The organism is Kiloniellales bacterium (assembly GCA_030064845.1).
Lineage (GTDB): Bacteria > Pseudomonadota > Alphaproteobacteria > Kiloniellales > JAKSDN01 > JASJEC01.
The window spans coordinates 1-40,712 of sequence record JASJEC010000066.1 but is presented as its reverse complement, the minus strand read 5'-3'; the positions used below and the strand labels follow the sequence as shown (position 1 = coordinate 40,712).

Sequence of the window (40,712 nt, the reverse complement as noted above, 5' to 3'; positions counted from 1 at the left end):
ACGACCAGGATATCCACACGGGTGGTCAGGCGGATCGGGGTCAGGGCCTCTCTGAGCACTCCTTCGTAGTACCGATTGATCTGCAGGTCGCGGATGATCTCGTCGGAAATAGGCATGCAAGTTTCTCCTTCTGGTCCAGGCCTCTCGTCAGAATTCGGGGACCCTTGGCTTCGCTGCTCGATGACGACCGCGTTGCCGACGCGGAACGAAGATCGAAAGTCGCCCGGGAAAACCCTTCTTGAATATCCTTGGATAAGAGCAGAGGCCGCGACCGGAACCTGTGGGAAATCACACAATCAATAGGTTTATGAGTATACGGGGTTCTTGAAATAGTTGCAGACGGTGCATCTTTGATGCTTCGTGAATTTTGGTGCCGGAGCGTCGGAGGCAGCGCAGCCAGACCCTCCGGTGACAGCCGCGCGCCCTCCCGCTAGGATGCTCGCGGGGAGTCATGCCTTCGCCCCTTCGACACGGGAGACGCTCTCTTTGGTGCTTGAGATAAAGCCGGCCGTCGCGAGCCTTCATTTCAGCCTCCCGGAAGAGCCCGATTTCCAGTTCCTCCTCTACGGTCAGGCCGCCGCGCTCGGCCGGGAGCTTCCCGCCGCCGCGCTGATGAAGAGCCTGGTCGAGGAGGCGCAGAGCCTGCTCGGGGCGAAATGATCGCCGGCGGGCCGCCGCCGCCGCTTGACGCTCGCGCGGGCGGGGCATAAACCCGGCCCTGACCGAGATCGAGACCGACACCGAGACGCTTCGGAGCCCCGAGATGACCGAGCCCGCCGCCGTGAAACGCGCCCTGATTTCCGTTTCCGACAAGACCGGAATCTCCGAGTTCGGCCGCCGGCTGCAGGCGCTCGGCATCGAGATCCTGTCGACCGGCGGCTCGGCCAAGGCGCTCCAGGCCGCCGGCGTGGCGGTCACCGAGGTCTCGGAGGTCACCGGTTTCCCGGAGATCATGGATGGAAGGGTCAAGACTCTGCACCCCAAGATCCACGGCGGCATCCTGGCCCGGCGCGACACGGCCGGCCACGCCGCCGCGATGGAGGAGCACGGGATCGAGGGCATCGATCTGGTCGCGGTCAATCTCTACCCCTTCCGCAAGGCGCTCGCCTCGGGCGCCGGCCGCGAGGCCTGCATCGAGAACATCGACATCGGCGGCCCGGCGCTGATCCGCGCCGCGGCGAAAAACCACGCCTTCGTCACCGTGGTGACCGATCCCGCCGACTACGCGGCGGTCGCCGAGGAGCTGGAGGCGCGCGACGGCGCGACGTCGGCCGAACTGCGCCGCCGCCTCGCGGCCGCGGCCTATGCCCACACCGCTGCCTACGACAGCGTCATCGCCGGCTGGCTCGCCGAGGCGGAGGGTCTCGGCTTCCCCAAGCAGATCACGATCGCCGGCGAGCTGGCCGAAGTGCTGCGCTACGGCGAGAACCCGCACCAGGAGGCGGCCTTCTACCTGGCCGACGGCAAGCCGCTCGGCGCGCGCGCCGGCGTGGCGGGCGCCAGGCAGCGCCAGGGCAAGGCGCTCAGCTACAACAACCTGAACGACACCGACGCGGCCTACGAGCTGGCGGCCGAGTTCGACGAACCGGCGGTGGCGATCATCAAGCACGCCAACCCCTGCGGCGTGGCGGTCGGCGCCACCCTCTCGGCGGCCTACGAGAAGGCGCTGGCCTCGGACCCGGTCAGCGCCTACGGCGGCATCGTGGCGGTAAACCGCACGCTCGACGAAGCGACGGCCGCGCGGATCGCCGAGCTCTTCGTCGAGGTGGTGATCGCGCCCCGCGTCGCGGAGGGCGCGGCGCGCGCCCTGGAGGGCAAGAACAACCTCCGCCTGCTGGAGGCCGGCGACCTGCCGGACCCCGGCGCGCCGGGCCAGGTGTTCAAGTCGCTGGCCGGCGGCCTCCTGGTCCAGGGGCGCGACAATGGCCGCACCGCCCCGCCGGACCTGCGCGTGGTGACCAAGCGCGCGCCCACGGCCGAGGAACTGGCCGACCTGATCTTCGCCTTCCGGGTCGCCAAGCACGTCAAGTCGAACGCCATCGTCTACGCCAAGGACGGCGCCACGGTCGGCATCGGGGCGGGCCAGATGAGCCGCGTCGACTCCTCGCGCATCGCCGCGCAGAAGAGCTGGGACGCGGTGCGCGCCTCTGGCGGCACGCGGGCCGGAACCGAGGGCTCGGTGGTCGCCTCCGACGCCTTCTTTCCCTTCGCCGACGGCCTCTTGGCCGCCGCCGAGGCCGGCGCCCAGGCGGTGATCCAGCCCGGCGGCTCGCTGCGCGACGATGAGGTGATCGACGCCGCCAACCGGGCCGGACTCGCCATGGTCCTCACCGGCCAGCGCCACTTCCGGCACTAGAGCAGATCCGGGTTTGACCGAATCGCCAAAGGCGATCCATCAAACCCGGTGAATCTGCTCTGGCCCCGTGACGGGATCTCAGTACGAGAAGACGAAGTCGACGTAGGCCCGGTAGTCCAGGACCGTGTTGTCGTCCTCGGTCAGCTGGGTCTCGCCGCCGGCGCCGATCTGGATGTTGTCGGTGAAGTGATAGCGCAGGCCGCCGCCTAGCGTGATCGTCGTGTCCCGATCCTCGCTGCCGAAGTTCAGGGCATCCACGCCGTCCAGCTGCCCCAACGCGTCCTCCGAGCGGTTGCCGTTGTCGATGGCGGTGAAGCCGTTGATCTCGAGGATCGTGAAGAGTCCCTCGTAGACCTCGTAGTTGCCATGGAGCGAATAGTGGAGGATCGAGGTGTCCTCGTCGGTGTCGACCGCGATGTTGGCCCCCAGACTTGCCTGCAGCCCGAAGTCGCCGAAGGTCCGCGTTCCCGTGATGAAGGGATTGAAGAAGCCGTCGCCGTTGCCCTGGAGCTCGATCCCCCCGGTCTCAAGATCTTCGATCGGGATTTCGTAGCGAAGGCCCGCCGTCAGGAGACTCTCCGTCTCGGGCTCCGAATAGACCGCGTACTTGAAGCCCAAGGCGATGTTGGCGAAGCCCTCCTCGTCTTCCAGGACCTCGTCGAAGTTGGCGTCGACGTAGCCGTCCTTGGTCGCGATGAAGCCGAGTCTCTCGGTCAGAGCGAGACGGAGCTGCAAACCGACCAGGTGGAAGTTGCCGCCGTCGGTCACGAAATCGTCCGGGATCTCGTTGTACAGGTAGAACGGCCGCGCCTCGGTCGTGATGTAGGGCGTCTCGTTGAAGATCAGGTTGGTGATCGGCGGCACGTAGCGGTCGTGGCGCCCCTCCCCGAGGGACCCCTTCAGATCGAGGCCGAAAGGCGCGAAGGCGTCCTCCTCCTCCCCGAGCGCCTGGCCCGGGACGAGAGACGCCGCCAGATAGATTGAGAACGCGAAAATGGCGGCGATCCCGCCGGGACTGCCCCTGGTCATCCCCTGTACCTCCTTTGCAAAAACCAAGCCCCTGCGGTCCGGCAGGGGCTTCCCCTTTGGCACTGGGAGGAGGATGCACGACCTGGTTATCCGGCCCTTGATCTGCATCAATGTGCGGATTGACACGCCCCTCTCTGCAGTCCCGCGGGGCGAGAGAGCGGCATTGAGGGGAACCGTCGGTTTCCGCTTCCCCGAGGAAGCAACGCGATGGCGCGCCGCTTCGATCAGCCGAGGTCGGGTTCCGTCGCCTTGAAGCTCTCGACCTCCTTAATACGCTCCCACCAGTCGGCGACGCCCGGGACCGCCAGGAGGCGCTCGGCGTCCGGCGTCAGCGAGACGTAGAAGAAGATCGGGCCGAGCAGGAAGTCCGCGAGGCTAGGCTCGGTGCCCGCGAGCCAGGGATCGTCGCCCTTGATCTCCGTCATCAGGAGGCCGAGCAGCTTCTCGCTCTCCTTGAGCGCGGCTTGGCGGGCCTCGTCATTGGCGCCCCCGATCAAGTCCGGGAAGAGATGGTATCCGGCGACGCCGACCAGGGCGTTGTAGCCGTAGCTGTTGATCAGGCAGATCGCCTCGTTCATCCGCGCCCGGCCCTTCGGCGTGTCGGCGACGAAGGACGGCCCGGCCAGGGTCTCGTCCAGATAGCGGCAGATCGCATCGGTCTCGCGAATTCGCATGCCGTCGATGTCCATGACCGGCACCTTGCCGAAGGGATGGCGCGCCAGGTGCTCCGGCTGCCGGGGCTCGCCGGCCAGCACATTGACCGGGACCTGCTCGTAGTCGGCGCCCTTCTCCCTGAGGAGTATCCGGACGGTGCGGACGTAGGTGGATCCGTCGAAGCCGTAGAGAATCGGTTTGCCAGACATGCCAGCCCCTCCTGTTCGATTGATTGAGCCCTTGAGGTAGGCGCTCGGAGCCGCGATGTGAAGCGCTCCGCAAAGACCGATTTCAGGACAAGGGCTCCGTGGCCGTCGTACCTCTTGTCACCTGGCGTGGAGCCATTCAGTTACTCTCGCCGTAAGAAGGCCGTCATGCGCGAAGCAACCTCCAGAGGCCGAAGGCTGATGAAATCTCGTTCCGTTCTGATCCTGGCTCTTGCCGGCACTGCCTTTCTTACGACGATGGGCGCCACGGCCCACGAGGGCGCCACCGGCATCGTCAAGCACCGGATGGAGATGATGAAGGAAATGGCGAAGGCCATGAAGGCGCTGGCGCCGATGGTGAAAGGCGAGACGGCTTGGAACGTCGCGCTGGCACGGGCTTCCGCCGCGACCATCGCCGGCCATGCGGACAAGATGCCGGAAACCTTCCCGGAAGGCAGCGACGGTCATCCAAGCGAGGCGAAGAAGACGATCTGGAGCGCTTGGGACCAGTTCGAAGAAAGCGCGGAAGCGCTGCGCAGTCAGGCGGCACGTCTGGAGGCGGCGGCGGCGAAGGGCGCCCAGGCGGCGAAACCCCTCTTCGCCGAGATCACGAACGAGTGCAAGGCCTGCCACCAGGACTTTCGGGAGAAGAAGCAGTAGCGCTCCCGCTCGATATCAACCTGCTAGGGCGGATCATGTCTTGATGGAACCACTTCGTGGTTTCCAACTAAACATGTGAATCTGCTCTAGGGCTGGCTGGCGTAGTGCTTGAGGAAATCGATGTAGCTGATCATGCCGACCAGCTTGCCCCGGTCCACGACGGGCATGGCGCCGAACTTGTTGAGCGACAGGAGATCGGCCACCTCGCGCGCCGGCGTGTCCGGCGACACGCACTCGGGATCGGGGTGCATGCACTCGCCGACCCGGAACTGGTCGAGCACGGTCTCGCGCTTGACGCCGGCCTCCTGCTCGACCAGCGGCGAGTTGACCGCCAGGCGCAGGTCGCGGTCGGTGATGATGCCGACCAGATCCCCGCCGTCCACCACCGGCAGGTGCCGATAGCCCGCCTGGTTCATCTTTGCCATGACTTCATGGAGAGGCGCCTCCGGAGACACGACCTCGAGCGCATCGCTCATGAGATCCTTTACCACCAACATGGTCCTGTCCTCCTAAACGCAGGTTCCCTCGGATCGGAGAGTAGGGCGCCGGGATCGGGGAAACCTTGACGCAGATCATCTGCGCGGCAGCGGCCGGGCGGCACAGGTGAGAAGTCGACCCGCATCGGCTCATGAGACACCCCCCGCGTGCCGCAAGTGGAACGCGGGGGTGTCTGCTGTGCGCCGGTTACTCGCCGACGAAGATCGAGACGGTCTCAGAGCTGTGGCCGGTTTCGGGATCGAACGACTGCTCTTCCTGTAGGCGGAGCTGCACCGAGCCGGGGGTCAGGCTGCGGTAGCGCAGGAAGACCGGGTCGTCGCCGCGCGTCGTGACAACATCGCCCAAAAACACCGGGAACAGCCGATCGAAGGTCTGGCCGAAGGGCACCAGACTGAACTGGCTGCTGGCGCCGTCGTTGAACACCGTGACCGCGCGGCCGTCGGCCGTCGTCCCGCTGCCGCGCTCCAGGGCGATCCAGCTCAGGGTCTCTGTCGCGTGGCCGCCGGCACTGGCCTCCTCTTCGCTCATGGCGATGCCGAACCCGGTGGCGTTCAGGCCGGCGACCCGCGTGGTTACGGGATCCGCGCCGTTGTAGGTCGCCACCGAGGTGAAGAGCGCCGGCGCATCGATGAAGCTCGATGCGAAGGTCACCGGATCCAGGCCGCCGCGCAGCAGGCGGCTGGTGTCCAGCGTGCCCGCCTCGACCGTCAGGCCGGCCAGGCTGGTCTCGCCCGCCTCGGCGACCATGTAGAACACGCGCTCCGGGATATGAGTGCCGCCCAGGTAGTCCCATTCCTGGTAACGCAGCTCGAAGGACCGGCCGGTCACGTTCTGCAGGCGGATCACGCCAGGGTCCGACCCCTTGCTCGAGACCGGCCGGGCGACCACCACCGGGTTCTTGTACGCGCGGTAGAGCGGCACGGTCGCCCAGTCGTGGGTCACGCCGTCCACGGTGCCCCATTCCATGGGCGCCGGGAAGCTCGGCGCCAGGCGGCGCAGCGCAACCGTGTCGCGCCCCCGGCTCGAGACGTCCTGGGCGAAGAGGTGGCCGCCCAGGGCGATGGCGGAGAGCTGCTCCTTGGTGTGGCCGACCTCCGCGTCTGCCGAGGCCTCCTCCTCCAGCTTCAGGGCTGAGCTCAGAACCGGGGTGAAGCGGTCGTCGATCGAGAGCGACGGGATGGTGTAGGGGAAGTACTGCCCGCCGATCTCAAGCACGCCCGAGTCCTCCGGCATGTAGACCGCGACATAGCCGACCTCTTCGGTCGTGTGGCCGTTCATCAAGGCCTCTTCCTCGTAGAGCGCCGCCTCGAAACCGCCCGCCGTAAGGTTGCGCGCCCGGACCGTCACCGGCTCGCCGCCGCGGAAGGTCTGGACCGTAAGCAGGAGAAGCGGCGGCTCGGGGAAGGGCTGCGAAAAGCTCTGGGCCTGGAACCTGCCCGTGCCGCCCAGGGGAAAGCGCCCGATCTCGACGATCGAGCCGTCCGGCGCCACCTCGCCGCCGGTCTCGGCCACCAGGTAGGACAGGCGCTCCTCGCCATGGACGTCGTCCAGGTAGACCCACTCCTGGAAGCGCACCTCGAAGGACGAGTCCGTGACCTGCTGCAGCCGGACCACGCCCGGCGCCGGGTCGTTTGCCGTCGGCGGCCCGACGATCACCACGGGGTCGACCAGGTCGGCCGGCAGCTCAACCGTCCGCCAGGTGTCGTCGATCGTGATCTCGGCCACGGAAGGCGCCTGGATCGGCCCGAAGGCGAAGACATCATAAGCCAAACCGTTGACATCGGTCCCGCCGCCCGGGATCAGGTTGGTCGACATCGACTGGAAGACCACGTAGCGCCCGTCGGCGCTGAGCGAGGGGTACTCGGTTCCGCGTTCGCCCTGCGCCCCGCCGTCGGCGGCGTCCTGGCGGCCGACCAGCCTGAGCCTCTCCGTCTCCCGGTCGAACAGGAAGGCGTCGAATTCGAGGCCGTTGGCGTCGGGCCCTCCGCCGGGGATCAGGTTGTTCATACTCGACTCGAAAGCCACGAATCGTCCGTCGGCGCTGATCCCCGTGCCAACAGTGACGAAGCTGCCCAAAGTGCCGCCCTGCCCTTGGGCGCCCCCGTCAGCGATGTCCTGGCGGCTGATCAGTTCCAGGGCGCCCGTATCACGGTCGAACAGAAAGACGTCCCAGGCGTCGCCGTTGACATCGGTCCCGCCGCCGGGGATCAGATTGGTCGCGGAGGAATTGAAGGCCACGAAGCGCCCGTCGGCGCTCAAGGCCGACGAAGAGCTGGACGCGTTGCCCTGTGCCCCGCCGTCCGCGATGTCCTGGCGGCTGATCAACTCGAGCCCGCCCGTATTACGGTCGAACAGGAAAACATCGTTCTCCGTACCGTTGGCATCGGTTCCGCCGCCGGGGATCAGGTTGGTCGAGCCAGAAGCGAAACTCACGTAGCGGCCATCGGCACTGATCGAGGGATTGCTTGAGAAGCCGTCGCCCTGCGCCCCGCCGTCGGCGGCGTCTTGGCGGCTGATCAGTTCGAGCCCGCCCGTATCACGGTCGAACAGGAAGACGTCGGGCTGAGAACCGTTGACATCGGTCCCGCCGCCAGGGATCAGGTTGGTCGCGTATGACAAGAAGGTCACGTAGCGCCCATCGGCGCTCAACAAGGGACGCTCGCTCCGGTCGTTTGCCTGCGCCCCGCCGTCGGCGATGTCCTGGCGGCTGATCAGTTCGAGCGCCCCAGTATCACGGTCGAGAAGGAAAACATCCGTCCCAAAGTTGGCGTCGGCCCCGCCGCCAGGGATCAGGTTGGTCGCGCCGGACGAGAAGGCGACGTAGCGGCCATCGGCACTGATCGCGGGCCACTCGCTCGGGCCGTTTCCCTGCGCGCCGCCGTCGGCGACGTCCTGGCGGCTGATCAGCTCGAGCCCGCCCGTCTCGCGGTCGAAGAGGTAGACCTGTTTATTGACCGCGCCGGGGACCAGGTTGGTCGCGGTAGAGGCGAAGACAACGAAGCGTCCGTCCGCGCTCGTTCTGGGGAAAGGTGTAAAGCTCTCGCCATTTGCCTGGGCGCCGCCGTCGGCATCGGACTGGCGGCTGATCAGTTCGAGGTTCTGCGCGCTCGCCACCGAGGCACCAAGCCCGGCGGAAAGACACAAGACAAGCCCAGCTATCAAATAAGATTTTCTCATGTTTCTGACTCCGTCTCGCGGTGGAGAGCCCTGAGGCGTAGCGAAAGGTTGCACAATGAGAACAATTCAGCATTGATCTGGGTCAAACGTGGTTAAACCACGACTCGGCGGTGCCTGGCGGGCAGTGCAGTCTTCGGCGCAGCACGCGATGAAGTCAGATTAGCTGTGTTAATTCGAAAATCGCCCGTTCTCTTCAGGGCGGATCACCCTCTCGGCAAGCCGCAGTCCGGCTCGGCGAAGCGTTCGGCCAGAAAGTCGATGAAGCGGCGGACCTTTGGGGAGAGGTGGCGGCCTGGCGGGTAGACCGCATAGATCGCGCTGTCGGGCGCGTGGTAGCCGGGCAGGGCCTCGAGCAGGCGGCCGGCCTCGAGGTCCTGGCCGATCAGCCAGAGCGGCAGGAGGGCGAGCCCGGACCCCTGGAGCACGGCGGCGTGCAGGGCCTCGGCGTTGTTGGCCTCCAGGTTGCCCGAGACCCGCACCGACTGCTCGACGCCGTCCGGCCCGACGAAGATCCAGTCGTTGCGCAGCGCCCGGTAGGTGTAGACGAGGCAGTTGTGACCGGCGAGGTCCGCCGGCTCGGCCGGCCGGCCGTGGCGCTCGAAGTAGGCCGGCGACCCGCTGACCAGCCGGCGGTTCCGGGCGAGGCGGCGCGCGACCAGGCTGGAATCCGCCAGCTCGCCGATCCGGATCACCAGGTCGACGCCCTCCTCGACCAGGTCGACGAAGCGGTCGTTGAAGGTCAGGTCGATGCGCAGCGCCGGATGCTGCTCGAGAAAGCGCGGCAGCAGCGGCGCGATGTGCTGGCGCCCGAAGGCGAAGGGCGCGTTGACACGGAGCGTGCCGCGCGCCTCGCCGCGCAGGTCGGTCACCGCCTGCTCGGCCTCTGCCACCTCGGCCAGAATCCGGACCGCGCGCTCGTGAAAGGCACGGCCTTCCTCGGTCAGCGCGAACTGCCGCGTGGTCCGGGTGATGAGCCGCGCGCCGAGCCGGTCCTCGAGGCGGCCGATCTGCTTGCTGACCGCCGAGGGAGTCAGGCTGAGCCCGCGGGCCGCGGCCGAGAAGCTGCCGGCCTGGACAACGCGGGCGAAGAGCTCCATGGCGCTGAGGCTGTCCATCTGTTCCGCCCAGTCACTAATCTTGTTCCTGGACACATTATTATAAAATTCACCGACAAAGGCTATATCACGTTCATCCACGCTCCCGGACCCAAGGAAGGACCTCGTCATGCAGCAGGAAGCCCACAGAATCGCAAGCCCCGAGACCATCGAGCGCGGCGTTGCGCGCGGCAAGCGGCTGCAGGCCCAAGCCCTGCGCGAGGCCTTTACGAGCCTGTTCCGCAGAGCCGAGTCGAAGCAGCCGGCCGTCACAGGGAGCGGCGGCGCCAGGCAGGACGGTTTCGCGCGGGCCTGAGCGCTTACTTCGGTTCCTTTACCCGAAGAAAGATCAAGAGACCGACCAGGAGAAAGACCAGGATCGACGACATGCCGATGCGCATGTTGTCGGTCGCCGCCGTCAGCACCGTGACGACGAAGGGCCCGAGGAAAGCGGTCGCCTTGCCGGAGAAGGCATAGAGCCCGAACATCTCGTTCCTCATCTCCTCTGGCGCCAGGCGGGCCATGAGCGAGCGGCTGGCCGACTGGGCCGGGCCGACGAAGACGCCAAGCGTCGCGCCGACGATATAGAACCAGAGCTTGCTCTCGACCAGCAGCACGGCGGCACCGAGGGCGATGAGCGCAACCACCGAGATGATGATGGTCCGCTTTGCGCCGATCCAGTCGTCGATCCAGCCGAAGGCGAAGGCGCCCAGGCCCGCGGTCACGTTGAGCAGGATGGCGAAAATCAGGATCTCCTCGGTGTCCATGCCGAAGCGGCCCGCGGCGTAGATGCCGCCGAACACGAAGAGCGTGTTCAGGCCGTCGATATAGATCATGCGGCCCAGCAGGAACCAGGCGATGTTGGCGTAGCGCCGGAGCCGCAGGAAGGTCCCGACGAGCTGCCCCAGTCCCTCGCGGACCGCCTCGGCCCAGGAGTAGGAGCCCGCCGGGTGGTCCGGGGTCATGAGGAAGAGCGGCAGCGAGAAGACAAAAAACCAGACGGTGACGAGCAGGGCGGTCGCGCGCACCGGCTCGGCCATCTCGGGATCGAGGCCGAACAGCGGCGGGTCCGGCCAGATCAGCAGCAGGAGGCAGAGGACCAGGCTCATCAGGCCGCCGAAATAGCCAAGCCCCCAGGCCCAGCCGGAGATTCGCCCCATCATGTGGCGCGGCGCGATCTCCGGGAGCATGGCGTTGTAGAAGACGTGGGCCAGCTCGAAGGCGGCGTTGGCCACGGCCACCAGGATCAGGGCCCTGAGCGCGAAGTCGAGCGAGGGCTCCACGGTCCAGAGCCCGGCGCCGGCGACCAGGCAGATCGCCGTGAAGAGCGCGACCCAAGGCTTGCGCCGGCCGCTCTTGTCGGCGATCGCGCCGAACACCGGGGCCAGCAGCGCCACGGAAAGGGCCGAGATCGAGATCGCCGTGCCCCACTGGCTGGTCGCCGCCTCGGGCGTGGGCGCGAGGGCGCGCTCGAAGTAGGCGGCGAAGACGAAGGTGACGACGACGGTCGGAAAGGCCGAGTTGGCCCAGTCGTAGAAGCACCAGGCGGCGATCGCCGCCTTGCCGGCCGGCCGCCGCGCGTCTGCCTGGGCGGCCACGCCGGCGGTGCTCAACCGCCGACCATGGTCTTGAGCTGCCGGTTGGCCACGGCCAGCATGGCGAAGTCCGGCGCCCCGGTCGACTGCAGCTCGGCCAGGAGCTGCTCGGTGCGCACCACCAGCGGCCGGCGGGAGTCGGACCAGCTGTCGATCACGCCCTCCATCGCGCCGTTGCCGGCGCTGCTCAGCACGCGCTGGGTCAGCTCACCCTGGTGGCCGAAGAGGTCGTCGATCACCGCCGTGACCGCCAGCTTGTCCCAGGCGGTGTCGGTCGGCAGCTGCCCCGCGGCGCGGCGCAGCCAATCGAAGCCGAAGCGCGCGCCGATCTCGAAGTAGGCCTTGGACACCTCGGGCACCTCGCGGCCGACGCTTCGGGCGATGCGCACGACGTCACAGGCCGGCGCCAGCAGCGCCAGGCCGGCGACCCGCCGGGCCAGCTCCTCGGGCACGCCCTTCTTGACGAAGCCGGCGGCGCTCTGGTCCATGATCCGCTTGTCGGCATCGCCGAGGTAGCCCTCCAGGCCTTGGATCAGGGTGTGCACGCCGCCGCCGAAGGCCTCGATCTCGCGCTCGATGTCGAGCGGCCGCTCGGCCTCGCGCAGGAACCAGACGGTCTCCCGCTCGATCAGCCGGCCGCACTCGATCAGCATGGCCGACTGGACCGACGTGGGGACCTTGTTGTCGAGCGCCTCGATCTGCCGCCAGATCTCCGGGATCTGAAAGATCTCGCGGCTGATCATGTAGGCGCGGGCGATATCCTCCGCCGGCATGCCGGTCTTCTCGCGCACCTCGTGGACGAAGGCGATGCCCTCGCGGTTGACCAGCTCGTTGGTCGCCACCGTGGCGACGATTTCGCGCCGCAGCCGGTGCTTGCCGATCTGCTTGCCGTATTTCTTCCTGAGTGCCGTCGGGAAGTAGTCGACCAGGTCCCGGGTCAGATAGGGATCGTCCGGCAGGTCGGAGGCCAGCAGCTCGTCGTAGAGCACGATCTTGGCGTAGGACAGCATGACCGCCAGCTCCGCCCGGGCGAAGCCCTTGTGCTGCTTGAACCGCTCCAGGATGATCTCGTCGTCGGGCAGGTTCTCGACGTCGCGGTCGAGGTCGCCGTTGCGCTCCAGGGAGCGCATGAAGCGCGCCGTGCGGTCGATCAGGTGCGCGCCCAAGTGGTGCGTCACGGTGATCGCCTGGCTCTGCAGGTAGTTGTCCCTGAGCACCAGATCGGCAACCTCGTCGGTCATCTTGGCGAGCAGCTGGTCGCGCTGCTTTCGGGTCATGTCGCCCGCCGCCTCGACCTCGCCCAGCAGGATCTTGATGTTGACCTCGTGGTCCGAGCAATCGACACCGGCGGAGTTGTCGATCGAGTCCGTGTTGCAGCGGCCGCCCGCGAAGTCGTACTCGATGCGCGCCTTCTGGGTCATGCCGAGGTTGGCGCCCTCGCCGATCACCTTGGCGCCGACCTCGGGGGCGTTGACTCTGATCGCGTCGTTAGCCCGGTCGCCGGCGTCGGCGTGAGTTTCCACGGTCGCCTTGATGTAGGTCCCGATGCCGCCGAACCACAAGAGCTCGGCCTCGGCCTTGAGCATGGCGGTGATCAGCTCGTTGGGCGTCATCTGGTCGCGGTTGAGGCCGAAGGCCTTCTTGATCTCCGGCGTCAACCTGATCGACTTGGCCTTGCGGTCGAACACCCCGCCGCCCTTGGAGATCAGCTTGGCGTCGTAGTCGGTCCAGGCCGATCGCGGCAGATCGAACAGCCGCTTGCGCTCGGCCCAGCTCTTCGCCGCGTCGGGCTTGGGATCGACGAAGATGTGCATGTGGTTGAAGGCGCCGACCAGCTTGATGTGCTTGGACAGCAGCATGCCGTTGCCGAAGACGTCGCCCGACATGTCGCCGCAGCCGACGCAGGTGAAGTCCTCGTTCTGGATGTCCTTGCCGAGCTCGCGGAAGTGGCGCTTGACCGACTCCCAGGCGCCGCGCGCCGTGATGCCCATCTTCTTGTGGTCGTAGCCGGCCGAGCCGCCGGACGCGAAGGCGTCGTCGAGCCAGAAACCGTAGTCGATCGAGACGCCGTTCGCGATGTCCGAGAAGGTCGCCGTGCCCTTGTCGGCGGCGACCACCAGATAGGGGTCGTTGCCGTCGACCCGCACCACCTGCTCGGGCGGAATCACATCCGGGCCCTTCAGGTTGTCGGTGATGTCGAGCAGCCCGCGGATGAAGGTCCGGTAGCAGGCGATGCCGGCCTCGAGGAAGGCCTCGCGCCCGGCCTCCGGCGGCGGCGGACGCTTGACCACGAAGCCACCCTTGGAGCCGACCGGCACGATGACCGCGTTCTTCACCTGCTGCGCCTTGACCAGGCCGAGGATCTCGGTGCGGAAGTCCTCGCGGCGGTCGGACCATCTGAGCCCGCCGCGTGCGACCTTTCCGAAGCGCAGGTGCACGCCCTCGATCTCGGGGCTGTACACGAAGATCTCGCGGTAGGGCCGCGGCAGGGGCAGCTCGTCGATCTTCCGCGAGTCGAGCTTGAAGGAGATGTAGCTCTTCTCGCCGCCCTCCGCGGTTGGCTGGAAGAAGTTGGTCCGGAGCGTAGCGTCGATGATGTTGAGGAAGCGCCGGATGATGCGGTCTTCGTCCAGGTTGCTGACGTTCTCCAGCAGGACGTTGATCCCGCTGACCAGGTCCTGGACCGCGTCGGTGTCGGCCGCGGCGGCAAGTTCCGGATCGAAGCGGCGCAGGAAGAGGTCGACCAGCCGCCGGGTGATGTCGGGGTTACGCTTGAGCGTGTCCTCCATGTAGGTCTGGGAGAAGGGGATCCGTGCCTGGCGCAGGTACTTGCAATAGGCGCGCAGGATCTTGACCTCGCGCGAGCAGAGGCCGGCCGAGATCACCAGCTTGTTGAAGCCGTCGTTCTCCATGTCGCCGGACCAGACCCGGGCGAAGGCGTCGTGAAACGCCTCCTTGACCCGGCCCAGCTCGACCGCCGAGCCGTCGTCGGTCACGGTCTCGAAGTCGTAGATCCAGAACGGCGCCTGGCGGTCCGGCAGCTTCACTTCGTAGGGCGTCTCGCCGATCACCTTGAGGCCCATGTTCTCGAGCATGGGCAGGATGTCGCTGAGCGGGACGGGATCGCCGGCCACGTAGATCTTGAAGCGCAGCTCGTGCTCCTCGGCCTCGATCAGGCGGTAGAGGTTGAGCGCGACCCGCCCGCTCTCCAGCGCCTCGCCGATGCGGGCGATGTCGAAGACCGCGTTCTGCGCATTGAAGCGGTCGGTATAGCCGGGTGGAAAGGCCTTGGCGAAACGCCGCGCCGCGGCGACGCCCAACTCCTCGCCGCGCGCCTCGATTAGGGCTTCCTCGAGATGATCGACCCAGGAGCGCGCGGCCTCGACGATCCGCTGCTCCAGGGCCTGGACGTCGACCTCCGGCACCTGGCCCTGCACGGTCTTGATGATGACGTGGAGCCGCGCCAGCGCCGAGTCCGAGAGGTGGGTGTAGAAAGCGACCGGCGCGCCGTCGTAGGCCTTGGCCAGGATGTCCTGGATACGGTGGCGCAGTCCGGTATCGAAACGGTCCCGCGGCACGAAGATCAGGGCTGACACGAAGCGCTCGAAAGGGTCGCGGCGGACGAAGAGCGCGACCCGCTGCCGGTCCTGCAGGTGCAGTATCCCCATGGCGGTCTGGTACAGCTCGTCGTCGGTTATCTGGAACAGCTCGTCGCGGGGGAAATTGTCGACGATGTGGGTCAGCGCCTTGCCGTCGTGGCTCCCGGGCGCGAAGCCGGCGCGCGCCAGGGTCCGGGCAACCTTCTGCTTGAGCAGCGGGATCTCGTTGGGATTGCGCGAATAGGCTGCCGAGGTGAAGAGGCCGATGAAGAGGCGCTCGCCCGTCACCTTGCCCTTCTTGTCGAAGTTCTTGACGGCGATCGCGTCCATATGGACCGGGCGGTGCACGCTGGAGCGCCGGTTGGTCTTGTTGATGCGCAGCAGCTCCGGCTTCTTCAGGAAGTCGCTGACGTCGGGCGGCAGCTTGCCGAGATTGCGCATGCCCTCGAAGACCGGCACGCTCTGGTCCCTCAGGACGCCGAGACCGCCTTCCTCGGGCACCCGGCTGATCGCCGATTCGCCTTCGCCCTCGAAGCTGTACTGCCGGTAGCCGAGGAAGGTGAAGTGATCGTCGTCGAGCCAGCGCAGCAGCTCGACGCCCGAAGCGATGTCTTCCTCGGGCAAGGCCGGCGGGTTGCTCTCCAGATCGGCGATCACCTCCTGGCAGCGCGCGCGCATCTCGCGCCAGTCCTCGACGGCGGCGCGCACGTCGCGCAGCACCGCCGCCAGGGCCTCGCGGATCGCTTCGTGCCGGTCCGCCGGCTGCTCGTTGATCTGGACGTGCATGATGGACTCCGCCAGCACGCCGTTGGCGGCCTTGGCCTGCAGGCCGGTCAGCTTGCCCCGCGCATCCCGAGCGATGCCGAGGACGGGGTGAACGACCAGCCGAACCTCGGCCTCCAGCTGATTGAGTTGCGAGACCACGGAATCGACCAAAAAGGGCATGTCGTCGTTGACGATCTCGACGATGGTGTGCCCGGACTTCCAGCCGTGCTCCTCGAGTCGCGGGTTGTAGACCTTGATCTTGGCTTCGGCCTTCTGGCGCTTCTGGGCGAAGCCGAGTATGGCCAGGGCGGCGCCGTAGAGGTTGTCCGGCGACTCGTCCTTGATGTCGTCGGGCGGGACGTTGGCGTAGAAGCGCTCGACGAAGCACTTGGCCAGATCCGTGCGCCCGGCCTCAACGCGCTGCTCGACGCGCGCCATCACCTTTTCGATCAGGTCGGTCTTGACCTGTTCAGCCCTCAACCCCATTGCGTCGTCTCCCGGGATGGCGATCTGACCAGCCCCGCGGATCGGGTGGCGCGCCCATCCTCGATGATTGTGATGTCCAACTTCTAATGATGATTGAATCCCCGCTCAAGCGGTCCCGGCGCAGGAAGCCGCGCCTTTGGCCGCAGCGCCATGTTAGCCAGTGTCTGGCCGCGCGTCACCGCGCTTGAGCCTCGCGCGCGGCCGGGACAGGGGCGGCGGCGATCCGAATGCCGAACGACATCGGTTTCTGGGCATCAAGCGGCCAAATGCCAGGCTAGTCCGCCTCCTCGGCTTCTTCCTTCTCCTCGCCTTCGGCCGGCTCGCCCTCGACGCGGAAGATCACGAACTCGCCCTGGTCACCCGTGAGGAGCCCGGCGCCGGGAGGGATCTCCCGGCGGGCGTTGGAGCCTTCGCCCGGCTTGATCTCCCACCCGCAACCTGCGAGCAGAAGGCCGGCCAGAAAAAGGGGTATCAGGCGCATCAGAACTTCACGCGCGTGCCCACGGTGCCGACATAGATCTCGTTCACGGCCGGGCTCTCATCCCGGTCGAGGTCGAAGACGCGGAACTGCGCGTAGATTTCGGTCCCGTAGTCCTCCAGCAGCTGGATGGCGGCGAAGCCGAAGGAAGTGCCTTCGTCGTTCTCGGCTGAAACGTTCTCGCTGTAAGTGAAATCGACGCCGAAGCCCGTGTCGCCGATCGAGAAGAAGCTCTGATCCCAGCCGATCTTGCCGTAGAGGTTGTAGGGGTCGTCTCCTTCGTCGAAGGAGTCCATGCCGCCGGACACGGTCAGGCTGAGTCCGGTCGGGTTGTGCAGGCCGGAGAAGGAGCCGGCTACGCGCCAATCGACGTCATCTGCGTCAGGATCCTGGAACGACACCGCGCCCAGGGTGGTGAAGGGGCCGACCTCGACGCCGCTCCAGTCCCCGTAGTCGCCGCCCCAGGTCAACGCGACGTCGTATTGCTGACTGTCGCCCGCCGAGCCCGAGAGCTGCAGGCCCGGGCCGATCACCGGAGAGTCGTAGCGCACCCGGTCCTGACGTTTGCCGTCGAAGTTGAAGAAGGCGTCGTCGACCCTGATGCCAGTCAGTTCGTCATTCTCGGTGAAGAAGAGGCCGCCGACGATATCCGCGACGCCGGAGTACATGATCGGGCCCGCGACCAGGGACAGGTCGAATTCCGCCGTATCGTCGGCGGCCGCCTGCCCTTTACCGAACTGGATCTGGCCGTAGCTGTCGTTGCGCGCGAAGGCCTCGACCTTGCGCACATCGATGAAGTCGTCGGGGCTCTCTTCGCTCTGGCTAACGTCGGAGGAGTTGTTCGGGCTGAAGGCGATTTCCATGCGCGTGCCGAGCAAGGTCTCCGGCGTGATGTTCCCCGTGCCGACGAAGCGAACCCGCGAGTTCGAGACGTCGTTGTCGACGAAGTAGGCGTCGGTATCCCGGCCGTCGCCCACGACGTTGATCGCGCGGTTGATCTGACCCGAGATGGCGAGCTTGATCTTGTCGGGATTGTCTGCACTGACCACCCTAGACGACTCGCGGCCGGGCGCGGGGGATTGCATCGTGACGACAGCCTCCTCGGCGGTCTCCTTCGCTTCCTTGGCCGCCGCCTTGGTCTCGCGCGAGTCCTCTTCAAGCTGGTTGAGACGCTGCTCCAGCGCGTTGATCGTGCCCGCCTGCGACTTCAGCTGCTCGAACTGCTGTTCGAGCTGCTTCTGCTGCTGCTGGATGATCTGCTGCAGCTGCTCCAGCGTCGCCGCGTCGACCGACACGGTTTGACTCTGTGCTGTGGAAATCCAGGTGCCGATAACCAGGACGCCCGCCATTAGGGCGCTAAGCCGCCTCGTCGCTCGTGACATTCCTCCCCCTCCCAGAAGCCAAATCTATCGAACGCTCGCCCCCCATCATGACGATCGCACACGCCTCGCGATTCAGGACAGCATTGTTCTTGTGTTCATTATCGAGACGCTTGATGACACCAGTGTTACACACTTTGCCTGGAAACGTGATGCGGAATCGACCGAGAAGGTGTCGATCAGCCGCAGGCCTTGACTCGCGGGTGCGGTCGTCAGGACTCTGGCGTTCAAGATCGGGTTGGGCGCGAGGCCGGGACCTGTTGATCGATTTGACGCGAATGGCACCGAATGCAGGAGGCAATGAGAATGACAGGGTTTTTGACGATGAACCTGAAGAGGTGTTTCCGCGCCGGCCACACATTTGTCTTCGGCGTGGTCTTCGGGCTCGTTTTAGCGAGCGCAGCGTCCGCACCTTGGGCCGAAGACGGTATCGGAGCCGCTTTCAAAAAGGAGGTGCTCTACGCACTTGCCCAGCTCGCGATCGATACGGAAATGGTAGCGGCGAGTGTGGTCGAACTGCAACAGCGGGTCGACGACCTGGAGACCTTGCTCGAAGAGCAATCGACCGCGAAGCAGTAACGCCGGTCACTCCTTAATTTCCTTGATGCGTGCAAGCTTTCGCTTGGAGGCCGCCACCCAGGGATCCGACTGATCGAGCGCGAGAAGATGCTCCTCGATTCTCCGGAGCAAGACGTCGCTGTCGCTGATGACGATAGTCTGATCGCGCGGGGTCTCGTTCCCGAAATAGCCCAATTCCTCGAAGAAGGAGATGCCGAAGTAGTAGGCCTCCGCCACGGTCGTGTAGGGCCTAGGATCGAAACGCCCGTTCCCGTCGATAGACAGGCCGAGTGAACGCGCCATCATGAGGAACATGGACGTACCGGCGTAGGCGCGCGCGATCCCGTCCAAATGATCCCAGGTCAGGTTGATAATGCGTGCCACGTCGTAGGCATGGTGGTTGTTCTGGGTGCCGCCCGTTGACCAGCCGTAGGGGTACTTGATGGTGCGGATGGCGAAGGTGGTGTTACCGATCTGCTCCAGAAGACCGACCTGACCGCCGCGATAGGAGATGATGTGGAACGTGATGCTGAGGTCGTTGGTCTTCTTGATCTCGCCCTCGTCGCGATACCAGGCACCCCAATAGCCCGTCTCCAGATCTTGCCATTCTTCGTCGACGAACCTCGTCAGCGTGTTCGCAAGCAGGTCGCGATCGAGGTGATCGGGAAAGACGCTGACGGTGTAGTCGAGCCAGAGTAGCTGTCCCAACGCAGTGATCGCGAGATTGAGTTCCTTGCGCTTGTTGTGGTCGCTCCTTGCGTCGGATATCAGGAGATCGCGCATCAGCGCCTCGATTTCCTCGGGCGTATCCACCTTCTCCCAGAACTTGAGCGGGAACTCGGGCTGTTCCCCGAGCTGCGCCAGTTCCTTCAGAGGATCGACGCTGTTGTGAAAGCGCCAGATCCAGCTCTCCGAACAGGGGCTGAAGGAGCCGTCCGCGGGATCCTGGATAGGGGCCGCCGCCCGGCCGCCGGGCTCCAGGCTCTTCTCGAGGTCCGCGATGCGCCGCTCGATGTCCTCGGCGCGGTCGGTGTAGTTCACTAGCCAGTGGGCCTCCTCGAAGATCTGTGCCGAGCAGGTCAGGTTCTCGCCGGCCTCCATGCGCTCATGAATGACCTCGTGCAGGTCGTTGAGCCGCGGCCGGTAGCGCTGGTTCATCTTCCGCTTCACTGGAAAATCCGGGAAGTAGCTCTCGACGAAGTTGGCCCGCAGCTCGAGTTGTGCGCTCGCTGTTGCCGGTAGCGTGAGGAGAGCGGCAAGCGCCGCTAAAGCAGCGAGAAGTCTTGCCAAGCTGCACTTCAACGAGTTCTGTTCTCGACCGTTCAATCGAAAGGGCACCGCACGCCTCCGTCTTGATTTCCGAAGACTACCGTGTTTTCGGCGGTGTGAGAATGTGTGCGGACCGTTAAGCTTGGCGGACCTCAGAGGAAAAACATGCTTCGCGCTGCTTTCACCTTGTTCCTGACCGTCTGCGCAACTCTTCCGGCCACGGCCAGCGAAACCCTTCATCTCGCCTACGGACTGGCTGAACCGCCCTTCGAGCGTGACGAAGCGCTCTGCGGCACCGGCCCCGGGGCGGGCTACGCCGGCTACCTTGGCGCGCACCGCGTATGCGCCGATGCGCTGACCAGCGACTTGCGCGCGATCCCGGGCCTGCTGGAGGGCCGCATCGACGACGTTGTCCTGCTCACCAGCCGGCCATTTCAGAAGACCCTTTATCGTGTCGGCACCAAGCGGGAGGTCGTCCTGCCTCTCGGCAACCTGATCCGGCGCCGGGATTCGCCGCTGACGATCCGCGGTCAGCGCGGCGGCGAGGGCAGGCACCTCGTCTGGTTCAAGGGTCTGGACCTGATCGACACCGTCTGCGATCCGGACCGGGTGCTCGATGCCGAGGCTTGCCGGGCAGGCCTGCCCCTAGACGGCGGCGAGGAGCCCGCCGCCGCCTTCGACCGGCGCTACGAGATGACCAGCCTGGCGCTGGTCGAGGACGCGCAGATCACCCGTGCGCTCCGCCAGGGGGACGACAGCCTGGAGGGCGTGACCGAACGCGGGCCGCGCAGCTACTGCATCCGAATGGCCAACGTGCGCGGCCTGGTGCTGCGCGATCTCGCCTTCGAGGACTGCTGGATTACGGCGGTCAAGGCGGTCAACTCGCGGGACATCACGCTGGCCGATGCCCGGATCCACGGCTCGACCTTCGGCATGCTCGCGGTCGCGACCAGTGGCATGGAACCGGGCGCACACACTTACCGCGTTCTCGATTCCCATTGGATCCAGAGCCCCGGCGCCTACCGGCCGGAGACGGACTGCGCGGCCCCGCACCGCGATCTCTCCTGCCCGGTCGACGTCTGGGACGACGTGCCTTGGGGTGTGACCCACCACCACCTCTGGCGCCCGCTCAACGGCGCCCTTTTCGGCGCCTACAACATCGCCGGCAACGTTCTGATCGCGAACAATCTGATCGAGCGGGCCTACAACGGCATACGCATCGTCTCAGAGGTGCAAGGGACCGGCCGCAACGTGGAAGTTCGCGGTAACCGTTTCCGATTCCTACGCGACAATGCCGTGGAGCCCGAAACCCGGGCCGACGGCTGGGTGGTCAAGCACAATCGCTTTGAGAACATCCACGCCTGGATCAGCACGGACGGCGTTCTGGGTGGCTCGCTCTACGTGTTCGGCAACCTCGGCTGGTACGATCCGGACCAGATCCCCGGCCAGGACTGCCGCGAGGACATCGACTGGTCGCTCTCGCCGCGGTTCCATGGGCTGGCCGGCGACCGAGCGCGCTACCTGCTGGTCGACACCAGCTACGATCCGACCTCGGTCGCCTGCCGGGGCCACTATCGCGGGGTGATCCTGAAGACCGGAGACAAGCGCAAGACCGGCTTCGCCTACTTCGGCCGGATCTCGATCTTCAACAACTCCTGGCGCACGCGCTCGCCGCTGTTCTCCTCGAAGCACGCCTCGCCGCTGTCGCACTTCAACAACGCCATCGCCTTCAGCGGCTGCGGGCTCGAAGGCCCCTGGCATTGCCGGCAGATCCCGGCTCCGGTGCAATATTGCGAAGCCGGCAACAAGCGCACCCGGGGCCGGGTCGCCATGCGGCAGTTCTGGACCGCCGACGGCGGCGCCCTGGTCGCCGACTGCTTCACGACCCGGCCCGGCCCGGCCGAGCCGGACGAGCGCGCTCTGGAGACGCGCGACGTGGCCCACCGTTTCTGCCGCGACGCCGTGAACCGGCCCTTCGCGGGGTTTCCCTACGGGACGGGGGCTTGCGCGCTCGCCGTGAATCCCGAGCTCTTCGCCTCGGAACAGGGAGGCGACCTGAGGCTGGACCAGGCCGTCGCGGGCTGCCGGCCAAGGATCGAGGACGGCGCCGTGATCGCGGATTGCGAAGGTGCCGGCCCGCCGATCGGCGCCCTTCGCGCCGACGGCAGCCTGTTCGACATCGAGATCCCGGGCGCGGGCTTTCTCGGCGCGGACTTCCGGCCCTGACTCCGGGCCGGCAGGCGGGTCAGGTGTCGGATCTTCCGGTCTTTTGCCGCTCCCGTTCGAGGAAAGCCTTCTTTTCCTCGTAGGCCTCCCGCAACGCACGTGTCGAGGCCGCAACAACCAGCCCGACAAAGATGACGCCAACGAAACCGGCCAAGACACAAGCAATCCGGGTGGCTCCCGAACCGGGCGTCAAGTCGCCGTAACCGACCGTCAAGGCCGTGATGAAAACGAGGTAGAGAGCGTCGGCCAGAGAAATGTCGTCAATCAGGGAAATGATCAGCGCAAGGGCCAGGAGAAACAGCAGCAAGGTCAAGAACACGCCGCGCACGAAGTGCAGGTGCGAAAAGAAATGACCGGCGAAGAAGATGAAGTCCCGCATGGCGTCGGTCGCTCCCGTTGATTTGTTGCCGACGTCCAGCGCCTCTCGTCACTGCAGCAGCTTGGGCGCCGGCGGAACCGGTTCCCCGCTCTCGGTTCCGGCCGTCCCGGTCATCACCAGGACCGAGGCCGTGGTCCCGACCCGCAGCGCGACCCCTTCGGGCAGGGAGTTTACGACGATGCGCACCGGAACCCGCTGGGCCAAGCGGATCCACTCGAAGGTCGGGCTGATGCTCGGCAGCAGCTCGTACCCGGGGCTGCCGTCGTCCTGGGCGATGCCCCAGCCGAGGCTGTGCACGCGGCCCTCGATCGGCTTGTCGGGATAGCTCATCAGCGTGACGACCGCGCGGTCGCCCTCGACGATATTCGCGATCGCGCTCTCCTTGAAGAAGCCGTGGATCCAGTAGCTGTTGACGTCGACCAGCGCCAGGGCGGGCTGGTTCATAACCGCCTGGTCGCCGAGCCGCAGCTCCAGGTTGGTGACGTAGCCGTCGACCGGCGAGCGCACCTGGGTGAACTCGAGGTTCAGTTCGGCGGTCCGGACCTCCGCCTTGGCGGCCCTGAGCCGGGCGTTCTCCTCGCCCGGCGCCCCGAGGTCGGCCTTCGCCTGGGCCAGATCGGCCTCGGCCTGGAGCTTCTGGGCGCGCGACTGGTTGACCACCTCTATAGCGTTGTCCCGCGCGCCGACGGCGGACTTAAAGTCCGCCAGCGCTTCGTCGTAGCGGCGTTTCGTAACGTTGCCCTTCTGCAGCAGGATGCGCGCGCGCTCGACATCGAGCTCGGTGCGTTCGACCTCGGCCTCGGTCTGCCGGATCGTCGCCGAGGACGCCTTGATCAGCGCGTCGTACTGGTCGACCGTCGCCTCGGCCGCCTCGACGCTCTTGGCCAGGGCCACTAGGTCGTCCCGCGTCTTGTCGAGCTTGGCCCTCGCCAGCGCCAGATCGGCCTCGAAGGTGCGCGGATCGATCTCGAACAGCAGGTCGTCGGTCTTGACGAACTGGTTGTCGTCGATCGGCAGCTTGTCGATCGGTCCGGAGACGCGCGGCGTGATCTGGATGACCTGGGCCCGCACCTGACCGTTGCGGGTCCAGGGATTGACGACATAGTCCCAGTACTTGTAGCCGACGACAGCTAAGGCGAGCAGGACCACCGCGCCGCTTATCAGCATTTTGTAGGCTGTTTTCATCGCGCTCACGCCGGAATGAGAAGGGTCCCGATCAGTCCCGAGTAGATCACCGCCAAGGCCAGGAAGACCAGGGGAGGATAGTAGAAGAAGCGGGACAAACGATAGCGGTTCAGGCCGTAGGCCGTGGCGGCGGCGGCGAAGGACCCGAGGATGCTGGCGAGCAGCAGCGGCGGAAAGTAGACGCCGAGGATTTCCACCTCGCTCGGTATCAAGCCCACAAACTGCCTCCCTCGCACCCCGTCGCAACCACTCTCATAACACTAGAACCGTGCCTCGCGCCATTGGCCCCAATTGATGCCCCTGGCGATCCCGACGAAGTTCAGCCCCGCCTCGGATAGGCCGCGGAAGCTGCCGAGCAGCCGGTAGAGATGCTCGTGGTCCTCGGCTGTGAGGTCCCCTTCACCGGCCTTTTGAAAGGTCTTCTCGATCCGCGCTTCCAGTTTCTCCAGGCGCTGGTTCAGGCGCGCCTGCAAGTCGGTGGCCTGACGGGCCGCGGCTTCGGGATCCTCGACCCAGAGGTGGATCTGCTCCTTGATCGCGAGGCGCCAGGCCCTGAGGTCGTCCAGCAGTTCCCGGACCGCGAACTCGGCCTGCGGCGCCTTGCGCGCGTCGAGAAGTTCCTTCACGCGAAAAGCGACGGCGCCGATACTGTCGACCAGCGCCTGCACCTTCTCCGGCGGATTGTCGGGAAAACTGCGGCTGTCGATCTGCTTGGCATGGGCCGCCAGCTTGCGCGACAGCTCAATGAGATCGTTCTTGTATAGCGTGGCCTTGAGACGGCCCGACGCTCCCGCCGTCTTTTCCCAGTCGATGGCGATTTGCGCCAGAAGGAAATCGACCTGGCGAAAGAACCGGCCGAACAGGCGCAGGAACACCTTCTCGGGCCGCGGCGAGAAGGGGACATAGGCCATGATGATATTCAGAACAATCGACAGCATGATCATGGCCGCAGAGTTGGCGTAGGACGCGAAGCTGTAGGTCTGTTGGTTGTGAACCGAGATAAGCACGACGAAGGGAACGATCGCCCCAATCTTGGCCAAGGCCTGGCGCGGCTCCGAGAAGAGATAGTAGATGCCGGCTGTCACGCTGAAGATCATCAGGCCGAGCTCCGTGTAGCCCGAAAGCTGCGGCATGACCAAGACATAGAGGAATCCCGTAAAGGCTGTTCCAAGCATAAATGGCAGTAACATCATCGTCGGGGACACCTGTCGGAGCATGACGAAAACGAGTGCGTAGATGATCACCTGCTCCACGAAAGCCGAGTGGCCGGGCGGATCGACGTAGACCCAGATTAGGAACGCGACCCACTGGGTCGCGACGACCCGGAGCACGGCCGTGACGCGGTCCGGATCGATTACCAGGCCGCCGGCTTCCCGCGCAGGCCGCGGCGCTCTGGTTACGACATCGGAGCTCTCGATGGCCCTGATCGTCTCGAACAGTCCCCGGGTGAAGGCCTCGAGACGCGCGAGCTGGGTCCTGGTTTCCGTCAAGGCCGCCAGCTGGAAATGCGAAAGCCCCGACAGCGCGTCTGGATCGACCTCCAGGGGAACGTCCCGGGGCTCATGGCCGGGCTGCTCGCCCGCCTGGATCGCGGCGATCGCCGAAAAACGCTTGTCCAGCTCGTCGCAGAACGCACTGGCGGTGGGCAGGAGCTTCGCCACGTCGAGCTCCCGGACCTCGCGGAAGCTCTCCCGCCAGTGCTCCAGGGCCTCGCCAAGCGCGGTGGTGTCGTCGCGGAATCGGCGCCAGTGGTGGCGTACCTCCCAGACCGAGTAGCTGTCCGTCTCGGCGGCAGCCAGCGCCTGGGCCAGCTGTCCGGCCAGCCGGACCTCCTGCATGCGCTCGGCGTGGGTCGTTTCGGCGCTGCCCCGGCCGCGCACAAGATCGTAATAGGCCCGGAACAGCCGATGCTGGACGGCGATCAGCTCGCGCCCCGCGGCCTCCAGATCTGCTCGGCTGCTTTGCGGCCAGAGGAAGGCCGCGATCAGCGAGTACACCAGGATCCCCAGGCCCGTCTCCTGGGTGCGCTCGATGGCGATCTGAAAAGCGCTCTGAGAGGTGGGTCCGCTGCTGACGATGATGACCACGCAGACGAAGGCGCTGACAAACCAGAAGTAGACGCGCGAGTTACCGGCGATCATGTAGGTGCAGAGCCCGAGATAGGCTGAGAGCGCGCCCATCATGAGCCAGCGCTGCTGCGGGAAAAGCGCCAGGAAGCCGAGGGCGACCACCGCGGCCACGAGGGTGCCCAGCATCCGCATGGCGCCCTTGTTGAGCGACTGGCCGACCGTCGCCAGGCTGATCATCGCAACGGCGAAGCCCGACCAATAGGGCTTCTCCCAGTCCATCGCCAAGGCGATGCCGAAGGCGATCGTCATGGCGAGCCCCGTCTTGATCGCTTCCTTGGCGCGGCGGGACAGCACGTGCCTAGCCCTCTAAACCGTTACGTCGACAGGCAAATGCCTGCTGGGGGTGGCAGTCTATCAGGGGTCCTTTGCGATCGAACAGTCCCCGTGAACCCTCCCGTTGTCCCGAGGGTGATTCCGACGGGTCGCCGCGCCGCCCACCCTGCTCGAAACCGCCGACCTTGCGAGAGGTTCCGCCGCGCCGAAAGGAGCGCCTCACCGGCGAAGGCCGCAACCGCCGCCTTTGGCGAGTCCGACCGGGGCGACACTGACAGTGCTGAAGGGCTGTGACCGGCCCGAGGTCGCACGATCGTCGCCTCTGGGCAAAGAGGGCAAGAAGGGTAAGATGGTCGAGGGGGCATGGGCGTGGTCTGCGTCCGTCCGTTTTCGTCGTCTGTTTTCGGGAGGGGATCGATCGTGTCCCAGCAACTGAGCGACGCTGATCTCGCCTGGTGTCCAGCGGATGCGAAAGCCGGCGAGTACTACAAGCTTCACGTCAAAGACCTCTCGCCCACGCAGTTCGCGGTCGGCAAGGCGGAGGTCGTCGTGCGCGCCGGGCGCATGCGCAAGAAGTACGAGGCGGATCCGGGCAAGCTGCACGACTACGTCCGGGTGCGACCGATTCCGATCGTGGTGCGGCGCGGCAAATTCTTTCTGGTCGACCACCACCACCTGGTGCGCGGCCTCTACGACGCGATGCACGAAACCCTCGGCAAGAACCTCTGCGTCTTTGTCAATGTAATCGCCAACATAAGCAGCGTGGAGGAAGCCTACTTCTGGAAGACCATGCACAAGCAAAACTGGGTCTACCTCTTCGATCGGTCCGGCGGCGGTCCGCAGCAGCCGGAAGCGCTGCCCGCCCACATCAAGGATCTCGGGTTCGATCCCTACCGGAGCCTGGCGTGGATCGTCCGCGAGCATCACGGCTACGTGAAGAACGACGCGCCCTTCTCGGAGTTCAAGTGGGCCAACTTCTTCCGGACCCGGATCCTGCTGGACCACGACATCCTCGCGGGCAAGCACACCTTCGACGACTTCGCCTTCGCGGTCGACAAGCATGGCAAGCTCGAGCTCAGCGACGACGGCAAGGAGGTCATCGACGAAGCGATGTTCCTGGCGGCGAGCCCCGAGGCGCGAGGCCTTCCTGGGTTCAGGGGCCCGCAGTTCTGACCGGGCAATAGGACGACGCTTGCGCCAGACCGGGCCGGAATTCCGGGGGACGGCGGATCTGGGCAAGTGAGGAACCGAGGCGCAGCGGGGGGATCGAGCGATGGCGGCGAAGCAATCACACGGCGGCGGTCAGGGGCACAAGTCACTGCTGACCCGCTACGTGCCGATCCTCGAGTGGCTGCCCAAGTATCAGCTTTCCTGGCTGCGGCCGGATATCGTTGCGGGACTCACGGTCTGGGCGGTCCTGGTGCCAGAAGCCATGGCCTATGCGGGGATCGCCGGCGTGCATCCCATCATCGGGCTCTACACCGTGCCGATCCCGCTGATCGCCTATGCGATTTTCGGCACCTCGCGGACCATGATCATCGGGCCCGATTCTGCGACCGCCCTGATCTCCGGGGTCACCATCGGCGCGGTCGTGGCGAAGCACGGCTCGGCTCCCTTCGAGGCCCTGACCGCGGCGCTGGCTGTGATGGTGGGCGTCTTCTTCCTGCTTTTCGGGCTGCTGCGGATGGGCTGGGTCGCCAACTTCATCTCGACTCCCGTGATGAAGGGCTTCATCCAGGGCCTGGTCTGGATCACCATCATCGGCCAGGTGCCCAAGCTCTTCGGGATCGAGGGCGGCGGCGGCAACTTCTTCGAGAAGACTTGGGACGTATTCCAGAAGCTGCCCGGGGCCAACCCGACGACCACTGTCATCGGGCTCGTAAGCCTCGCCCTACTTTTCGCCATTGCGCGCTTCCTGCCGCGCGTGCCCGGGGCGCTCACCACCGTGGTCATCGCTATCGTTGCGGTCAGCGTCTTCGGGCTTGGCGACAAGGGCGTCGAGATCGTTGGCAGCGTCAAGGCCGGCCTGCCGCCCTTCGGCATTCCCGACGTCAAGCTTGCCGATTTGGCGGCGATCGTCCCGGGCGCGCTCGCCATTGTGCTGCTGGGATACGCGGAATCCCTCGGGGCCGCCAAGGCGGCGCAGGAGAAGTCGGGCGGCGAAATCGATCCCAATCAGGAACTGGTCAGCCACGGGCCGGCCAACCTCGGTGCTGGTCTGAGCGGCGGCTTCATCGTTGTCGGCAGTCTTTCCAAGACCTCGGTGGCCATGGGCGCCGGCGGCAAGACCCAGCTGTCGTCGCTGATCAACGCGGGCTTCGTGTTCCTGACCTTGATGTTCCTGATGCCGCTGTTCGAGAACTTGCCGCATGCGACGCTCGGCGCCATCGTGATCCACGCCATGCTGGGTCTGATGGACTTCGGCTATCTGAAGCGGCTGCGCGGCATCAGCGCGCAGGAGTTCGCACTCGCCATGAGCGCCTTCGCCGGCGTACTGGTCTTCGGCGTCCTCCAAGGCATAGGGATCGGCGTGGTCCTCTCGATCGTCGCGCTGATCTACCGGGCGAGCTATCCGAGCACGGCGGTCTTGGGGCGGATTCCGGGCCAGGAAGCCTACCGGGACGTTAAGCGGCATCCGGAGGCCGAGGTTTTGCCCGGCCTGCTCCTGTTCCGTTTCGACAGCATCCTCTTCTTTGCCAACGCCAACCATTTCGCCGATACGCTCAAGAACGCGGTCGGCACCGCCGAGGTGCCGGTCAAAGCGGTTCTCGTCGACGCCGAGACCGTGAGCGTGATCGACACGACCGCTTGCGACGCCCTGATAAAGCTGCAGTCCGAGCTCGCCGAGCAGAAAATAGCGCTCGCCTTCGCGCGGGTCCGTGACCCGGTGCGTGACGTGATGCAGCGGTCCGGCGTGGAAGCCGCGGTCGGGGCCGAGCGCTTTTACGACCGCATAACCGAGGGCGTGACCGCCTTGCGTGATCAGACGACGGAGAAGCGCTCTTGATTTTGGAGTGGGGTAAGTCGTAACGCGTGGCACCGGGTCGATTAGGGACCGGTGGCCAGGCATCCGCGCGACCTTCGAAGGACCATAGCGGACGGATTTCCTGCGACGGACGCTGCTCTGAGGCCCCTTACGAGAGGTTCCGCCGCGCCGAGAGGAGCGCCTCGCGGGCGAAGGCGGTCTCGGCCTCGCTCATCAACGGCCTGATCTCGTCGAGCGCCGCCTGCGCGCTCGGGTGCCCCAGGGCCCGCGCCCTCTCGAACCAGTAGCACGCCCGGCCGAAGTCGACGGCGACTTCGTGTCCGCCGGCGTGGGCCATGCCGAGATTAAAGGCGGCCAAGGGCTCGCCCAGGTCGCTGGCTCTCTCCCACAGCGCGTGGGCTCTGTCCCGGTCCTTGGGGCCACCCTCGCCGCGCGCCAGGAGCACGCCGAGGTTGACCAGAGCGGTCGGCTCGTTCTGCGCCGACGCCTTCTCGTACCAGCCCCGGGCCGCCCCGAGGTCCAGGGCGACGCCGCGGCCGTGATGGTGGAGCACCCCGAGGTTCAGCTGAGCAAGCGCCAAGCCGGCTTCAGCGGCCTGGCGATAGAAGGCCGCAGCCCGAGCGGGGTTCGGACGGACGCCGTCGCCCTGCTCCAGCATGGCGCCGAGCTGGTTGGCGGCGACCGGATGGCCGGCATCCGCCGCCTTGGCGAAGAGCGCCGCGGCGCGGACCGGGTCCTGCTCGACCCCGAGCCCCGCATAGTGCGTCATGGCAATCCGGCAGAGGGCCTCGGCCTCCTCGGATATCTCGATTCCGCCGAGCTCGGGGATCTTGAGCCGCATGATGCTAGGCGCGCAGCGCCTGGCGGTCGAGGGCGTGACGCTCCAGCTCGTCAAGGCTCACGTAGGCGAGCGCAGCTTCGTGGGTCGCCGCCAGCCTGACCGGCGGTGCGACCCCTTGATCCAGCGCTTCCTTCCAGCGCTCAACGCAGAGGCACCAGAAGTCGCCCGGCTTCAGTCCGGGAAACCCGAAAGCGGGGCGGGGCGTCACGAGATCATTGCCGCGCCGCAGGGAGAACTGCAGGAAGTCTCGGGTAACCCGCGCGCAGACAACGTGCCGCCCGCGGTCCTTAGGCCCCGTGCGGCAACACCCGTCGCGGAAGAAGCCGGTCAGCGGGTCGCTTGAGCAGGACTCCAGGGGAAAGCCGAAGACGTTGCGGTCCAGAGCCGTCATGTCACCGGCCCGCCGAATGCCAGGCCAGCCAGCCGCTGGCCGGCGGCACTGCTTCACGGGCCGCGCCGCTCTCGCTGTCCCCGTCGCCGAATCCGGCGAGGCCGATGGTGAAGCCAAGAACGGCGCCCTGGAGCACGGTCGCGGCGCCGTAGAACAAGATCTGCCAGAAGTCGAGCGACCAGCCCAAACCCGCAACGCAGAAGCCGGCGAGCAGGGCCACGGCAGTGGGAAAGGCGAGGGCGCCGATGACCGTTGATTGGACCAATTCCGCGATGGTGTTCCGGCTGTCCATGAAGAATCTCCCGCGCAGTGACGGGTCTGTTACGCTGTCGCTGGGGAAGCTGGATCATTGCCGACCGGCCACGGCGGGTCAGGCCCGGGGAATTGATCCCCCGCCCGGCGGGGTCCGTAGGCAACCTATATGGTCCGGTTCGTCGCGACGGTGAGACCGGCGCGATGTTCGGGATCAGCGAGGAGGAGCGCCATGTTTGCGGAGTATCTGCCGATCCTGGCCGGCGGCGTCGCCTTCTTCTTCGTCGTCTTCGCGCTCGTGGCCCTCTGGCTTTCGCTCGAGTGGCGACGGAAAGGCTGACGGGTCACCGGCGTGGGATCAGGAGCGATGACGCCAATCCGCATCCTGACCGGCGCCTTTGCGGTCCTAATGATCGCGCTGGCCGTCTGGCGTCTCGAGGCGTCCCGCGCGGGTCTTTCCATAACCGAACTCTCGGTCGGGGAAACGCCGGTCACGGTCTACCGTCAGCCGGGCGCCACCGGCCCCGCAGTCGTCATCGCCCACGGCTTCGCCGGCTCGCGGCAGTTCATGGAGGCCTTCGCCCTGTCGCTGGCCCGCGCCGGCTATCTCGCGGTCAGCTTCGATTTCCAGGGCCACGGGCGCAACCCGCGGCCCATGTCAGGCGACGTCACGCGAATCGACGGGACGACCGCCTTGCTGCTCGACGAGCTGGGCGGGGTGATCGACGCCGTCCTGGCCATGGAGGGGGTCGCCGGACCGGTTGCCTTGGTCGGCCACTCCATGGCGTCCGACATCGTGGTCCGGCGCGCCGTGATGGACGAGCGCGTGGCCGCCATCGTCGCCGTCTCGATGTATTCCGAGGCGGTCGCCGCGGACCGGCCGGACCGCCTGCTGGTCGTCAGCGGCGAATGGGAGCGCCACCTGCGCGCCGGCGGTCTCGCCGCGCTCCGTCTCGTCGATCCCGAGGCCGGAGAGGGCGAGACGGCGGTCGATCCGGACAGCGGGCTCCTGCGCCGCGCCGTGGTCGCGCCGCGGGTCGAGCACGTCGGCGTGCTCTACAGCCGCGTCTCCCTGGAAGAGGCGCGCGCCTGGATCGACGAGGGCTTGGGGCGGAACAGCGCCGCGCCGGTCGCCGGCACCGGCCTCTGGATCCTGGTCCTGCTAGGCGGAATCGTCCTGCTCGCCTGGCCGCTGGCGGCGCTCCTGCCGGCGGGTGAAGGCGCAGCGCCGGACCGGCCGCCGCGGAACGTTTTTTTCACCGCGACCCTGATCCCCGCGCTGGTCGCGCCGCTGCTGCTTTCCTTCGCCGAGATCCGCCTGCTGCCGGTGCTGGTCGCCGACTACCTGGCGCTGCACCTATTGCTCTACGGCGCGATCGCCCTCGCGATCCTGTGGCGCCGGGGAATCCGTCTGGGCGGCTTCGCGATGGTGCCGGCGCTCGCGCTCCTGGCCTTCGGCGTCGCGGTCTTCGGCGGCGCGCTCGACCGCTACGCGGCGAGCTTCATGCCCCACGCCGGGCGGCTGCCGATCATCCTCGCCCTGGCCTTCGGCGCCGTTCCCTTCATGCTGGCGGACAGCCTGCTGACCGAGGGCGGCCGGGCGCTGGTCTGGCGGCGCCTTTTCAGCAAGGTCGCCTTCCTCGCCTCGCTCGGCTTCGCCGTGGCGCTCGATCCCGAGAGCCTCTACTTCCTCGCCATGGTCTTTCCGGTGATCCTGCTCTTCTTCCTGGTCTACGGGCTGATGGGCAGCTGGGTCGGACGGCGCACCGGAAAGCCGATGGTCCCCGGCCTCGCGCTCGGCCTGATCCTCGCCTGGGCGCTCGGCGTCAGCTTTCCCATGATCGCCGCGTAGTGCAGATCCCGGTGTGACGGAATCGCCGGAGGCGAACCGGCAAAACATGTGTATCCGCTCTAGCAGGGTGCTGAAGAACCCCTGAGCCTTTGATCACGGTCATCCTTCGACAAGCTCAGGATGAGGGTAAGTGCCTGAAACATATCGCCCTCACCCTGAGCTCGTCGAAGGGTGGCGGTGCCGGCTAGGCACTTTTTCAACACCCTGCTAGGACAAGACCGGCGTTCCGCTTCTTCAGAAGTTGGCGAGGAAGAAGGGGATCATGAGCGCGTTCGCCAGATCGATGAAGAAGGCGCATACCAGGGGCACGATGATGAAGGCCAGGTGCGAGGCGCCGTAGCGCTTGGTCACGGCGGACATGTTGGCCATCGCCGTCGGCGTCGAGCCCAGTGAGATCCCGCCGAACCCGGAGCAGACGACGGCGGCGTCGTAGTTCCTGCCCATGGCCGGGAAGACCACGAAGATGTTGATGGCGACCGCCACCAGAAACTGGACGGTAAGGACGGTGAGCAGGGGGCCGGCCAGGTCGATCAGGGTCCAGAGCTGCATGCTCATCAGCGACATCGCCAGGAAGGTGCCGAGGGACATTTCCGCGATCAGCGCCATGGCCGGCGTGCGCGAGGGCCATTCCCGCCCGCTGATCCTGGGGAAGTTCCTGGGGACCAAATTCGTGATGAGGATGCCGGCGAAGAGGCAGGTTACGAAGAGCGGCAGCTGGAGGCCGAGCTTCGCCAGCCCTTCGTTCAAGAGAATCCCGACGATCCCGCACACGTGGATGGCGAGGATGGCGTCGAGGAAATCCAGGGCGCCGATGCCCTTCTTTTCCTGTTCCTCGGAAACAACCACGTCGTGCGCTTCCTGCGTATTAGGCTCGAGCTTGTGACGGACGATGAGGAACTTCGCGATCGGCCCGCCCATCAGGCTCGCCAGGATCAGGCCGAAGGTGGCGCAAGCAATTCCGATTTCCATGGCGTTGGCGATGCCATACTCCGCCGAGATGCGCGGCGCCCAGGCGATGGCGGTCCCGTGGCCGCCGATGAGCGAGACCGAGCCGGCCAGCATGCCGCCCGCCGCGGGAGCGCCGAACAGCGCAGCGACCGAGATGCCGGTCACGTTCTGGACGAGCATGTAGCCGATCGTGATGGCCAACAGGATCGCCAGCGGCTTGCCGCCCGCCAGCAGGTCCTTCAGGCTCGCGTTGATCCCGATCGTGACGAAGAAATAGACCAGCAGGACGTCCCGGGCCTCCAAGTCGAAGACGACCGGCGTGCCGCTCGCCGCGTAGACGAGCCCGAACAGGATGGAGAAGAGGAGTCCCCCCGTCACCGGCTCCGGAATGCTGAACTCCCGGAGGAAGCCGATCGCTTCGTTCACGCGCTTGCCGACGAAGAGCACGATGATGCCCAGCGTGACGGTCAGGAACCCGTCGACCTGCAAGACACCGTCGATGATTTCCAGGTTCATGCGGCGCTCCTCTCACGCGGCGGGAGGCATGGGCAGGCCCGCGCTCCGACCTACTTGTAGCCAATAAAACGGAAACGATAGACCGCGACGCGATCGAGCGTTCCCGGGTGTACGTAGCGCGTCTCGCTCAGGATCGCCGTCTTGCCGCCGCCGATTCCGAAGATGCTCGGACTGAAGCTCATGACGAACAGCACCTCTCCCTTGTCGTCGAGGGCGAGGGCGTCGAGGTCGAAATAGAGGTCGTCCTCGGTCTTGTTCTTCACGTCGAAAGACAGGGTCACGATGTTCAAGGCATCGGTTTGAAGAGCCTCTGATTCTTCTACGCTGACGTTTGAGTATAAGAAGCGTTCGAACTCCCGCTCGCCGTTGAGGTTCGAGGGCTTAACGTCCACCCATCCGGAGTCGACGGCCAACTCACCGGCCGCGGAGCCGAATACGGGCAGGCCGACCATGAGGGCAAGTGCAACAGCCAACCATCGCCTCATCGACCGTCTCCCCCCTCTTCTCCGTCTCGCGGGAATTCTCCCGGCACTCATACCAGTTGTGGGCGCGGAGTCTCAAGACGATTGCCGAAGCAACCGGAGAGGCGAACGGCGCCCGCGTTTGGAGACACGACGGGGGCCGGCGAAGGCCATTCAATGCGCCTCTACTAAGCGCATTCCAGGTAAGGTGGATAATGTTGGGTGAATGGAGCGGGCGATGAGATTCGAACTCACGACTTCAACCTTGGCAAGGTTGCGCTCTACCCCTGAGCTACGCCCGCGCCGCTCTCGAAGACTGGGGGAAATAAAGCCTTTGTGGCCGGATTGCAAGCGCCGAATCCGCCGCGCACCGCGCTTCTTGCCGCCGGCCGGCCCGGCCAGTAAGGTCCGCCGCCATGTCGAACGAAGCAATCCCCCAGGAACTGGCCTCCGGTGGCCCGCCGGCGACGCCCGAGGCGCTGTTCGAACGGCTCGGCGCGCTCGGGATCGAGGCCGCCACGGTCGAGCACCCGCCGGTCTTCACCGTCGAGGAGGCCAAGGCGCTGCGCGGCGAGCTGCCCGGGGCGCACATCAAGAATCTCTTTCTGCGCAACAAGAAGGGCGCCATGTGGCTGGTGGTCGCCCTGGAGGACCGGGACGTCGACCTGAAGCGCCTGGGCGAGACGCTAGGCGCCGGGCGCTTTTCCTTCGGCAGCGCCGAGCGCCTGATGCGCTACCTGGGCGTGGTGCCCGGCGCGGTCACCCCCTTCGGCATCCTCAACGACCGGGAGGGCGCCGTGCAGGTGGTGCTGGACCGGGGCCTGATGGGGCACGGCACGGTCAACTGCCATCCGCTGGTCAACACCATGACCACGGCGCTCTCGCCCGAGGCGCTGCTGCGCTTCCTGGAGGCCGAGAACCACCCGCCGGGCTTCATCGACTTCGACGGAAGCTAGGCACCGGCGGCTGAGCGCTGCGCGGGCTTGCCTCCGGAGCCGGGAGCAGCCATGTATTGGCCGAGAAATGGCGGGCCGGTTCGCCCGGCGCCCGCCGCACGGAGGAGCCGACCCCCATGGAAACCATTATCGGCGCGGCGCCCCAGGGCGGGGCACCGGCTGACCTGATCAAGGACAGCGACACGGCGAGTTTCGCCCAGGACGTGATCGAGGCCTCGATGGCGGCCCCGGTGATCGTCGACTTCTGGGCGCCCTGGTGCGGCCCCTGCAAGCAGCTCGGACCGCTGCTGGAAAAGGCGGTCAAGGGCGCGCGGGGGGCGGTGCGCATGGTCAAGGTCAACATCGACGAGAACCAGGACCTGGCCGCCCAGCTGCGCATCCAGTCGGTGCCCACGGTCTACGCCTTCTTCCAGGGCCGGCCGGTCGACGGCTTCCAGGGCGCCCTGCCGGAGAGCCAGGTCAAGAGCTTCGTCGAGCGCCTGACCCAGTCGGCCGGCGGCGCGGGCGGCCCGGACCCGATCGAGCAGGCGCTGGAGGAGGCCGAGGCGGCCCTCGAGGCCGGCCAGGCCGGCGCGGCCACGGCGCTGCTCGGCCAGGTCCTGCAGCACGAGCCGGACAACGCCCGCGCCCTGGCCGGCCTGGTGCGCGGCCACGTCCTGGCCGGCGACGCGGCCGGCGCCCGGGAGATCCTCGACGGCCTGACCGACGAGCTGAGGCGCGCGCCGGAGGTGGCCTCCGCGGCGGCCTCCCTCGAGCTGGCCGAGGCCAGCGCGGAGGCGGGCGACGTGGCCGACCTGCGCCGGCGCCTGGCCGGCAACGAGAACGACCACCAGGCGCGCTTCGACCTGGCCATGGCGCTCTACGCCGCGGGCCAGAACGAGCCGGCCGCCGACGAGCTGCTCGAGCTGATCCGGCGCGACCGGGCCTGGAACGAGGAGGCGGCACGCATGCAGCTGCTCAAGTTCTTCGAGGCCTGGGGACCGAGCGACCCGGTGACCCTCTCGGCGCGGCGCCGGCTCTCTTCGCTGCTGTTCGCATGACCCGCTCGCCCTTCGATCCCGGCTTCGACCAGCTGCCCGGGACCCTGCCGGTCTTTCCGCTGCAAGGCGTCCTGCTGCTGCCGGGCGGGCGGCTGCCGCTCAGGATCTTCGAGCCGCGCTACCTCAACATGGTCAACGACGCCCTTGCCGGCGATCGCCTGATCGGCATGATCCAGCCGGCCGAGCAGGACGAGGAGCAGGGCAGCGCCAAGATCTACGAGACCGGCTGCGCCGGGCGCATCACCGCGTTCAGCGAGACCGAGGACCACCACTACCTGATCACCTTGAGCGGCCTGATCCGCTTCAAGGTGGCCGACGAGCTGGCGCTGCTGAACGGCTACCGCCGGGTTTCGCCTGACTACGCCGACTTCTCCCACGACATGAACGAAGATCAAGGCGAGGTCGACCGGGGGCGCATGCTGACCGCGCTCTCGGCCTATTTCGAAGCCAACGGCATCGAGGGCGACTGGGACGCAATCAAGGACACGCCCGACGAGCGCCTGGTCACCTCGCTGGCCATGGTCTGCCCCTTCGACCCGCCCGAGAAGCAGGCCATCCTGGAGGCCGCGACCCTGCAGGACCGGGCCGAGACCATGACCAAGATCCTGCAGATGTCGATCCATGAAGCGGAGAGCGACGCCGCGCGGCACTGAAGGCCGCGGCCGGCGGCGCGACAAGGAGCGTACCTCATGGCCCCTACAAAGTCCGGAGTCGACCCCAAGCTGCTCGAGATCCTGGTCTGCCCGATAACCAAGGCGCCGCTCGAGTACGACGCCGAGAACCAGGAGCTGATCAGCCGCCAGGCCAAGCTGGCCTACCCGATCCGCGACGGCATCCCGATCATGCTGGCGGACGAAGCCCGCCAGCTGGACGATTGACCCGGCTATGACCACAGAGGAGCGCTTCGCCGCCCCCGAGGGCGGCACCGAGCACTGGCCGACCGAGCTGCGCTACGTCTCGGCGGAGAAGCGGCTGGTGATCGCCTTCGACAACGGCCGGAGCTTCTCCTACCCGGCCGAGCTGCTGCGCGTGGAGAGCCCCTCGGCCGAGGTCCAGGGCCACGGAGCAGGGCAGAAGCAGACCGTTTCCGGCCGCCGCCACGTCGGCATCATGGAGATCGAGCCGGTCGGCAACTACGCGGTCAAGATCAAGTTCGACGACCTGCACGACACCGGCATCTTCTCCTGGTCCTACCTCTACAAGCTGGGCGAGGAGCAGGAGCACATCTGGGCCGACTACCTCGCCGCCCTGGAAGCGCAGGGGCTCAGCCGGGATCCCTGAACCAGATCGCCGACCCTCCCTGTGCTAAGCTTCCTACGGGGGAAGCCAGCTGGGGGATGAGAACCATGACCTATCGCTACGCGGCCCTACTGCCCTTGGCCGCCCTGGCCGGCGCCGTGCCCGCCCTGGGCCAAGAGGCACCGGTCGACATCGTGGCCGCGGCGGTGCGCCAGCACGGCCAGGAATGCCGAAACCCGACGGACGTCCGGCCCGACCCGGACCACACGGAGCCCGACATGAAGGCCTGGATCGTCCGCTGCGAGAACGGCAGCTTCCGGGTCAAGTTCATGGGCGACCGCGGAGCGCAGGTGGAACCGGTCGCGGAGTAGACGCAACCCTCCGAATTCTCAGGGCAGGACAGCATGACCAGAGACCGCTTCGATACCGCCGGCTGCGAGCGGACCATGATGGCGGTGGTGACGACCGGGAACGGCGGCTACGACAAGCTGGTCTACCGCGCGGTGCCGGTTCCCGTGCCGGGCCCCGGCGAGGTCCTGCTCCGGGTCCTGGCGGCCGGCGTCAACAACACCGAGATCAATACGCGGTTGGGCTGGTACTCCTCCTCGGTCACCGGCGGCACGGAGGCAACCGCCGGCGTGCAGGAGGGGGCCGCCGAGCAGAAGGCCGATGGGGGCTGGAACGAGGCCACCCCCTTTCCCTTCATCCAGGGCACGGACTGCTGCGGCCGCGTGGCCGAGGTAGGGCCGGGCGTCGGCGAGGAGATCCTTGGGAGGCGCGTGCTGGTGCGCGCCTGCATGCGGCCCGAGGGCTACGACAGCTTCGAGAACGTCTGGATGGCCTCGGACTTCGACGGCGCCTTCGCCGAGTACGTCAAGGTGCCGGCCGCCGAGGTCTTCCCGGTCGACTGCGACTGGAGCGACGCGGAGCTTGCCACGATCCCCTGCGCCTATGGGACGGCGGAGAACATGCTGCACCGGACAGCTGTCGAGTCGGGCGAGCACGTCCTCGTCGCCGGGGCCTCGGGCGGCGTCGGCTCCGCCGCGGTGCAGCTTGCCAAGCGGCGCGGCGCCCGCGTCACGGCGATCGCCGGCGCGGCGAAGCGGGACCAGGTCGCGTCGATCGGCGCCGACCGGGTGGTCGAACGCGGCAGCGACCTGGTCGCCCTGCTCGGCGCGGAGAGCGTCGACGTCGTGGTCGACAACGTGGCCGGCCCGGCCTTTCCCCAGATGCTGAAGGTCCTGAAGCGCGGCGGGCGCTACACCTCGTCCGGCGCCATCGCCGGCCCCATGGTGAGCCTCGACATGCGGGACATGTACCTCAAGGACATCTCCCTGATCGGCTGCACCGCCTGGGACGAACCGGTGTTTCCCGACCTCGTCTCCTACATCGAGCGGGGCGAGATCCGGCCCCTGCTCGCCAAGACCTATCCCTTGGAGAAGATCGCCGAGGCCCAGCGGGACTTCATGAAGAAAGAGCACTTCGGGAACTTCGTCCTGGTCCCGCCGCAAGCCGGGGCCTGAGGGCGCGCCTAGAGCGGATCTGCTCTAGCAGGCTGCAGACAAAGTGCTCAGTCGGAACCATCACCCTTCGACAAACTCAGGGTGAGGGCGAAATGTTTCAAGGACTTACCCTCATCCTGAGCGTGTCGAAGGATGACCGTGATCAAGGGCACCAGGCTTTCTCATCTTCCTGCTAGAGCGACCGTTCCTCGATGATTCCCTTTGAAGTGATCATGCTCTAGGCTCGCTAGGTCGATTCGGTGTGCGCGCCGGATCGGGCCGCCCGCCGCCAATCCGGCGGCCATGGAAAGGCCCCACGGCCCCTGAACAGCGATGCCTGAGCCCCGGTTTCCCCCGCTGACGGTGTTCCGCAAGGAGCCCCTGATGCGCCTCATCGCGGCGACGGGCCTGTCGCCGGTGGGACTGGGCATCGCTTTTCTCCTCACGGTCTCTCTCTCCCTCTCCTGGTGGGCCTACGAGAGCGAGAGCCCGGCCAAGGCGATCTGCCCGGACCTGCCGGCGCCGAGGGACTTCGTTTCGTTCTTCGAGAACATCAGCTGGTCGATCTCGATCGTCTTCCTCTTTCCCCTCGTGGTGGCGCTCACCCTCAAGTACTACCGGGAGATTCCGAAGCTCTTCGCGTTTCTGGCCGAGCAGACGGATGACCGGGAGAGCGGATCCGGGCTGAAGGACTTCCATGGTTGGCTGGACCGGCGTTTCAACAACTATGGGGTCACGGCGACGACGGCGCTGATCTCGCTCGTTCTGAATGTCTACTACTTCAAGCAGATCCTGGAGAACCAGCCGTGCAAGGGCTGGATGACCAGCGGCGAGATCTTCGCCTCCATGACGGCGAGCGGGTGGGGCCTCACGCCCCTCGGGCTCTACGCGGGCGTGATCCAGTTCGTCCTGATCTACTGGGTCCTCAACCTGGTCTGGCGCGGCGCGGTCCTGGCCTGGGGGCTGCACGAGTTCTTCAACAAGAGAGACTTCCCGGTCCGCATCCAGCCGCTCCACCCGGACCGCTGCTGCGGCCTGCGCAAGATCGGCGACGTGGCGATGCTGCTAAACTTCACGCTGTTCCTGCTCGGCATCTACCTGTCCCTCAAGGTGATCGACAAGATCGTCATCCAGGGCAATCCGCTCTCGATAGACATCGGCAACCCGGTGATGCTGGGCAGCTATCTGATCATTGCGCCGCTGCTGTTCTTCTTTCCCCTGGGCGCCGCCCACCGGCAGATGAGCGCGGCCAGGGACAGGTTTCTGGAGCCGCTCCGCCGGAGGCTCGAGACGCTCATGGGCGACCTCGCCGAGACGACCCTGGACGACCGGGGCCGCACGGCGGTCCAGACCTTCGCGGCGCTCGATGCCGAGATCGCCCGGCTGAACAAGGCGATACCGGTCTGGCCTTTCGACTTTCGCTCGCTCCGCGCCTTCGCGGGCACGATCGTGATCCCGATCTTTCCCGTCGTCTTCCCCTATCTGCTCAAGCTCGTATTCGGCAATTGACCGAGCCCCCGAGACGAGCGCGCAAGCGACCACCCGGGTCGCATCGGCGGTAGACAGCAGGCGGCCGGCCGCCTCACTCTAGGGCCTGTGGACATTCAGGGCGCGCTCCTGGTCCGAGTGAAATCGGCCTGCTGTTAGGCGCGAGGAGGAAGGACATGCCGAGCATATTCGACGACAAGCAACGCGGCAGGAGGCCGATTTCGCCGGATCCCTTCGGGACGGGG

At 66.4% G+C, this 40,712-nt stretch carries 36 protein-coding genes and 1 tRNA gene; 17 read left to right on the top strand and 20 right to left on the bottom strand.

The features are described 5' to 3' along the window. Positions 1–489 precede the first annotated feature (489 nt). Both QNJ67_18510 and purH read left to right on the top strand, forming a co-directional pair. Positions 490–660, top strand: coding sequence for a hypothetical protein (locus QNJ67_18510; protein MDJ0610973.1), 171 nt, complete (start codon positions 490–492; stop codon positions 658–660). Positions 661–763: 103 nt separating this feature from the next. Then, positions 764–2,356, top strand: a complete 1,593-nt coding sequence (purH, locus tag QNJ67_18505) for a bifunctional phosphoribosylaminoimidazolecarboxamide formyltransferase/IMP cyclohydrolase (protein MDJ0610972.1) — start codon at positions 764–766, stop codon at positions 2,354–2,356. A 78-nt stretch (positions 2,357–2,434) separates the two neighbouring features. On the opposite strand, the gene QNJ67_18500 is transcribed toward purH, so the two are convergent. Both QNJ67_18500 and QNJ67_18495 read right to left on the bottom strand, forming a co-directional pair. Then, positions 2,435–3,385: a transporter gene (locus tag QNJ67_18500; protein MDJ0610971.1), complete on the bottom strand. Its 951-nt coding sequence runs from the start codon at positions 3,383–3,385 to the stop codon at positions 2,435–2,437. Between the two features lie 224 nt (positions 3,386–3,609). Next, a complete protein-coding gene (locus QNJ67_18495) occupies positions 3,610–4,248 on the bottom strand; it encodes a glutathione S-transferase family protein (protein MDJ0610970.1) in 639 nt (212 codons plus the stop codon). 57 nt (positions 4,249–4,305) lie between these two features. Here QNJ67_18495 and QNJ67_18490 point away from each other — a divergent pair, with 57 nt between their 5' ends. After that, the gene (locus QNJ67_18490) at positions 4,306–4,905 is read left to right on the top strand and encodes a cytochrome c (GenBank protein ID MDJ0610969.1); all 600 of its coding nucleotides are present in this window, start codon (positions 4,306–4,308) and stop codon (positions 4,903–4,905) included. A gap of 86 nt (positions 4,906–4,991) precedes the next feature. Here the strand turns inward: QNJ67_18490 and QNJ67_18485 are convergent, their stop codons facing one another. The 3 genes from QNJ67_18485 to QNJ67_18475 form a co-directional block, all read right to left on the bottom strand. Beyond that, on the bottom strand, positions 4,992–5,402 hold the full coding sequence (locus QNJ67_18485) for a CBS domain-containing protein (GenBank protein ID MDJ0610968.1): 411 nt from the start codon (positions 5,400–5,402) through the stop codon (positions 4,992–4,994). 187 nt (positions 5,403–5,589) lie between these two features. Further along, positions 5,590–8,517 carry a hypothetical protein gene (locus tag QNJ67_18480; protein ID MDJ0610967.1) on the bottom strand — a complete coding sequence of 976 codons (2,928 nt, stop codon included), beginning with the start codon at positions 8,515–8,517 and terminating at the stop codon, positions 5,590–5,592. Between the two features lie 266 nt (positions 8,518–8,783). Next, positions 8,784–9,695, bottom strand: a complete 912-nt coding sequence (locus tag QNJ67_18475) for a LysR family transcriptional regulator (GenBank protein MDJ0610966.1) — start codon at positions 9,693–9,695, stop codon at positions 8,784–8,786. A gap of 109 nt (positions 9,696–9,804) precedes the next feature. Here QNJ67_18475 and QNJ67_18470 point away from each other — a divergent pair, with 109 nt between their 5' ends. After that, positions 9,805–9,990, top strand: a complete 186-nt coding sequence (locus tag QNJ67_18470) for a hypothetical protein (protein ID MDJ0610965.1) — start codon at positions 9,805–9,807, stop codon at positions 9,988–9,990. Between the two features lie 4 nt (positions 9,991–9,994). On the opposite strand, the gene QNJ67_18465 is transcribed toward QNJ67_18470, so the two are convergent. The 4 genes from QNJ67_18465 to QNJ67_18450 all read right to left on the bottom strand — a co-directional run bounded on the left by QNJ67_18465 (position 9,995) and on the right by QNJ67_18450 (position 17,979). Next, positions 9,995–11,272 (bottom strand): MFS transporter, encoded by a 1,278-nt coding sequence (locus QNJ67_18465; protein MDJ0610964.1) that lies wholly within the window; start codon positions 11,270–11,272, stop codon positions 9,995–9,997. 11 nt (positions 11,273–11,283) lie between these two features. After that, complete coding sequence (locus QNJ67_18460; GenBank protein ID MDJ0610963.1) at positions 11,284–16,119, bottom strand: NAD-glutamate dehydrogenase; 4,836 nt, start codon at positions 16,117–16,119, stop codon at positions 11,284–11,286. 274 nt (positions 16,120–16,393) lie between these two features. After that, positions 16,394–16,600 (bottom strand): hypothetical protein, encoded by a 207-nt coding sequence (locus QNJ67_18455; protein MDJ0610962.1) that lies wholly within the window; start codon positions 16,598–16,600, stop codon positions 16,394–16,396. Next, the gene (locus tag QNJ67_18450; GenBank protein ID MDJ0610961.1) at positions 16,600–17,979 is read right to left on the bottom strand and encodes a hypothetical protein; all 1,380 of its coding nucleotides are present in this window, start codon (positions 17,977–17,979) and stop codon (positions 16,600–16,602) included. Before QNJ67_18450 ends, QNJ67_18455 begins: the two co-directional genes overlap by 1 nt. 303 nt (positions 17,980–18,282) lie before the next feature. On the opposite strand from QNJ67_18450, the gene QNJ67_18445 reads away from it, so the two are divergent. After that, positions 18,283–18,555, top strand: coding sequence for a hypothetical protein (locus tag QNJ67_18445; GenBank protein MDJ0610960.1), 273 nt, complete (start codon positions 18,283–18,285; stop codon positions 18,553–18,555). A gap of 6 nt (positions 18,556–18,561) precedes the next feature. On the opposite strand, the gene QNJ67_18440 is transcribed toward QNJ67_18445, so the two are convergent. Next, positions 18,562–19,824, bottom strand: a complete 1,263-nt coding sequence (locus tag QNJ67_18440) for a hypothetical protein (protein ID MDJ0610959.1) — start codon at positions 19,822–19,824, stop codon at positions 18,562–18,564. 144 nt (positions 19,825–19,968) lie between these two features. Here QNJ67_18440 and QNJ67_18435 point away from each other — a divergent pair, with 144 nt between their 5' ends. Beyond that, complete coding sequence (locus QNJ67_18435) at positions 19,969–22,029, top strand: hypothetical protein (protein ID MDJ0610958.1); 2,061 nt, start codon at positions 19,969–19,971, stop codon at positions 22,027–22,029. A gap of 19 nt (positions 22,030–22,048) precedes the next feature. Here QNJ67_18435 and QNJ67_18430 read toward each other — a convergent pair whose 3' ends face one another. The 4 genes from QNJ67_18430 to QNJ67_18415 are packed head-to-tail and all read right to left on the bottom strand — an operon-like array spanning position 22,049 to position 26,016. Next, entirely contained in the window at positions 22,049–22,408 is a 360-nt protein-coding gene (locus QNJ67_18430) for a potassium channel family protein (protein MDJ0610957.1), read from the bottom strand. Positions 22,409–22,456: 48 nt separating this feature from the next. Beyond that, the gene (locus tag QNJ67_18425) at positions 22,457–23,593 is read right to left on the bottom strand and encodes an HlyD family secretion protein (protein ID MDJ0610956.1); all 1,137 of its coding nucleotides are present in this window, start codon (positions 23,591–23,593) and stop codon (positions 22,457–22,459) included. Positions 23,594–23,598: 5 nt separating this feature from the next. Further along, positions 23,599–23,811, bottom strand: a complete 213-nt coding sequence (locus QNJ67_18420; GenBank protein ID MDJ0610955.1) for a DUF1656 domain-containing protein — start codon at positions 23,809–23,811, stop codon at positions 23,599–23,601. 42 nt (positions 23,812–23,853) lie between these two features. Beyond that, positions 23,854–26,016 carry an FUSC family protein gene (locus tag QNJ67_18415; protein ID MDJ0610954.1) on the bottom strand — a complete coding sequence of 721 codons (2,163 nt, stop codon included), beginning with the start codon at positions 26,014–26,016 and terminating at the stop codon, positions 23,854–23,856. A 399-nt stretch (positions 26,017–26,415) separates the two neighbouring features. Here QNJ67_18415 and QNJ67_18410 point away from each other — a divergent pair, with 399 nt between their 5' ends. Next, on the top strand, positions 26,416–27,168 hold the full coding sequence (locus QNJ67_18410; protein ID MDJ0610953.1) for a ParB-like protein: 753 nt from the start codon (positions 26,416–26,418) through the stop codon (positions 27,166–27,168). A 100-nt stretch (positions 27,169–27,268) separates the two neighbouring features. Further along, positions 27,269–29,002: a SulP family inorganic anion transporter gene (locus QNJ67_18405; GenBank protein MDJ0610952.1), complete on the top strand. Its 1,734-nt coding sequence runs from the start codon at positions 27,269–27,271 to the stop codon at positions 29,000–29,002. Between the two features lie 127 nt (positions 29,003–29,129). On the opposite strand, the gene QNJ67_18400 is transcribed toward QNJ67_18405, so the two are convergent. The 3 genes from QNJ67_18400 to QNJ67_18390 are packed head-to-tail and all read right to left on the bottom strand — an operon-like array spanning position 29,130 to position 30,505. Continuing rightward, entirely contained in the window at positions 29,130–29,822 is a 693-nt protein-coding gene (locus tag QNJ67_18400; GenBank protein MDJ0610951.1) for a tetratricopeptide repeat protein, read from the bottom strand. A 4-nt stretch (positions 29,823–29,826) separates the two neighbouring features. After that, entirely contained in the window at positions 29,827–30,213 is a 387-nt protein-coding gene (locus QNJ67_18395) for a DUF2237 domain-containing protein (protein ID MDJ0610950.1), read from the bottom strand. A gap of 1 nt (position 30,214) precedes the next feature. Continuing rightward, a complete protein-coding gene (locus tag QNJ67_18390) occupies positions 30,215–30,505 on the bottom strand; it encodes a hypothetical protein (GenBank protein ID MDJ0610949.1) in 291 nt (96 codons plus the stop codon). Between the two features lie 327 nt (positions 30,506–30,832). On the opposite strand from QNJ67_18390, the gene QNJ67_18385 reads away from it, so the two are divergent. Beyond that, positions 30,833–32,317 (top strand): alpha/beta fold hydrolase, encoded by a 1,485-nt coding sequence (locus QNJ67_18385; protein ID MDJ0610948.1) that lies wholly within the window; start codon positions 30,833–30,835, stop codon positions 32,315–32,317. 234 nt (positions 32,318–32,551) lie between these two features. Here the strand turns inward: QNJ67_18385 and gltS are convergent, their stop codons facing one another. From gltS to QNJ67_18370, 3 genes are all read right to left on the bottom strand, one after another. Next, positions 32,552–33,781 carry a sodium/glutamate symporter gene (gene gltS, locus QNJ67_18380; protein MDJ0610947.1) on the bottom strand — a complete coding sequence of 410 codons (1,230 nt, stop codon included), beginning with the start codon at positions 33,779–33,781 and terminating at the stop codon, positions 32,552–32,554. Between the two features lie 50 nt (positions 33,782–33,831). Then, on the bottom strand, positions 33,832–34,266 hold the full coding sequence (locus QNJ67_18375) for a hypothetical protein (GenBank protein ID MDJ0610946.1): 435 nt from the start codon (positions 34,264–34,266) through the stop codon (positions 33,832–33,834). Positions 34,267–34,469: 203 nt separating this feature from the next. Beyond that, positions 34,470–34,544: transfer RNA gene (locus QNJ67_18370), tRNA-Gly, on the bottom strand. Between the two features lie 114 nt (positions 34,545–34,658). Here QNJ67_18370 and QNJ67_18365 point away from each other — a divergent pair. From QNJ67_18365 to QNJ67_18330, 8 genes are all read left to right on the top strand, one after another. Beyond that, positions 34,659–35,198: a prolyl-tRNA synthetase associated domain-containing protein gene (locus QNJ67_18365; GenBank protein MDJ0610945.1), complete on the top strand. Its 540-nt coding sequence runs from the start codon at positions 34,659–34,661 to the stop codon at positions 35,196–35,198. 116 nt (positions 35,199–35,314) lie between these two features. Further along, positions 35,315–36,238 carry a thioredoxin gene (gene trxA / locus QNJ67_18360; GenBank protein MDJ0610944.1) on the top strand — a complete coding sequence of 308 codons (924 nt, stop codon included), beginning with the start codon at positions 35,315–35,317 and terminating at the stop codon, positions 36,236–36,238. Continuing rightward, positions 36,235–36,891: an LON peptidase substrate-binding domain-containing protein gene (locus QNJ67_18355; GenBank protein ID MDJ0610943.1), complete on the top strand. Its 657-nt coding sequence runs from the start codon at positions 36,235–36,237 to the stop codon at positions 36,889–36,891. The genes trxA and QNJ67_18355 overlap by 4 nt, the downstream gene beginning before the upstream one ends. Positions 36,892–36,927: 36 nt before the next feature. Next, positions 36,928–37,116, top strand: a complete 189-nt coding sequence (locus QNJ67_18350; protein ID MDJ0610942.1) for a Trm112 family protein — start codon at positions 36,928–36,930, stop codon at positions 37,114–37,116. Between the two features lie 7 nt (positions 37,117–37,123). Then, positions 37,124–37,519: a DUF971 domain-containing protein gene (locus QNJ67_18345; protein MDJ0610941.1), complete on the top strand. Its 396-nt coding sequence runs from the start codon at positions 37,124–37,126 to the stop codon at positions 37,517–37,519. Positions 37,520–37,584: 65 nt separating this feature from the next. After that, complete coding sequence (locus tag QNJ67_18340) at positions 37,585–37,848, top strand: hypothetical protein (protein MDJ0610940.1); 264 nt, start codon at positions 37,585–37,587, stop codon at positions 37,846–37,848. A 33-nt stretch (positions 37,849–37,881) separates the two neighbouring features. Beyond that, entirely contained in the window at positions 37,882–39,000 is a 1,119-nt protein-coding gene (locus QNJ67_18335; protein ID MDJ0610939.1) for an alcohol dehydrogenase family protein, read from the top strand. A 363-nt stretch (positions 39,001–39,363) separates the two neighbouring features. Next, a complete protein-coding gene (locus QNJ67_18330; GenBank protein MDJ0610938.1) occupies positions 39,364–40,488 on the top strand; it encodes a hypothetical protein in 1,125 nt (374 codons plus the stop codon). Positions 40,489–40,712: the final 224 nt, after the last annotated feature.

Excerpts from the sequence above, each read along its gene's own strand:
- QNJ67_18395 (MDJ0610950.1), bottom strand. The coding sequence starts at position 30,213 with ATGACGGCTCTGGACCGCAACGTCTTCGGCTTTCCCCTGGAGTCCTGC.
- QNJ67_18495 (MDJ0610970.1), bottom strand. The coding sequence starts at position 4,248 with ATGTCTGGCAAACCGATTCTCTACGGCTTCGACGGATCCACCTACGTC.
- QNJ67_18340 (MDJ0610940.1), top strand. The coding sequence starts at position 37,585 with ATGACCTATCGCTACGCGGCCCTACTGCCCTTGGCCGCCCTGGCCGGC.
- QNJ67_18435 (MDJ0610958.1), top strand. The coding sequence starts at position 19,969 with ATGCTTCGCGCTGCTTTCACCTTGTTCCTGACCGTCTGCGCAACTCTT.
- gltS (MDJ0610947.1), bottom strand. The coding sequence starts at position 33,781 with ATGAACCTGGAAATCATCGACGGTGTCTTGCAGGTCGACGGGTTCCTG.
- QNJ67_18345 (MDJ0610941.1), top strand. The coding sequence starts at position 37,124 with ATGACCACAGAGGAGCGCTTCGCCGCCCCCGAGGGCGGCACCGAGCAC.
- QNJ67_18335 (MDJ0610939.1), top strand. The coding sequence starts at position 37,882 with ATGACCAGAGACCGCTTCGATACCGCCGGCTGCGAGCGGACCATGATG.
- QNJ67_18460 (MDJ0610963.1), bottom strand. The coding sequence starts at position 16,119 with ATGGGGTTGAGGGCTGAACAGGTCAAGACCGACCTGATCGAAAAGGTG.
- QNJ67_18330 (MDJ0610938.1), top strand. The coding sequence starts at position 39,364 with ATGCGCCTCATCGCGGCGACGGGCCTGTCGCCGGTGGGACTGGGCATC.
- QNJ67_18485 (MDJ0610968.1), bottom strand. The coding sequence starts at position 5,402 with ATGTTGGTGGTAAAGGATCTCATGAGCGATGCGCTCGAGGTCGTGTCT.
- purH (MDJ0610972.1), top strand. The coding sequence starts at position 764 with ATGACCGAGCCCGCCGCCGTGAAACGCGCCCTGATTTCCGTTTCCGAC.
- QNJ67_18425 (MDJ0610956.1), bottom strand. The coding sequence starts at position 23,593 with ATGAAAACAGCCTACAAAATGCTGATAAGCGGCGCGGTGGTCCTGCTC.
- QNJ67_18365 (MDJ0610945.1), top strand. The coding sequence starts at position 34,659 with ATGTCGAACGAAGCAATCCCCCAGGAACTGGCCTCCGGTGGCCCGCCG.
- QNJ67_18475 (MDJ0610966.1), bottom strand. The coding sequence starts at position 9,695 with ATGGACAGCCTCAGCGCCATGGAGCTCTTCGCCCGCGTTGTCCAGGCC.
- QNJ67_18500 (MDJ0610971.1), bottom strand. The coding sequence starts at position 3,385 with ATGACCAGGGGCAGTCCCGGCGGGATCGCCGCCATTTTCGCGTTCTCA.
- QNJ67_18455 (MDJ0610962.1), bottom strand. The coding sequence starts at position 16,600 with ATGCGCCTGATACCCCTTTTTCTGGCCGGCCTTCTGCTCGCAGGTTGC.
- QNJ67_18400 (MDJ0610951.1), bottom strand. The coding sequence starts at position 29,822 with ATGCGGCTCAAGATCCCCGAGCTCGGCGGAATCGAGATATCCGAGGAG.
- QNJ67_18355 (MDJ0610943.1), top strand. The coding sequence starts at position 36,235 with ATGACCCGCTCGCCCTTCGATCCCGGCTTCGACCAGCTGCCCGGGACC.
- QNJ67_18350 (MDJ0610942.1), top strand. The coding sequence starts at position 36,928 with ATGGCCCCTACAAAGTCCGGAGTCGACCCCAAGCTGCTCGAGATCCTG.
- QNJ67_18375 (MDJ0610946.1), bottom strand. The coding sequence starts at position 34,266 with ATGAGGCGATGGTTGGCTGTTGCACTTGCCCTCATGGTCGGCCTGCCC.
- QNJ67_18405 (MDJ0610952.1), top strand. The coding sequence starts at position 27,269 with ATGGCGGCGAAGCAATCACACGGCGGCGGTCAGGGGCACAAGTCACTG.
- QNJ67_18385 (MDJ0610948.1), top strand. The coding sequence starts at position 30,833 with ATGACGCCAATCCGCATCCTGACCGGCGCCTTTGCGGTCCTAATGATC.
- QNJ67_18450 (MDJ0610961.1), bottom strand. The coding sequence starts at position 17,979 with ATGTCACGAGCGACGAGGCGGCTTAGCGCCCTAATGGCGGGCGTCCTG.
- QNJ67_18430 (MDJ0610957.1), bottom strand. The coding sequence starts at position 22,408 with ATGCGGGACTTCATCTTCTTCGCCGGTCATTTCTTTTCGCACCTGCAC.
- QNJ67_18445 (MDJ0610960.1), top strand. The coding sequence starts at position 18,283 with ATGACAGGGTTTTTGACGATGAACCTGAAGAGGTGTTTCCGCGCCGGC.
- trxA (MDJ0610944.1), top strand. The coding sequence starts at position 35,315 with ATGGAAACCATTATCGGCGCGGCGCCCCAGGGCGGGGCACCGGCTGAC.
- QNJ67_18470 (MDJ0610965.1), top strand. The coding sequence starts at position 9,805 with ATGCAGCAGGAAGCCCACAGAATCGCAAGCCCCGAGACCATCGAGCGC.
- QNJ67_18390 (MDJ0610949.1), bottom strand. The coding sequence starts at position 30,505 with ATGGACAGCCGGAACACCATCGCGGAATTGGTCCAATCAACGGTCATC.